General features: G+C 56.7%; 54 protein-coding genes and 1 tRNA gene (1 of these 55 running past the window's edge). 29 read left to right on the top strand and 26 right to left on the bottom strand.

What is annotated here, in order from left to right; genetic code table 11:
• Positions 1-193, bottom strand: partial view of an HD family hydrolase gene (locus Q0864_RS05850; RefSeq protein ID WP_298566851.1) — the 5' portion only. The gene continues 404 nt to the left of window position 1, outside the view; only the first 193 of its 597 coding nucleotides appear in the window; its start codon is at positions 191-193; its stop codon lies off the left edge, out of view.
• Positions 194-330: 137 nt separating this feature from the next.
• Here Q0864_RS05850 and ahcY point away from each other — a divergent pair, with 137 nt between their 5' ends.
• Together ahcY and Q0864_RS05840 are read left to right on the top strand one after the other, a co-directional pair.
• Positions 331-1,722, top strand: coding sequence for an adenosylhomocysteinase (gene ahcY / locus Q0864_RS05845; RefSeq protein WP_298566850.1), 1,392 nt, complete (start codon positions 331-333; stop codon positions 1,720-1,722).
• Between the two features lie 9 nt (positions 1,723-1,731).
• Entirely contained in the window at positions 1,732-2,481 is a 750-nt protein-coding gene (locus Q0864_RS05840) for an extensin family protein (RefSeq protein WP_298566849.1), read from the top strand.
• Positions 2,482-2,520: 39 nt separating this feature from the next.
• Here Q0864_RS05840 and trpB read toward each other — a convergent pair whose 3' ends face one another.
• Together trpB and lysM are read right to left on the bottom strand one after the other, a co-directional pair.
• The gene (gene trpB / locus Q0864_RS05835) at positions 2,521-3,723 is read right to left on the bottom strand and encodes a tryptophan synthase subunit beta (RefSeq protein WP_298566848.1); all 1,203 of its coding nucleotides are present in this window, start codon (positions 3,721-3,723) and stop codon (positions 2,521-2,523) included.
• A 146-nt stretch (positions 3,724-3,869) separates the two neighbouring features.
• Positions 3,870-4,289 carry a peptidoglycan-binding protein LysM gene (gene lysM, locus Q0864_RS05830; protein WP_298566847.1) on the bottom strand — a complete coding sequence of 140 codons (420 nt, stop codon included), beginning with the start codon at positions 4,287-4,289 and terminating at the stop codon, positions 3,870-3,872.
• Between the two features lie 166 nt (positions 4,290-4,455).
• On the opposite strand from lysM, the gene Q0864_RS05825 reads away from it, so the two are divergent.
• The gene (locus Q0864_RS05825; RefSeq protein ID WP_298566846.1) at positions 4,456-4,797 is read left to right on the top strand and encodes a DUF2853 family protein; all 342 of its coding nucleotides are present in this window, start codon (positions 4,456-4,458) and stop codon (positions 4,795-4,797) included.
• A gap of 248 nt (positions 4,798-5,045) precedes the next feature.
• On the opposite strand, the gene Q0864_RS05820 is transcribed toward Q0864_RS05825, so the two are convergent.
• Genes Q0864_RS05820 through tsaD form a run of 5 tightly spaced genes read right to left on the bottom strand, consistent with a single transcriptional unit; the run spans position 5,046 to position 8,227 of the window.
• Positions 5,046-5,432 (bottom strand): DUF1761 domain-containing protein, encoded by a 387-nt coding sequence (locus Q0864_RS05820; RefSeq protein WP_298566845.1) that lies wholly within the window; start codon positions 5,430-5,432, stop codon positions 5,046-5,048.
• 48 nt (positions 5,433-5,480) lie between these two features.
• Entirely contained in the window at positions 5,481-5,912 is a 432-nt protein-coding gene (locus Q0864_RS05815) for an EVE domain-containing protein (RefSeq protein WP_298566843.1), read from the bottom strand.
• Entirely contained in the window at positions 5,912-6,184 is a 273-nt protein-coding gene (locus Q0864_RS05810) for a YciI family protein (protein ID WP_298566842.1), read from the bottom strand. Before Q0864_RS05810 ends, Q0864_RS05815 begins: the two co-directional genes overlap by 1 nt.
• Before the next feature lies 1 nt (position 6,185).
• Positions 6,186-7,133 (bottom strand): NAD(P)H-dependent glycerol-3-phosphate dehydrogenase, encoded by a 948-nt coding sequence (locus Q0864_RS05805; protein ID WP_298566841.1) that lies wholly within the window; start codon positions 7,131-7,133, stop codon positions 6,186-6,188.
• The gene (gene tsaD, locus Q0864_RS05800) at positions 7,130-8,227 is read right to left on the bottom strand and encodes a tRNA (adenosine(37)-N6)-threonylcarbamoyltransferase complex transferase subunit TsaD (RefSeq protein WP_298566840.1); all 1,098 of its coding nucleotides are present in this window, start codon (positions 8,225-8,227) and stop codon (positions 7,130-7,132) included. The genes Q0864_RS05805 and tsaD overlap by 4 nt, the downstream gene beginning before the upstream one ends.
• Positions 8,228-8,319: 92 nt before the next feature.
• Between tsaD and Q0864_RS05795 the strand changes: the two genes are divergently transcribed.
• The 4 genes from Q0864_RS05795 (at position 8,320) to Q0864_RS05780 (ending at position 12,117) form a co-directional block, all read left to right on the top strand.
• On the top strand, positions 8,320-9,012 hold the full coding sequence (locus tag Q0864_RS05795; RefSeq protein ID WP_298566839.1) for a uroporphyrinogen-III synthase: 693 nt from the start codon (positions 8,320-8,322) through the stop codon (positions 9,010-9,012).
• 84 nt (positions 9,013-9,096) lie between these two features.
• Positions 9,097-10,359, top strand: a complete 1,263-nt coding sequence (locus Q0864_RS05790) for a hypothetical protein (RefSeq protein ID WP_298566838.1) — start codon at positions 9,097-9,099, stop codon at positions 10,357-10,359.
• Positions 10,360-10,369: 10 nt separating this feature from the next.
• Entirely contained in the window at positions 10,370-11,872 is a 1,503-nt protein-coding gene (locus tag Q0864_RS05785; RefSeq protein WP_298566837.1) for a heme biosynthesis HemY N-terminal domain-containing protein, read from the top strand.
• A gap of 169 nt (positions 11,873-12,041) precedes the next feature.
• Positions 12,042-12,117: transfer RNA gene (locus Q0864_RS05780), tRNA-Thr, on the top strand.
• A gap of 118 nt (positions 12,118-12,235) precedes the next feature.
• On the opposite strand, the gene Q0864_RS05775 is transcribed toward Q0864_RS05780, so the two are convergent.
• The 7 genes from Q0864_RS05775 to Q0864_RS05745 form a co-directional block, all read right to left on the bottom strand.
• Positions 12,236-12,760: a DUF3833 domain-containing protein gene (locus Q0864_RS05775; protein ID WP_298566836.1), complete on the bottom strand. Its 525-nt coding sequence runs from the start codon at positions 12,758-12,760 to the stop codon at positions 12,236-12,238.
• 90 nt (positions 12,761-12,850) lie between these two features.
• Positions 12,851-13,564, bottom strand: a complete 714-nt coding sequence (locus tag Q0864_RS05770; protein ID WP_298566835.1) for a hypothetical protein — start codon at positions 13,562-13,564, stop codon at positions 12,851-12,853.
• Positions 13,565-13,615: 51 nt separating this feature from the next.
• Positions 13,616-14,176, bottom strand: coding sequence for a DUF3833 domain-containing protein (locus Q0864_RS05765; protein ID WP_298566833.1), 561 nt, complete (start codon positions 14,174-14,176; stop codon positions 13,616-13,618).
• Complete coding sequence (locus tag Q0864_RS05760) at positions 14,173-15,399, bottom strand: MFS transporter (protein ID WP_298566832.1); 1,227 nt, start codon at positions 15,397-15,399, stop codon at positions 14,173-14,175. Before Q0864_RS05760 ends, Q0864_RS05765 begins: the two co-directional genes overlap by 4 nt.
• A complete protein-coding gene (locus Q0864_RS05755) occupies positions 15,399-15,908 on the bottom strand; it encodes a hypothetical protein (protein ID WP_298566831.1) in 510 nt (169 codons plus the stop codon). Before Q0864_RS05755 ends, Q0864_RS05760 begins: the two co-directional genes overlap by 1 nt.
• Entirely contained in the window at positions 15,895-17,058 is a 1,164-nt protein-coding gene (locus Q0864_RS05750) for a cyclopropane-fatty-acyl-phospholipid synthase family protein (RefSeq protein ID WP_298566830.1), read from the bottom strand. Before Q0864_RS05750 ends, Q0864_RS05755 begins: the two co-directional genes overlap by 14 nt.
• Positions 17,009-18,340, bottom strand: coding sequence for an FAD-dependent oxidoreductase (locus Q0864_RS05745; protein WP_298566829.1), 1,332 nt, complete (start codon positions 18,338-18,340; stop codon positions 17,009-17,011). The genes Q0864_RS05750 and Q0864_RS05745 overlap by 50 nt, the downstream gene beginning before the upstream one ends.
• Positions 18,341-18,513: 173 nt before the next feature.
• Here Q0864_RS05745 and Q0864_RS05740 point away from each other — a divergent pair, with 173 nt between their 5' ends.
• Both Q0864_RS05740 and Q0864_RS05735 read left to right on the top strand, forming a co-directional pair.
• On the top strand, positions 18,514-19,287 hold the full coding sequence (locus Q0864_RS05740; protein ID WP_298567554.1) for a DUF1365 domain-containing protein: 774 nt from the start codon (positions 18,514-18,516) through the stop codon (positions 19,285-19,287).
• Positions 19,284-20,009 (top strand): SDR family NAD(P)-dependent oxidoreductase, encoded by a 726-nt coding sequence (locus Q0864_RS05735; protein WP_298566828.1) that lies wholly within the window; start codon positions 19,284-19,286, stop codon positions 20,007-20,009. The genes Q0864_RS05740 and Q0864_RS05735 overlap by 4 nt, the downstream gene beginning before the upstream one ends.
• 115 nt (positions 20,010-20,124) lie before the next feature.
• Here Q0864_RS05735 and Q0864_RS05730 read toward each other — a convergent pair whose 3' ends face one another.
• From Q0864_RS05730 to Q0864_RS05720, 3 genes are all read right to left on the bottom strand, one after another.
• Positions 20,125-20,640, bottom strand: a complete 516-nt coding sequence (locus tag Q0864_RS05730) for a fasciclin domain-containing protein (protein ID WP_298566827.1) — start codon at positions 20,638-20,640, stop codon at positions 20,125-20,127.
• 187 nt (positions 20,641-20,827) lie between these two features.
• Positions 20,828-21,463 carry a ChrR family anti-sigma-E factor gene (locus tag Q0864_RS05725; RefSeq protein ID WP_298566825.1) on the bottom strand — a complete coding sequence of 212 codons (636 nt, stop codon included), beginning with the start codon at positions 21,461-21,463 and terminating at the stop codon, positions 20,828-20,830.
• Complete coding sequence (locus Q0864_RS05720) at positions 21,460-22,095, bottom strand: sigma-70 family RNA polymerase sigma factor (RefSeq protein WP_298566824.1); 636 nt, start codon at positions 22,093-22,095, stop codon at positions 21,460-21,462. The genes Q0864_RS05725 and Q0864_RS05720 overlap by 4 nt, the downstream gene beginning before the upstream one ends.
• 183 nt (positions 22,096-22,278) lie before the next feature.
• Here Q0864_RS05720 and Q0864_RS05715 point away from each other — a divergent pair, with 183 nt between their 5' ends.
• On the top strand, positions 22,279-23,334 hold the full coding sequence (locus tag Q0864_RS05715) for a nitronate monooxygenase (protein WP_298566823.1): 1,056 nt from the start codon (positions 22,279-22,281) through the stop codon (positions 23,332-23,334).
• A 6-nt stretch (positions 23,335-23,340) separates the two neighbouring features.
• Here the strand turns inward: Q0864_RS05715 and Q0864_RS05710 are convergent, their stop codons facing one another.
• The gene (locus tag Q0864_RS05710) at positions 23,341-23,913 is read right to left on the bottom strand and encodes a cytochrome b (RefSeq protein WP_298566822.1); all 573 of its coding nucleotides are present in this window, start codon (positions 23,911-23,913) and stop codon (positions 23,341-23,343) included.
• 1 nt (position 23,914) lies between these two features.
• On the bottom strand, positions 23,915-24,520 hold the full coding sequence (locus tag Q0864_RS05705; RefSeq protein WP_298566821.1) for a YceI family protein: 606 nt from the start codon (positions 24,518-24,520) through the stop codon (positions 23,915-23,917).
• A 121-nt stretch (positions 24,521-24,641) separates the two neighbouring features.
• On the opposite strand from Q0864_RS05705, the gene Q0864_RS05700 reads away from it, so the two are divergent.
• From Q0864_RS05700 to Q0864_RS05615, 19 genes are all read left to right on the top strand, one after another.
• Entirely contained in the window at positions 24,642-25,097 is a 456-nt protein-coding gene (locus Q0864_RS05700; RefSeq protein WP_298566820.1) for a MarR family winged helix-turn-helix transcriptional regulator, read from the top strand.
• A gap of 135 nt (positions 25,098-25,232) precedes the next feature.
• Positions 25,233-26,855 (top strand): alpha/beta fold hydrolase, encoded by a 1,623-nt coding sequence (locus tag Q0864_RS05695; RefSeq protein ID WP_298566818.1) that lies wholly within the window; start codon positions 25,233-25,235, stop codon positions 26,853-26,855.
• Positions 26,856-26,858: 3 nt separating this feature from the next.
• Complete coding sequence (locus Q0864_RS05690; protein ID WP_298566817.1) at positions 26,859-27,695, top strand: alpha/beta hydrolase; 837 nt, start codon at positions 26,859-26,861, stop codon at positions 27,693-27,695.
• A gap of 28 nt (positions 27,696-27,723) precedes the next feature.
• On the top strand, positions 27,724-28,449 hold the full coding sequence (locus tag Q0864_RS05685) for an SDR family NAD(P)-dependent oxidoreductase (protein WP_298566816.1): 726 nt from the start codon (positions 27,724-27,726) through the stop codon (positions 28,447-28,449).
• 120 nt (positions 28,450-28,569) lie between these two features.
• Positions 28,570-29,709 carry a PQQ-dependent sugar dehydrogenase gene (locus Q0864_RS05680; protein ID WP_298566815.1) on the top strand — a complete coding sequence of 380 codons (1,140 nt, stop codon included), beginning with the start codon at positions 28,570-28,572 and terminating at the stop codon, positions 29,707-29,709.
• Positions 29,710-29,863: 154 nt separating this feature from the next.
• Positions 29,864-32,080, top strand: a complete 2,217-nt coding sequence (locus Q0864_RS05675; protein WP_298566814.1) for a C1 family peptidase — start codon at positions 29,864-29,866, stop codon at positions 32,078-32,080.
• A gap of 22 nt (positions 32,081-32,102) precedes the next feature.
• On the top strand, positions 32,103-35,504 hold the full coding sequence (locus Q0864_RS05670) for a D-Ala-D-Ala carboxypeptidase family metallohydrolase (RefSeq protein WP_298566813.1): 3,402 nt from the start codon (positions 32,103-32,105) through the stop codon (positions 35,502-35,504).
• Between the two features lie 48 nt (positions 35,505-35,552).
• Complete coding sequence (locus Q0864_RS05665; RefSeq protein WP_298566812.1) at positions 35,553-36,605, top strand: hypothetical protein; 1,053 nt, start codon at positions 35,553-35,555, stop codon at positions 36,603-36,605.
• Between the two features lie 235 nt (positions 36,606-36,840).
• Entirely contained in the window at positions 36,841-37,497 is a 657-nt protein-coding gene (locus tag Q0864_RS05660) for an ABC transporter ATP-binding protein (RefSeq protein ID WP_298566810.1), read from the top strand.
• Entirely contained in the window at positions 37,494-39,872 is a 2,379-nt protein-coding gene (locus tag Q0864_RS05655; RefSeq protein WP_298566809.1) for an ABC transporter permease, read from the top strand. The genes Q0864_RS05660 and Q0864_RS05655 overlap by 4 nt, the downstream gene beginning before the upstream one ends.
• Positions 39,862-40,902 (top strand): lipocalin-like domain-containing protein, encoded by a 1,041-nt coding sequence (locus tag Q0864_RS05650; RefSeq protein ID WP_298566808.1) that lies wholly within the window; start codon positions 39,862-39,864, stop codon positions 40,900-40,902. The genes Q0864_RS05655 and Q0864_RS05650 overlap by 11 nt, the downstream gene beginning before the upstream one ends.
• A 100-nt stretch (positions 40,903-41,002) precedes the next feature.
• Complete coding sequence (locus Q0864_RS05645; RefSeq protein ID WP_298566807.1) at positions 41,003-42,595, top strand: DUF4173 domain-containing protein; 1,593 nt, start codon at positions 41,003-41,005, stop codon at positions 42,593-42,595.
• Complete coding sequence (locus Q0864_RS05640; RefSeq protein ID WP_298566806.1) at positions 42,573-43,256, top strand: response regulator transcription factor; 684 nt, start codon at positions 42,573-42,575, stop codon at positions 43,254-43,256. Before Q0864_RS05645 ends, Q0864_RS05640 begins: the two co-directional genes overlap by 23 nt.
• Positions 43,246-44,220 (top strand): HAMP domain-containing sensor histidine kinase, encoded by a 975-nt coding sequence (locus Q0864_RS05635; protein WP_298566805.1) that lies wholly within the window; start codon positions 43,246-43,248, stop codon positions 44,218-44,220. Before Q0864_RS05640 ends, Q0864_RS05635 begins: the two co-directional genes overlap by 11 nt.
• Positions 44,221-44,547: 327 nt before the next feature.
• Positions 44,548-45,639, top strand: a complete 1,092-nt coding sequence (locus Q0864_RS05630; RefSeq protein WP_298566804.1) for an integrase family protein — start codon at positions 44,548-44,550, stop codon at positions 45,637-45,639.
• A complete protein-coding gene (locus Q0864_RS05625) occupies positions 45,632-46,360 on the top strand; it encodes a hypothetical protein (protein ID WP_298566803.1) in 729 nt (242 codons plus the stop codon). The genes Q0864_RS05630 and Q0864_RS05625 overlap by 8 nt, the downstream gene beginning before the upstream one ends.
• 55 nt (positions 46,361-46,415) lie before the next feature.
• Positions 46,416-46,649, top strand: coding sequence for a helix-turn-helix domain-containing protein (locus tag Q0864_RS16565; RefSeq protein ID WP_363317605.1), 234 nt, complete (start codon positions 46,416-46,418; stop codon positions 46,647-46,649).
• 17 nt (positions 46,650-46,666) lie between these two features.
• A complete protein-coding gene (locus tag Q0864_RS05620; protein WP_298566802.1) occupies positions 46,667-47,374 on the top strand; it encodes a helix-turn-helix domain-containing protein in 708 nt (235 codons plus the stop codon).
• A 436-nt stretch (positions 47,375-47,810) separates the two neighbouring features.
• Entirely contained in the window at positions 47,811-50,792 is a 2,982-nt protein-coding gene (locus tag Q0864_RS05615; RefSeq protein WP_298566800.1) for a hypothetical protein, read from the top strand.
• Between the two features lie 634 nt (positions 50,793-51,426).
• Here Q0864_RS05615 and Q0864_RS16560 read toward each other — a convergent pair.
• From Q0864_RS16560 to Q0864_RS05590, 6 genes are all read right to left on the bottom strand, one after another.
• Entirely contained in the window at positions 51,427-51,897 is a 471-nt protein-coding gene (locus Q0864_RS16560) for a PASTA domain-containing protein (RefSeq protein WP_363317609.1), read from the bottom strand.
• A 106-nt stretch (positions 51,898-52,003) separates the two neighbouring features.
• A complete protein-coding gene (locus Q0864_RS05610) occupies positions 52,004-52,564 on the bottom strand; it encodes a hypothetical protein (RefSeq protein WP_298566799.1) in 561 nt (186 codons plus the stop codon).
• Positions 52,565-53,341 (bottom strand): hypothetical protein, encoded by a 777-nt coding sequence (locus tag Q0864_RS05605; RefSeq protein ID WP_298566798.1) that lies wholly within the window; start codon positions 53,339-53,341, stop codon positions 52,565-52,567.
• Positions 53,334-55,100: a hypothetical protein gene (locus Q0864_RS05600; protein WP_298566797.1), complete on the bottom strand. Its 1,767-nt coding sequence runs from the start codon at positions 55,098-55,100 to the stop codon at positions 53,334-53,336. The genes Q0864_RS05605 and Q0864_RS05600 overlap by 8 nt, the downstream gene beginning before the upstream one ends.
• A gap of 13 nt (positions 55,101-55,113) precedes the next feature.
• Positions 55,114-55,488: a hypothetical protein gene (locus Q0864_RS05595; RefSeq protein ID WP_298566796.1), complete on the bottom strand. Its 375-nt coding sequence runs from the start codon at positions 55,486-55,488 to the stop codon at positions 55,114-55,116.
• A gap of 924 nt (positions 55,489-56,412) precedes the next feature.
• Positions 56,413-57,228, bottom strand: coding sequence for a hypothetical protein (locus Q0864_RS05590; RefSeq protein ID WP_298566795.1), 816 nt, complete (start codon positions 57,226-57,228; stop codon positions 56,413-56,415).
• Positions 57,229-57,440: the final 212 nt, after the last annotated feature.

Here is a 57,440-nt window from a genome sequence, read left to right as displayed (position 1 = left end):
AAAGCGCCTCGACCAGCAGCGAATGTTCGGCGACCGAATAGGGAAAATCGCCATGGGTCTGCCCGTTCCAACGCGCAACAAAGGCCAGCCCGTGGGCGATGTCCTCGATCTCGATATCCATCGGGGTCGGGTCCAGCAGGTCCAGACGGCGACCAGACAGCATTCGTTGCCATGCGCGGGGCTGTTTGGGCATTTTGGTGTTCTCCTCGCGTATTCAGGGCCGCACTCTGGTGTTTTTGAACCCCGAGTCAATCAGGCTTGATTGCCAGCACGTCAATAGAATGATACGGCACCTGCCAACCGCATTGGGTTCTGTATCGGAGAAACACCGTGACCAAAGACTATATTGTAAAAGACATCAACCTTGCTGAATTTGGCCGCAAGGAGCTGGATATTGCCGAAACTGAAATGCCGGGCCTGATGGCTTTGCGCGACGAATATGGCGAGAGCAAACCATTGAAGGGATCGCGCATCGTTGGGTCGCTGCATATGACCATTCAAACAGCCGTGTTGATCGAAACGCTGGTGGCGCTGGGCGCTGATGTGCGCTGGGCGTCGTGCAACATCTTCTCGACCCAAGACCACGCCGCTGCGGCGATTGCTGCGGGTGGCACGCCGGTCTTCGCGATCAAGGGCCAGTCGCTGGAAGAACATTGGGATTATCTGGACCGCTCGTTCATGTTCCCTGACGGGCCGAACCTGATTCTGGACGATGGCGGGGATGCGACGCTTTACATCCTGCTGGGCGCACGTGTTGAAAACGGTGAAACGGACCTGATCGAAACGCCCACCTCGGAAGAGGAAGTGGCGGTTTTCGCGCAGATCAAGAAGCGTATGAAGGCCAGCCCCGGCTGGTTCACCAAGATGCGCGACCAGATCAAAGGCGTATCCGAGGAAACGACCACTGGCGTTCACCGCCTGTATGACCTGGTGAAACAGGGGCAACTGCCGTTCCCGGCGATCAACGTGAACGACTCCGTCACCAAGTCGAAATTCGACAACAAATACGGCTGTAAGGAATCGCTGGTCGACGGTATCCGCCGCGCCACCGACACGATGATGGCCGGCAAGGTCGCTGTCGTTTGTGGTTACGGTGACGTCGGCAAGGGTTCTGCCGCATCGCTCGCCGGTGCTGGTGCTCGTGTAAAAGTCACCGAAATCGACCCTATTTGTGCGCTGCAAGCCGCGATGGACGGGTTTGAGGTCGTGACGCTGGAAGACGCCGTGGCGGACGCCGACATCTTCATCACCACCACCGGCAACAAGGACGTGATCCGCATCGAGCATATGCGCGCGATGAAGGACATGGCGATCGTTGGCAATATCGGCCACTTCGACAACGAGATCCAAGTCGCCAGCCTGAAGAACCACAAGTGGACCAACATCAAAGAACAGGTGGACATGATCGAGATGCCGTCAGGCAACCGTCTGATCCTGCTGTCCGAAGGTCGTCTTCTGAACCTCGGCAATGCCACCGGCCACCCGTCCTTCGTGATGTCGGCGTCCTTCACCAACCAGGTGCTGGCGCAGATCGAGCTTTGGACCAAAGGCGACGAATACAAGAACGATGTCTACATCCTGCCCAAGCATCTGGACGAAAAAGTCGCCCGTCTGCATCTGGACCGGATCGGCGTGAAGCTGTCCAAGCTGAGCAGCGAGCAGGCCTCCTATATCGGCGTTACGCCCGAAGGGCCGTATAAGCCCGAGCATTATCGTTACTGATTCTGCGCGATGAGCGAAGAAAAACAGCGCCGCCCCGGTCTACGTTGGGCGGCGCTGTCTGTTTTGTCGGTGGTTTTCTCAGCCGCGCTGTTCGGTCTTGTGGCGCTGTGGGTGTTGCTACGACCCGATGGGCCATTGCCAGATCATTGGAACCCAACGAAACGGCTGACAGTCGCCGCCCCGGTCACGTTTGTCACTCGCGTTCAGATGATGCGCGCGCTGGGTGATATTGCGGAATGCCGCGCCGTTCTGGATCAAGCGGGTGTCGCGTTTGCGCCGATGAGCGACCTTGAAGTGGACGAAAACTGTGGCATCGCGGGGCGTGGGCAGTTGTCGGGTTTGGCCAATTCGCGGTTGAATAGGGTCGAAACGCGCTGCGCCACGGCTTTGCGTCTGGCGATGTGGGAGGAGCACGTGGTTCAACCCGCTGCACGCGAAGTGCTGGGCAGCGAAGTCGCCGCGATCACACAGATCGGCAGCTATAACTGCCGTAAGATGCGCACCAGTCGCGGATCAGACGGACGGTGGAGCAGCCATGCCAAGGCCAATGCCATCGACATCACAGGTGTGCGGCTGACCGATGGTCGGCGTCTGACATTGCTAGAAGATTGGGATAGCGACGGCCCCGAAGCAGCGTTTCTGCGACGCATTTGGCGTGGGTCATGCGACTGGTTTCGGCTGGTGCTTGGGCCAGACTATAATCAACTGCACGCCGACCATTTTCATCTGGAGAACACCGGCTGGGGCTTTTGCCGATAGAATGGCCCCACACCATTGCGGGTGCAGGGCCAAGCTGGATTAGTCACCAAATCCGAACGTCTCGGTCACATAGTCGATGTCTTTATCGCCACGGCCCGACAGGTTGATCAGGATCGACTTGCCGGGGTTTTTCGGCGCTTCGCGCATCGCGAAGGCCACCGCATGTGCGCTTTCAAGTGCCGGGATGATCCCCTCATGACGGCTGAGCGCATAGAATGCATCCAGCGCCTCTTTGTCATTGGCGGAGGTATAGTTGGCCTTGCCAGTGCGATAGAGATGCGCGTGCTCTGGCCCGACACCGGGGTAATCCAGACCCGAGGCGACCGTGTGCACAGGCGCGGGATCACCCTTTTCGTCCTTCAGAACCATGGTGCGGAAGCCGTGGATATCGCCATCTTCACCGAACGAGATGGTCGCGGCGTGATCGCCCAGCTTGGACGAGGTGCCCATCGGCTCCACCCCATGCAGCGATACGTCTTCATCGTCGATAAAGCCTGAAAACAGGCCCATCGCGTTCGAGCCGCCGCCGACACAAGCCGCGACCATATCCGGCAGACCGCCGGTCATCTCAAGGAATTGTTCACGGGATTCGACGCCCACGATATGCTGAAAATCACGCACGATCAGCGGGAAGGGATGGGGGCCGACGACCGACCCGATGGCGAAAAGGGCGGTGTCCGCCTGACCCATATAGCTCTCAAAGGCGCTGTCCACAGCCTCTTTCAGCGAACGTCCGCCGAACCCCACAGGCACAACTTCAGCGCCCAACAGCTTCATCCGGGTAACGTTCGGGGCCTCTTTGGCGATGTCGATTTCGCCCATGTGAATTTCGCATTCCAGCCCGAAATAGGCGGCAGCGGTCGCCAAGGCGACCCCGTGTTGCCCCGCACCAGTTTCGGCCATCAGCTTTTTCTTGCCCATGAACTTGGCCAGCAATCCCTCGCCCATACAGTGGTTCAGCTTGTGCGCGCCCGTGTGGTTCAGATCTTCGCGCTTGGCGTAAATCTGTGCACCATTTGACAGGTTCGACAGGTTCTTGAGGTAAGAGATCGGCGTGGGCCGCCCCTGGAAATGTTTGCGGATATGGCGCAGCTCGGCAATGAAATCGGCTGATTTCGAGATGCGGTCATACGCCTCGCGAATTTCCTTGAAATGAGGCTCCAACGGCGGGGGCAGCATCGCGCCACCGTAATTGCCGAACATGCCGTCACGGGTCGGAGTGGATTTTAGATATGATGCCATCTTGTCTTATGTCCTCGCTTGCAAGTTTCGTGGGATCAGACAGCGACTTCCCTTTTGTCACAAGTCAAAAATTGCCGCAGGGGGATATGGCAACAAAAAAAGCGGCCCGTGCCAAGACGGACCGCTTTGAATACGAACAGTGCAGATCAGCTGGGGATGCGCAGCTTCTGGCCCGGATAAATCAGGTCAGGATCTTTCAACATTGGCTTGTTGGCCTCGAAGATTTTTTTGTAGTGCGCGCCATTGCCCATGGTTTTTTCAGCGATCGCCCAAAGTGTGTCACCTTTTTCGACAGTGTGGAATGTCGGCTCGCCCTCAAGATCGGCTTCGACCTCGGCGACGCCTTCGACGTTGCCGACCGCCAGAATGACCTTCTCGCGATCTTCCGCGCTTAGGTTTTCGCCGCCTTTTACGGTGACTTTCTCGCCGTCCACCTTGATGTCCAAGCTGGATGTGTCGATGCCAAGATCGGCCACTTCCTTGTTCAGCGTGTCAGCGGATGCGCCTTCATCACCGCCTCCGAAAAGCGATTTTCCCGCGCCTTTCACAAAACTCCATAGACCCATTGTTACCTCCATGACTAAAAAATTGGTGTCGCAACCATCCTGCGCGAAAACCGCGGGGAAACATAGGGGGAATACAAAGGTAAACTTTTCCTTTGATAGAGCCCGTTTTGAGCCTAGTCTTTGGCATGGATTGGGCTTGGCCCGTTAGTAACTATGGGAGACCGAAATGGGTAAACGTGACGAACTGATCGCCAAATATGCTGACGATCTGAAAACGAAGTGTGGCATGACACCGGATATGAACCTTTTGACAAAGGTTACCATCGGCTGCGGTCCTGCGATTTACAACGCCGATGCGTCGACCGTCGCAGCGGGTCAAGATAGCGAACTTGAGACCGTCAAAGATAATTTTCTGGTCAAGAAGCTTGGCTTGGCTGACGGACCGCAATTGATGGATGCCATCAACGCCGTGATCAACACCTATGGCCGCAGCGAACGTAACAAGTATCGCGCTGTCGTATATTACATGCTGGTCAAGCATTTCGGGAAAGAGTCCGTTTACAGCTAAGTTTTGAAACGGTTCCAAAGGGCGCGGCCAATTTGGCGGCGCCTTTTTTGTTGAAAAAGCGTTAACACGTTGATTTTGAATAAGTTTGCTTACAAAGCATCGTTGCAACCAGACGCACTGGCCGCTAGGTTGCTTGAGAAGGCTAGGACGGCCGGACCCTTTTTTACAGAGACACGTGTGGTGCTGGGGAGCACGTGGGGTGGAAAGGAGGGGTCTGAGACGTCGGCCCCTCCTTTTTTGTTTTCAGATCAGAACAGCCCCAGAACAAGGCCGATCGCTGTGCAGCCACCCGCCGCATAGCCGCCATCTATCCAGATCAGGCTTTTGTCTCGGTCGCTGAACATTACGTTGTTCACGATCCACGGCGCAGCGATGAACAGCCCCAGTCCCAAACCAGTAATCGCGCCTTTGCCGACTCCGTCGATCCCGGCCATGAAAAAGATGTGCCGCATCATGCCTGCGACGACAATCGCGCTGATAAAAGCCACGATGAAAGGCAGGGGCGAAGTGTCGACCGGTTTTCCATCTTCGTCGACCTGAATGCCAGTTGCTTTGACCCAGCGTTGAGCAAGCACCATGTACCAAATCGCTCCGAAAGCATAGCCGCCAATGGCTGCCACCAAGACCTGAAGCATGAACCTATCCTCCTATTTGCGCGTTCAGCAAATAGTATGGCACGGACCCTATGATTTGTCGCCGGTCGGCGCCTCGGACAGGGATAGAACGATGTCCCATTCGTCTTGCGTGACAGGTTGAACCGACAGGCGCGTGTTCTTGACCAGCGCCATTTCCGCAAGTCTTGGGTCTTCTTTGCACATTGCAAGCGTCACCGGTTGGTCAAGCGGCCGAATGGCTTTGATGTCCACGCAATCCCAGCGATCATCATCGGTCGTGCTGTCCGGGTGGCTTTCGGCGATCACTTCGACGATGCCCACGATCTCTTTTTCCTTCTGGGAGTGATAGAAGAACCCAAGATCACCTTTTTTCATCGCACGCATATTGTTGCGGGCTTGATAGTTGCGCACGCCGTCCCATTCTTCGCCCGCGTCACCTTTGGCAACCTGCTGGTCCCAGCTCCAGGTCGAGACTTCGGATTTGAAAAGCCAATATGCCATCAGCCCACAACCTTGTTCCAAGCTTCGATCCGCACATCGTCAAACAGCCCGGCCTTGGCATAGGGGTCGTTGTCAGCCCAAGCCTTGGCAGCTTGTCGATCGGGAACGTCCAAAATCAAAAGCGATCCGCACATGATGCCCTCTGCATCCAGAAAGGGACCAGCTTGCATGACGACGCCGGTGTCCTTGAGATAGGCAAGATGCGCATCGCGATTGGCTTTGCGCGTTTCGATGGCGCCGGGTTTGTCCGTGCAGATCAGTGCGAAAAGCATGTCATTCCTCCTTGAGCGGGCGGGCCAGAAGCAACTCTGCCGCCTCTTTGATTGTCAGGTGATTGTCCAGAACAGCCACGACCATGTCGGCAATCGGCATGTCCAGACCATCCTTTTTGGCTTGATTAGAGACTGCTTTTGCAGTGGCTCTGCCTTCGACCGTGGTGCCTTTGGGAAGGTCGCGTGCTTGCCCGAGTGCAAGCCCAAAGGCGAAGTTTCGCGACTTCTCAGAAGTGCAGGTTAGTACCAGATCTCCGAAGCCGGACAATCCGGCAAGCGTTTCAGCGCGTGCGCCGCGGGCCAGTGCAAACCGCTGCATTTCGGCATAGCCGCGCGTCACCAACGCAGCCCGTGCGCTTTCGCCCAACCCTGCTCCGATCGCGATACCGCACGCAATGGCCACTACATTCTTTAGCGCACCGCCAAGCTCGACTCCGATCAGGTCAGCGCTGCGATAAAGCCGCAGGTTCTCGGTTGATAGTGTCGATTGCAGGGATTGGTCCTTCGCAACGGCCAAGGTCAGCGCGGTGGGCAACCCGGCCGCGATATCGACGGCAAAGCTGGGGCCGGACAGGATGGCAGGGGTCGCGCTTGGGCAGGTGCGACGGATGATCTCGGCCGGGCCAAGTCCGGTCTCAAGATCAACTCCTTTACAGCAGGCAACGAGCGTCTTGCCCTCCAACGCATGCTGATGAGCGACGAGAAACTCGGACAGGCGTTGCATGGGAACCGCCAGCAAGATCACATCGGCTGCGGCGGCTGCCAAGAAATCCCCGGTCAAAGAGAGGCTTTGCGGGAAGGCGAACCCAGGCAAGCGGCGCTCGTTCTGGCGGGTCGCTTGCATATCGGATGGATCGCGCGCCCAAAGCGTGATCGGGCGGCCGTCGCGCGCCAAGGAAATGCCCAGTGCTGTGCCGAATGCGCCTGCGCCCATGACCGAGATGCTCATGCCTTTGCCCCCTTCTTTCCCGATCCAAGCATGGCAGGTGCCTGTTGGTCCAGTGGCCATCGTGGTCTGGCTTGCAGGGTCATGCCATCGCAGTCGCCAGCACGAAAGCGTTCCATTCCGGCCCAGGCGATCATTGCGGCGTTGTCTGTGCAAAGCGCCAATGGGGGGGCGAGAAAGCGGGTCTCAAATTCTGCGCAAACAGTCTCTAATTCAGCCCGAATGGCCAGGTTTGCTGCAACGCCACCTGCCACGGCGAAGGTCGCGTTGGCCGGATCAAGCGCCAAGTATTCGGTCAACGCGCGACGAGATTTTTCGGCCAGAACGTCGCGGACCGCGGCTTGGAAGCCCGCGCAAAGGTCGGCACGATCTGCGCGGCGCAGGCCCCCGTGTTCAGCGACCAGACGGTCCCGCTCTCGCAGAAGTGCGGTTTTCAAACCGGAAAAGCTCATGTCGCAACCGGGTCTGTCCAAAAGTGGGCGCGGCAACCGAAAGCGGGAAGGGTCGCCCGACTGGGCCGCGGCCTCAACCGAGGGGCCACCGGGTTGCGGAAGAGCCAAAAGCTTGGCCGTCTTGTCGAAGGCTTCGCCGGGTGCGTCGTCAATTGTGCCGCCAAGCCGGGTGAAGTCCTGTGCGCCTTTGGCGATCAGAAACTGGCAATGCCCGCCCGAAATGAGCAGCATCAGATAGGGAAACGCGATCTGGTCGGTCAGGCGCGGGGTCAGCGCGTGACCCGCGAGATGGTTCACTCCGATCAGGGGCAGGCCCGACCCGGCCGCCAGACCTTTGGCGCACATGACGCCAGCCAGAACGCCTCCGATCAGGCCGGGGCCAGCGGTTACGGCGATGGCATCCATGTCCGAAAGGTTCAGATTTGCCTTCGTTAGAGCCTGTTCTACGCAAAGATCCAGCTTTTCGGTGTGCGCCCGAGCCGCAATCTCAGGCACAACGCCGCCGAAATCCGCGTGCAGATCGGTTTGGGACGCGACGACAGATGACAGGATCTGGGGCACTTGCGCATCGACCTGACGCACCACCGCCGCAGCCGTATCGTCGCAAGAGCTTTCCAAGCCAAGGATGGTCAAGGTTTCGGTCATGGTCTGGGTCTGCCTGTGCAGGGTCGGTTGCGGCAAGGGGTCTGGTCGGGGTAACACCACACGGAACACGAGACAATCCCGGCAGGCTTTCCATGTCCACCCAAAAGACACTTGTCCTGACACGTCCAGATGAAAGCGCGCGTTGCGTCGTTTCACAGATCAAGGCGCTATATGGTGGACCATTGTCGTGCGTGATGTCGCCCGTGATGGCGATCGAGCCGCTCGGGTCATGGCCGGATCTGTCCCCGTTCGCGACGCTTGTCGTGACATCGGCCCACGCTGTGCGGGGTCCGCTGTTGGGCAAACCAGTCTATTGCGTGGGGGAACGCACCGCGCAAGCCGTGATCGAGGCGGGTGGCGATCTCCGTCTTTGCGCACCAGACGCGGCGACGCTTTTGCCGTTGATGAAAACCGCCGTGCCAGACGCTCCTGTGGCCTATCTCCGTGGCGCGCATGTGGCCAGCGACATCGCCGGGGAATTGGCCGATCTGTCTGTTCCTTGCACAGGGTTTCAGGTGTATCGCCAGAGAGCGATTCCTTTGACGGATGACGCGCGACGGTTGCTTGAAGGGGATAAGCCTGCCATCCTTCCCCTATATTCACCCCGTTCTGCACGATTGGTTGGGGAAAGCATTTCACATGCAGGTGCGGGGCTTCATGTCATATCCATAAGCGCTGCGGCTGCGAATGCGTGGCGATCTGAAACAGGCGCAGGGTCAGAGATCGCCCCAGCCCCGACCGGGGCCGCAATGGTGAGCAGGATTGTCGCAGCCTTGACAGCCTGACCTTGCTTGAGCGTAGCAAGGTCGCAAGCTAAGCTACCTGTGCAAGTGCGTTATTTTTAGGTGAGATTCGAAAGGGTTCCGAAATTGGCCAAATCCCGCAAGACAGCCAAGGACAAAACCGACAAGGTCGAAGAGGCCGTTGTCACAGATGACGCGCAGCAAGTCGATGAGCCTGAAAAAGGCTCTGCGCCCACCGACGATCAAAAAGACACTGACAAAGGTCATGCCAAGCAGGCGCCAGCAGCGGGTGACGATCCAGCAGCCGAACCGAGTGAAGAGGTTGCCGAGGATGTCCAGCCTGACCCAGAGCCAAGCCCCACCGCGCCTGTCACCACCCCCCCTGTGCAGTCCGCCAAGCCGCGCCCGGTGGTGTTTCCGATGCTGTTGGGCGGTGCCGTGGCCGCCGCGTTGGGATTTGCCGCGGCGCGCTATCCGGACCAATGGCCCTTTGCCGCGCAACCCGATGTCGATCCTGTCCAAGCCGCGCTGTCGTCACTTGGCGACAGTGTCAGCGCGCTGGAAGGCACAACCGCGGCACAGTCAGAGACTTTGGCGGCCCTGCAAGCAGATGACGCTTTGGATCAGATGCGTGGTGAATTGAGCGGTGAGCTGGCTCAGATGCGCACCCAGTTCGATAGCCTGTCCACCAAGCTGGTCGAGCTTGAGAACCGCATTCACACGGTCGAAAAACTCCCCCAAGGGTCGGGTATGGAAGCGGCGGCTGCGGCGGCGGCTGCATATGAGCGTGAATTGCAGCAAATGCGCCAGATGCTGGATGACGAACTGGCCCGCATTTCTGACGCACAGGAAAACGCTCAAACGCTTGAGGTTAGCGCGGCAGAAGCGGCAAAAGCCGCCGCAGCCCGTGCCGCGATGGCGCGTGTGATGGCAGCCCTGGCCACCGGGCGCCCGTATGGGGATGCTTTGTTCGACGTGACGCAAAATGCCAGCGTCGAAGCGCCACCTGCCTTGCTGGCCCACGCGGATGAGGGTGTTCCCACGCAATCAGCGCTGCAGGCGACCTTCCCCGAAGCGGCGCGTGCGGCGCTTGACGCATCGGTCCGTGCGGCCGTGGAGGATGGGTCGATGGATCGTGTTGCGGCCTTTTTGCGCACCCAATTGGGCGCGCGTTCGTTAGAGCCGAAAGAGGGCGATGATCCCGACGCGATCCTCTCGCGGGCTGAGGCCGCGTTGAAAGAGGGGCGTCTTGACGTTGCCCTGACCGAATTGGAGGCCATGCCCGATGCAGGAAAACCTGAATTGGCGCCATGGATCGCGCAGGCGACAGCCCGCAAGGACGCACTTGCGGCTGGCGAAGCGCTCGCCCAGCACGTGAACAGCAATTAAGGACGCGCCGATGCTTTGGTCTCTTTTCAAGATTATTCTTTTCGTTGCCGCAATCGCGCTTTTGACGCTGGGCGCCGGGGTTCTGATGGAAACCGACGGTGGTATTCGGGTCGCCATTGGCGCGACCGAGTTCAATCTGGAGCCGCTTCAAGCCGTGATTGCCGGGGTCTTGTTGGTGCTGGCCATTTGGCTTGCCATCGTGGTGTTGGGATTGCTGGTTGCCTTCGTTCGGTTCGTGAATGGTGATGAAACCGCGATCTCACGCTATTTCGACCGCTCGCGCGAACGCAAAGGCTACGAGGCGTTGGCCGAAGGGCTGATGGCGCTGGCTTCTGGCGAAGGGAATGCTGCGGTGTCCAAGGCTGCGCGGGCCGAAAAATATCTGCGCCGCCCCGAACTGACGAACCTGCTAACAGCGCAGGCCGCTGAAATGGCGGGTGACAAGCGCAAAGCGGCAGAGGTCTACAAGCGACTTTTGAAAGATGAACGCACCCAGTTCGTTGGTGTGCGCGGGATCATGAAACAAAAGCTTGCAGAGGGTGATACCGAAACGGCGATGAAGCTTGCGCAAAAAGCGTTTGCTCTGAAACCGCGCCACACTGAGACTCAGGATGTGCTGCTGGGTTTGCAGGCCCGTCACAATGATTGGGCGGGGGCGCGCAAGACGTTGGGCGCAAAGCTGAAATACGGCGCTCTGCCGCGAGACGTGCACAAGCGGCGCGATGCTGTTCTGGCCCTGTCCGAGGCAAAAGGCGTGCTGAACGAAGGCAATGATGTCGAAGCCCGCGAGGCAGCCATTGAAGCGAACAAGTTGTCGCCCGATCTGGTGCCCGCCGCCGTGATGGCCGCGCGGTCCTATCTTGAAAAGGGAAAGCCACGATATGCCTCGCGCGTTCTGGTCAAGGCATGGACGGCACAACCGCATCCCGATATCGCCGCCGCATTCGCTGAAATCGCACCGGATGAAACGCCGGTTGAACGGCTGAACCGGTTCCGCGCGTTGACCAAACATCGCGAGGGTGACCCCGAAACCCGAATGCTGGTCACCGAGCTGAATATTTCCGCCAAGGATTTCACCACGGCACGCGCTGCGCTGGGCGACCTGCCTGACACGATCCCCAGTCAACGCGCGCTGACGCTTTTGGCTGCGATCGAACGAGGCGAAGGCGCAGAGGATCAAAAGGTTCGCGCGCTTCTGGCGCGTGCTGTCACGGCCCCACGTGGTCCGCAATGGGTGTGCGAGAACTGCAACCATGTGCATGCTGCGTGGTCCCCGGTCTGCGATGGCTGCGATGGGTTTGACACATTGGCCTGGAAGCCAGCCCCCGAAACCGAAGGGGCGATGCAAGGTGGCGCAGAGATGCTGCCTCTGATCGTTGGGGAAACCACCGACGTTCCTGATATCTTTGAACCGGACGAAGATGCGGCCGATGATCAGGACGGCGTAGATGTGGTCGAGGCTGAAATCATCGAGCCGGATTCAGCCACGCCCAAGGGCGCGACAAACGGATAGCTCTGCGGCGTTCTGCGCCTGCCCGGGCATCTCGGGGCACAGGTTGACCCGTGCCGCGACACCACGCGAACCACGGCAGCTATGCGCAAGAATTCCACTTGCGCTGGCGGTTGCACGCGTCTAAAAACCCGCACGCTGCCAGCTCGCCAAGCGATGCGGCAACATGTGGGCCGCTGTAGCTCAGCTGGTAGAGCACGTCATTCGTAATGATGGGGTCGGAGGTTCGAGTCCTCTCAGCGGCACCACTTCTTCAAGTCAAATCGAACGCGATCAGATTGGTCGGGTGTCTCAACTAAGAAACGCTCAACTGGCTGAACGGTTTCTTCAGATGCAGGCAGAGCCGCAGGTGCAGCGCAATCGAGCCTACGTCTTTTCGAAAACGATGATCGCTTCACCGATCCTGACGCCATAACGCGAGACGTAAGCTCGGTTCAGAACGCGGTCGTCCGTCATGAGCCACATCCAATCGTCGAAATCGACCCGCATCGTGCCGTCTTTGATCGGCAGATCGATCCGGTAGGCCCAATTGAAGGTGTCACCTTTTTCGACGCCTTTCGCCTCGCCCAGCACGCCGGGGGCGGACCCCGTCCACGTGTCTTCGCCGGTTTTGCGAAGGGTCCAAACCCGCTGTTCGGTCGCGCCATCGTCATAGGTGAAATCTTCGACAAGCGTCAGGGTCTGTCCGTCCCAAGTTCCATTGATCTGCACGTCAAAGCGGCGCGCGACGGTTCCGAACAGGTCCTGGAACTGGCCATGGGCAACGGTTGTGCCTTCAAAGAACTCTTCAAGGTTCAACTCGCGTGTGGACAGCGTTTCGTCGTCAAGGCTGGGTGCACCAGCGCAAGCGCCTAGCGTGACAAGTGACAGGGCGGCAATGAGCTTTTTCATGGCGGATCTCGCTTTCGTCTGTGTCGGGGCTAGAATGGATACGGTCGAAAGCAGCGGGTGGATCAAAATGACGGTTGCAAGCCATTCCGTTCAGCGGCGCTGGGCTTGAAGAACGCGGGCCCCCAATGCAACAATTCCAACCGTGGCAAGTGCGATAATCAGCCAGTTTCCTTTGCTTGCGTTCGCGGCAATGACACCTGCCAGCGCCCAGATGATCGCAAGTGGATAGCCCCATTCATCCTGCCGAAGCGATTGCACCCAAAGCGCCACCGCCAACACAGCCACCAGCATCGTCAGGGCAGCCGTTTGTGGAGACAGAAGCCCATAGCCCCCCAACACAACGCCGGTGCCGACGCCAGTCGCAGCCGTTAGCCATCCGGCATAAAGCGCAACGGGGCGCATCTGCCAGACGCGGTTGGCTGACCCGGCGCGCAACATCGCGATGATTGCCGTGACCGCCATCACGAAGATCATCACCGTCGCAAGGACCGGCGCGGCGTTGGCAACCGCCACCCAGAAAACGCCAATGCCAAGGCTGACCGCAAGCGGCATCCGCATCGCGCGCCAGTCTGGATCGAACGGGGCCTTCCACAAGCCCCATCCCGCGCCGGCGATCAGCCAGATGTAGATCACACCCCAAATACTGAACGCCCAGCCTGCAGGCTGGATTGGCCAGAAATCCTGCACCACGGGAAACTGGTCCGGGCTATAGCCCGCGAACCCCGGTGTCAGGGCGGGGGACAAGGCAAATGCGATGGTCAGAATGAATGTAAGAATAGCAAGTGTCGGGGTGTCACGTGTCATCGCGATTGCCTTTCTTTAACTGCGGATCGGGGTGAAGGCCGATGCCTTGGTTCAAGGTTGCTCTGCCGGATCGGGTCGCATGGTTGCGATCAACTCAGCGACCTTTAGGCCGAATTTGCGCATTTCTGATTTGTTCATGATCACACCGTTTTCCGTGAGGTAAAGCCAGTCGGTCGCGGTCAGCGTGTGACCGCCAGCCTCTTCTGGCAGCACGATCTTGTAGCGCATCATCACCGTCGAACCAGAAATCGTGCCCTTCGCTTCGCCAACGATATCGTCGGCGGTCGCGGTGAACGTGTTGTCGGGGCCAAGTTTCAGGAACCATTTGCGGTTTTGCTGCTTTCCGTTGGAATAGGTGAAGCTTTCACTAAGTGTGCCAGTGTCTCCGTCCCACTCGCCCACCATCTCGGCGACAAAGCTGTTGGTCATCTTGCCGTTCGGCCCATAGATCAGGCCCTCGGACAGAAGCCGCCCTGACAGATGCTGCTTGAGCGAAAAGGTTGGTGTGCTTGCGGCATAGTCCTCGGGTGTTTGGCCCCGAAAGCTGAGGAACATGTTTTTGGCGGCGATGGCTGCGAGAATAAGCAGCAGGAAGACTGAGAGAGTTTTCATCTTGTTCGTTCCTCTGTCGGAAGCGCCAGCACAAGGGCAAGGGCGCATATTTTCAGAATGCAAGGCACTATGGCATAGGCGATGTTGAGCGTGGTCAAAGCCTCGGCGCTGTTTACATCTCCGGGGGTGAAGCCGCTTTGTTCAAGCATGGGAAGGGTCGCAAAGGCTGCAAGGGCAAGACCCAGTTTGCCGGCAAATGACCAGATGCCAAATGCTGTCGAGGCGCTAAGCCCTGCTTTGGTCAGGACGACTGAAAACATCACGGGCAGAACCACCATATCCGCCCCTAGGGCTGCGCCAGATGCCACGCAGATTGCCGCGAAACCTGCCAAGTTTCCCGGCGCCAGAAAACCTGCCCCGACGAAGCCAAGGATCGACAACGGCATTGCGATCAGCAGGGTCTGTTTTGGCCCGACACGATGGCTGAGCCGTGTCCAAAGCGGCACGCTCAAACCAGCACACAGAAAGAAAAGGATCAGCAGCGGACCGGCTTTGCCGGGCAGAAGAAGGCGGTCTTCGACGAAAAACAGAAACAAGGTCGAGGTGATCGCCACGGGCAGGCTGTTGACCAAGGCAAGGATCAAAAGTCGTGTCGCGCCAGAGTTGGTTAGTCCCGACAGCGAGAGCGTGTCACCAAGAACGGGGGGACGCCGCCAGATGGGCCGTGTCGCAATCGCAACCCCGATCGAAAGCACGCCCAGAAAAAGCCCAAACGCCGGGTAGCCCCGACCGGATGCACCCATCGCGAAGAATACGCCGGGCGCAATGGCGGCGATGACAACACCGGCCAGCATGCCGACCTCGCGAAAGGCGGCAAGGGTCATCAATTCGTCCGCGTCGGGCTGCTTGGCCAGGGTCGCGCTGCGCCCATAAAGCAGGATCATCCCGAGGCTGTAGGCGGAAAACAGAAGCACAAGCACCGCCACCAGTTTAGGTGTCGCGGCCTGTCCGGGCTCCAGCGCGAAAAGAAGCGGAAACCCGATGGCAAGCCCGACCGCTGCTGAAACGGCAAAAGTCGCTTGCGCCCGTGGCCAGCGGTCGATAGCCCACCCAAACATTGGGTCCTGAACAAGATCGATCAGCCGGATCACCACAAGGATGGTGCCGATCATGCCCAAGCTGATCCCAAGATTGACCGACGCAAAGCGCGGAAGGTGGATGTAGAGAGGGATTCCCGCCGCAGCCAGCATTAAGGCATACAAGCTGACCCGTGGATAAAGCATCACGACCCCGTCAGTTTTCGCGTGAAGGATCTTGATCGCGTGTTTTCACCCACAAAAATGCCCATGAATCGGGTTTTTATCTGGGGGTGTGTCAGGGTGCAGGTGCGTATGCCGTTGCGCCAGAACCCGACCTTATCCGCGCCGTTTGACACGGCCAGATAGCGGTCGCCTTTGTTGACCGCATCGAAGCAAGTGTTCAATTGCGCCTCTAGCGGAAGTGCGCTGCCGGTGCGTTTGAATTCGCGCAGCGTTGCCTCGACCAGATCGTATTGTGTCAGATTGCGCAGATAGGTCAGCTCGATTCCGAAATCTTGGTTCCAATCCAATGCAGCGCCGCCAACCGTGAACAACCGCGCCTGATACAGCGGCAATCCCAGAAAGCGCAGTGTGGCGGTGCCGCGCACCTCGGCCCCCGGAAGTGCTGCGGCGGCCACGTTGCTTTGCGCCAGTGCAGGCGCCGGCGCTGTGGCCAGCAAGACCAAGGTCAGCAGAGTTCTAAGCACGCGCATGAGCCAGCTCCACCTGAACAACGTTTGTGTGGCCGACGGCAAAGGATGCCGCGCAAATCTCAAGATAGTATTGCCAATTGCGCTGGAACGCTTCGCCATAGCCCATCTCGGCGATCTTGCGTTTTTGGGCCGTGAAGCGTTCGGCCCAGATGCGGCAGGTTTTGGCATAGTCCTGACCGAAGGCAAAATTGTCCTGGACCTGCAACCCTGCCTTGCGCGCCTGGTCGTCAATCACGCTGTCAGACAGAAGCATCCCGCCGGGAAAAACATACTGACGGATGTAGTCGGACGAGGTTTTGTAGGTTTCAAAAAAGCTGTCTTTGACGGTGATCGCCTGCAAAAGAACCCGGCCGCCGTCTGCAAGATTGTCCTTCAGAACCGAGAAATAGCTGGGCCAATAGCGCGCGCCCACAGCCTCAATCATCTCGATCGAGACGATGTTGTCGTATTTTCCGTTGATGTCGCGATAGTCGCGAAGCTGAATATCGGCGCGCCCGTCCAGACGGCATTCCGCGTAGGAGTGTTGGTTGCGCGAGATTGTCACGCCCGTCACATCACGGCCAACATGGGTCGCGTGTTCAGCGAACCCACCCCAGCCGCAGCCGATTTCCAGCACACGTTCGCCCGCCCCAAGCCGGGACAGCGCGCGCGCGTTCTTGCGGGTTTGGGCGTCGGTCAGGTCATCGCTGCCATCGGCGAATATGCCAGATGAATAGGTCATGCCCTCATCCAGCCACAAATGATAAAATTCGTTGCCAACGTCATAATGCGACCGGATATTCTTGCGCGACCCACGGCGGGAATTGGCCCGCAGCATGGTGTCGACCAGCCGGAATTTCGCCCGGTTCAGTACGCTCGCCTGATCGTAGCTGCCAAGGTGATCACGGTTGCGCATGGCGACCGACATCAGCGTTTCAATCGACGGCGTGTCCCACATGCCTTGCACGTAGGTTTCGCCCAGACCGACCTGCCCATGCGCGGCCATGGCAGATACTGCCGCCCAATCACGGATCACCATCTCGGCCTCGGGGCCGGACGTGCCGAAATGATAGCTGTCACCTTCGGGCGTGCGCAGGGTCAGTTGACCCTCGCGCAGCCGTTCACAGGTGGACAGAAATTCCGACTTCAGGGCTTTGTTGGTCAAACGCAATTTCTGTTCCTTTCAAAGGATGGTCTTTGTTGATCAGCCGGACGATGCGCATGGCGCTTGCGATGCCGTCCTCATGAAAGCCGTGGCGATTGTAGGCCCCGGCAAACCATGTGCGGTTCATGCCCTGCATCGCGCGAATGCGTGCCTGCGCCTGCAAAGCGGGTTTGTCGAACACGGGGTGGGCAAATTCGACCTCGTCGTAGATCTTGTCGGCTGGGATTTCCGAGGATGGGTTCAGCGTCACGAAAAGCGGGTCATCTTCGGGGATGTTCTGAAGCTTGTTCATCCAATAGGTCACCCCAATCGCGCCATCTTGCGACCGATACGCCCAGCTTGACCAACAGGCTTTGCGCTTGGGCATCTGTCCCGGATCGCAATGGAGCACGGCCTTGTTCGGCTGGTAACGAATGCTGCCAAGCGCCGAGGCTTCAAGGTCTGTCGCGTCGTCGCCCAGCATGGCAAGTGCCTGATCTGAATGGCATGCCAGAATGATGTCATCATAGCCCTTGTCACAGGCGGTTGCTGTCTGAACGGTCACGCCATAGGGCATGCGCTGCACACCGGTGACCGGAGCATTTTTGCGGATGTCCACTGCACGGCCCTGCAGGGCAGCCTCAAGCCGTTTGACGTATTCGATGCTGCCACCTTTGACGGTCCACCATTGATGCTCGCCCGCGCCTGCAAGCAGGGCGTGATTGCGGAAAAACTGCACAAGGGATTTCGCCGGGAACTGGTCGACCTCGGCCACAGGTGTGGACCAGATCGCGCCACACATCGGCATCAGGTAGTTGTTGCGAAACCATGCCCCCAAGCGCAGCTCGTCGACCAGCTCGCCGATCGTCGTGTCATCATTCTTGGCGGTCGCTTCGGCGTGTTTGCCGAACCGCAGGATGTCGGCAACCATCTTGTAGAACTGTGGCCGCAGTAGGTTTCGCCGCTGTGCGGTGATGCATTTCAGGCTGCTCAGCCCGTATTCAATGCGCCCGTTGTCGATGCTTGCGCCAAAGCTCATCACGCTTTTGGTGACTGGCACGTCCAGGTCCCGAAACAGGCGCGTCAGATAGGGGTAAGTGACATAGTTGAACACTATGAAACCCGTATCCACAGGCTGGTCACCGTTCTTGCCGGCAATGACGGTGCGTGCGTGACCACCAAGGCGCGGGGCGGCTTCATACAGGGTCACGTCATGGTTGGGGGAAAGATAATAGGCCGCGGAAAGGCCAGAGATACCGCCTCCGACAATGGCAATTTTCTTGCGGGGGCCTCGCTGTTGGTCGAGCATCCAAGCCTCTTATTTCAAGTTCTATAGAGGCATTACGATGCGGCGCCCTCTCTGGATCAAAAAAAATCCAATCAAGAAACAGGCTTGGCTGAGTTTGATGGTCGGTCGGAAAATTGCCCAACGACCAGACTTTGCATGATCCAAAGCCCGCCACGATGCGTATACACTCTATCATGATGGACCATATCCAAGCCAAAACCTTGCACGCCCGGCGTGGCAGCCTGAAAAACGCTTTCACCTATGGCGTTGATTTCGTGCTGTGCGATCCCGCGACGGATACGCCACCCGCCCTTCTGTCCCGCAATCGCTTCAACCTTTGGTCCTTGTGGGACAAACATCACGGAGGACCACGTGGTAAAGGGCGTGGTCTTGACTGGTTCAGGGATGAGTTGTCCCAGCGCGGGCTTGCACCTGACGACTATTCGCTCGTGTTGTTGACGCAGCCGAGCTTCCTTTGGTTTCACTTTAACCCAGTCAGCTTTTGGATCGCGACCAAGGACGGCACGCCGCGTGCCTTCATCGCCGAGGTGAACAACACCTTCGGCCATCGCCACTGTTATTTCTGTGCCCATGACGATCTGCGGCCTATCGAAAAGCGCTACTCGATCATTGCTGAAAAGCTGATGCATGTCTCGCCGTTTCAGAAGGTCGAAGGTCAGTATCGCTTTAACTTTGGCATGACGGATGCCGCGTTCGATATCCGTATCCTGTATGAAAATGGAGACCAGGGCGTGTTGGCGACGTTGGAAGGCGCGCGCAAACCGGCGACCAACCGATCGCTTGGCTGGGCGGCGGTGCGGCGCCCACTTGGCGCGGCAAGGGTGGTCGCGTTGATCTATTGGCAGGCGCTTATTCTTTATCTGAAGCGCGCGCCGTTTCTGCGAAAGCCTGCGCCACCCACCCCTTTGGTGTCTGATAGTCAGACCTATCGTGGAGATCAGAAATGACTGACTTCGCAGGAAAAACCTATTGGTTGATCGGTGCCAGCGAGGGGTTGGGCCGTGCCCTGGCCAAAGACCTGAGCGCAGAGGGCGCAAATCTTGTCATCTCGGCGCGTAGCGAAGACCGCTTGCAAAGTTTGCGCGACGAGGTCGGAGACGCGCGTGTCGTCGCCTTTGACGTGACAGACCCGGCCGCGGTGCAACAGGCCGTTCACGCGGCAGGGGATGTCGATGGCATCATCTACAACGCTGGCGCTTATGACCCGATGCGCGCGACCGAGTGGGAGAGCCAATCCGCCCTGACCATGTGCGAAGTCAACTTCATGGGCGCCATGCGCGTATTGGGCGAAGTGGTGCCAAACCTTGTCCGCAAGGGCCAAGGTGACATCACGCTTGTTGGGTCCTTGGCGGGCTATAGCGGGTTGCCAGCGTCCATCGGATATGGTGCCAGCAAGGCGGCGATGGTCAGCCTGGCAGAAACCATGCGCCACGACCTGAGGGATACGGGCGTTCTGGTGCGGTTGGTCAATCCGGGCTTCATCAAGACCCGGCTGACGCAGAAAAACGAATTCAAGATGCCGCAGCTTATGACCCCCGAGGTTGCCGCGAAACACGTGCTGAAAGCGATGCGTCACAGCCGGTTCAGAAACGATTTCCCCGCGCCGTTTTCGTGGTTTATTCGCAGCCTGACTTTCTTGCCAGACCTGCTGGTCTATCGCGGCCGTTAAGGTTGGATGCGTCCAGCCACGAAGCTTTTTCATCCTGAATGCCAAACAAAAAATGCCGACCCAACAGGGGTCGGCATAACTCTTTTGGAAGCGTGGTGGGCGCAAAGCCCCTTCATTAGTGACAGGCGGGGCGCTTGCCGGGCAGAAGAACCTTGTCAATCACGTGGATCACACCGTTATCTGCCATGATGTCTGCAATCACGACATTTGCCATCTCGCCGGTTCCGTCCGCGATCTTCACACCATCTGCGCCCGCCGAGATGCAAAGGCGTGCACTGGTCAGGGCGGGTTTGAAGTAGTTGGAGCCCTGCGGGATCATGCCCGCGGTCAGTTTGCGATCGTCAACGTGATACAGAAGCACATCGGTCAGCTTCCCCTTGTTTTCGGGCTTCAAAAGTGTTTCGACCGTGCCGTCTGGCAGGGCTGCAAAAGCGTCATTGACCGGGGCATAGACTGTGAAGGGACCGGGGCCGGAAAGCGTATCCGCAAGACCCGCTGCGGTAACGGCAGCCACCAAGGTCGAGAAGCGGTCGTCGGCGGCGGCAATCTCAACGATGTTGTCGGCTTTTGCGGCGGTGGCCGAAACTGTCAGGGCCAGTGCAATGGCGGCAGATTTGAGCGTGGTTTTCATGGTTTGATCTCCGAGTTGGCAGGCACAAGGCCCTTGTGAATTTGTGTTCGTATAAGGGTTACGCAGGGCAGCATAATCCGGCTCACCGACTCACGGGAATGTGAGGCAAAGGTGTGCAAGATACTGAAAACAAAAAAGAACCAGCAAGAATGTTGCTGGTTCTTTGAGTGTCGACGGGGATGGCTGCTTAGATTTTGAAGAACGGTTGCAGCAGGCGGGGCAACAGGGCATGAAACCGCAATGGCGCATCGGTGGCTGCAAGACAAATGCAGGGGTCACCTTGGTTCGCTGTTGGCGTGTGCTCCAGGTCCTCGTCGGCAATCTCCAGATCTCCAACTCCAAACCGGCCGGTTTCGTCGCTGAAACTGCCCTGAAGAACCAAGGTCAGCTCAAGCCCATTATGTCCGTGGTCGGGCACGGCTTGTCCCGGCGGGATGTAAAGCAGCCGCACAGACCCTTCTTGGTTAGACGACAGGATCGACTGCCGCACACCCATGCCAAGGGTCTTCCAGTTCGGTTCCTTGCCCTCAAGCGCCTGCATGACGGGCCCAGGGTAAATCCCGCTGCGCGTATAGGTCACTTCGCGCGGGGCAGGGGCGTCCAGTTGGGCAAGAATGTCAGATTTCAGGTGGTCTGAAACCGTCACGCTGTCTGTTGCATCCAGCACCGCCCCGCCAATCGCCTGATGAGCCTCGAGCGCCGCCCGGCAATGGACGCAAAGCGACACATGGGTCGCCACGACGACAGCAAAGGCATGGGGAAGTGTGCCAGCAGCATAAGCGGCCAGCATCGCGTCGGGTGTATGGTGGGTGATCGCGTTCATTGTCGCATTGCCTTCAACTCGTGCCTTAACCGATCCAACCCGAGGCGGATGCGGGACTTTATTGTGCCAAGTGGAAGACCAGTCTGGTCGCTGATCTCTTGATGGGTCAGCTCGCCAAGATAGGCCTTTTCGATGATCTCGCGCTGCTCAGGTTTGAGCGTCGAGAGGGCTTGTTTTAGTTTCCCGGTCTCTTGTTCCACCGCCAATATCTGGCTGGCATCAGGTTCAGAGCCCGGATCTTCGGCCAATTCGTCAGGAATGGGCCGGTTGTATTTACGCGCAATGTCGATCTGTCGATTGCGCGCGATTTGATAAACCCATGCCGAGACTTGCGCCCGGTGCGGGTCGAACATGTGAGCCTTGCGCCACACCGTCAGCATCACATCCTGCACAATCTCTTCCGCATTGTGAGCCGAGCTTCCGGTGCGCATGATGAACCCCTTAAGCCGGGGCGCAAAGTGATCAAACAGGGCTCCGAACGCATCGCGGTCACGGGTATCGCGCACCGCAAGCATCCATCTGGTTTCCTGCGAAATCTCAGGGTCTTTCTGCGACACTGGTTTTCCTTCAAAACGGCGCACCTTGGGCGCTGGGCGCCGGGTGGGTGGGGGATCAAGGGTCAGTGTCAACATAACTCCATTACGAACGCATTTGTAAGATGGATCAGTTTTGCGAGAATATTTTCTGCACACCACCGACGTCACCAACGCCGCGCCGCAGGGCCGATGCCTTGGCTGGCCTTTCGGCTGGGATGTTGGCAAAGTGACCGCACGCGCCTTAACCCAACTTAGGGCGCAGAAAGCAGAGGCACCTCAATGACCACTCAATCTGCATTCCTGTCCCGTCTGGGGATGGATGTGCCGATCATACAAGCGCCGATGGCTGGCGTGTCCACGCCACAAATGGCGGCGGCCGTGTCGAACGCTGGCGGGTTGGGGTCCTTGGGGCTGGGGGCTTCGACGATTGAAGACGCGCGTCAGGCTTTGCAAGACGCGGCGAGCTTGACGAACCGCGCCTTGAACGCAAACGTCTTTTGCCACGCGCCTGCCCTGCGTGATGAGGGTAAAGAGGCGCAATGGCTTGCCAAGCTCAGCCCCCATTTCGCGCGCTTTGGCGCGGCACCTCCTTCGGGGCTTCGGGAAATCTATGACTCGTTTCGCGGCTCTGAGGCCATGTTCGACATGCTTCTTGACGAAGCGCCGAAGGTGGTCAGTTTCCATTTTGGGTTACCGCGAAAAGACCAGATCGCTGCGTTTGCGGATCGTGGGATCGTGACCCTGGCGACAGCAACCAACCTTGATGAGGCCCGCCAGATCGAGGCGCTGGGCATTGATGCCGTTGTCGCACAAGGGTGGGAGGCCGGCGGACATCGCGGCACCTTTGATGAGAACGCGCCAGACAGCCAGATGGGCACCTTTGCCCTGACACGCCTTCTGGTTCAGTCGTTGTTCTGTCCCGTTATCGCGGCCGGGGGTGTGATGGATGGGGCGGGTATTCGGGCGGCGTTGGACCTTGGGGCGGTTGCTGTGCAGATGGGCACCGCTTTTATCGCTTGCGACGAAAGCAGCGCCAATCAAGCCTATCAAGATGCGCTTGCCAGTGACGCGGCGCATGAGACCGTGATGACACGCATCATTTCGGGGCGGCCTGCGCGCTGCCTGTCAAACAAGTTCACAGCGCTGGGCGAAACCGTCATGCGCGAACACGTGCCAAGTTATCCGGTGACATATGATGCTGGCAAAGCGCTGAATGCTGCGGCTGTGGCCGGCGGAGAAACCGGCTATGGCGCGCATTGGGCCGGGCAGGGCGCACCACTGTCGCGGCGGATGTCAACATCGGCGCTGATGGCGGTTTTGCAAGCCGAGCTATGACACCCGTCACTTACCGAACGTCATGCGTTTAAGCACATCATCGCGGTGGTGAAAGTGATGCCACAGCGCAGCGCCGACATGACCAACCAGCAATAGCCCAAGCGCGATGGCAGACAGGAAATGGATTTGCGCGAAGGTATCGGTCAGCGCTTCGCTGCCCGGGACGAAGGGGTCATACATCTCGAACCAGTCAAAGACCTTGTTCTTGACGCCAAACCGATCTTGCAAAGGTGATGCGCTTGCCATCAGCCAACCGGAGACCGGCATGGCGATCATCAAGACATAGAGCCCAAGGTGGCCAAGTTTCGCGGCCATGCGTTCAACTGCGGGCATCTGTTTGGGCAACGCTGGGCTGCGACGGTTGGCAACGCGCCACGCTATCCGCACCAGCGCCAAGACGAACAGTATGAAGCCCCAGCTTTTATGTGTCTGGACCAGCCGGAACTGTTCCAACGTGTCATCCACGAAATAGGTCATCCAGACACCAAGCCCCAACAGGAACAAGATGACTGCGGCAACCGCCCAATGCAGGAGGCGCGCAAGCGCCCCCCAACTTTGTGACGTGTTTGTCAGACGCATGTTATTCCCAGCCGCCTGCGCGCATCTCGGCCGAGATCTCAAGCCGCACCTCGTCCGAGGTGACGGGTGCGAACATGCCCACACCGTAGTCAGACCGCAGCAAATCGCCTGTGGCCTCGACACCAATCCATTCGCCTTTGTAATAGTCGGCAAACTCGCCCAGCGGGTGCGGGCCGTTATGGTTCAGCGTCACGGTCATCGTAAACGGCTTGGTGTTGTCCTTGATGGACAGGTCGCCGACCAGAGTGATTGTGGTATCCGAAGTTTGGGTGACTTCGGTCGAAGCGAAGGTGATCTCGGGGAAGTTTTCCACATCAAAAAAGTCACCGCTTTTCAGGTGATCGTCCAGAGCCGATACGCCGGTGTCGATGCTTGCCGGGTCAACGGTCACGGTCACGGATGTTGCCGCGATGTCTGACGGGTCGAAGTTGACTTCGCCGCTGATGACCTTCCATTGACCAGACTGTTCGGACAGACCGGCATGATTATAATAGAAACGGATTTCGGTGTGACCCGGATCGAACTTGTAGGTTTCCGCCAGCGCAGTCGTGGTAACTGTTGCCATCAGGCCAAGCGTTGCGGCGGTTCCGAAAAGGAAGTGTTTCATTGTAAAGTCTCCTTTGACATGTTGCGCCCATATTGTCGGGTGGGCATATTAGATACATACACATGTATCTAATATTGAAATCTCGGGGAAGACCGGAAAATTGACGTAACGGAAATGTGAGATGGACAAGAAGCCGAACGCCACGACCACCGATATCTGGATCTTGCTGAACGTGGCCCACAAGCGCGTGACCCAAAAGTTCGAGACCGAGCTGAAGCGCGCAGGTCTGCCGCCGGCGGGTTGGTATGATATCCTGTGGGGGCTCGAGCGGTCCCCGGACGGGTTGCGTCAGTTCGAATTGGAACGCAAAAGCCTGTTTGATCAGCCCAACCTGTCTCGCACCCTTAAACGCATGGCCGAAGAAGGTTTGGTGCGCCAATCACCTGCCCCACAAGATCGGCGCGGTCGGGTCCTGACCATCACAGAGCAGGGCAAGGCGTTGCGGCTGAAGATGTGGGACGTGTATGGCGGCCTGATGAAGTCCGAGATCGAAAGCAAAGTTCCGGCGGATTTGACCGATGGGCTTATCCAAGGGCTAAGCGCTCTTGCGCCGGAGTTCGAAAGAAACGACCACTGACGACCGAACACGCGCCCAAGGCGTTGGTTGGAAAGCGGCCAAAAAACTGTTTACTTGGCACTGCTTGCAAAACTCGTGAAGCATTTTGGTGCAAAACACGATGCAAACACCAGCAGAACGGAAAAGGCGCGGCACATGTCCAAGGATTTTTTCAAACTTTTTGAGGCCATGCAGAAAAGCGATACAGCGGCCTTTGAGGACTGGGCGAACACAATGCTCAGGTATCAAAGCGATATGGCGAAGCTGTGGTTGGGCACGGCGCTTCACGCCACGGATGGCGTAGAGCCGACCCGTGATCGTCGTTTTGGGGATGAGGCATGGAACGAAGGAATTTTTCCGATCCTGCGCCACTCCTATGAACTGACCACCAAGGCGATGGTCGACATGGCCGACAAGGCCGGGCTGCCCGAGCAGGAGCAGGAAAAGCTGAGCTTCTATGCTCGCATCGCCGCTGACAATATGGCGCCGACGAATTTCCTGCTGACCAATCCCGAAGCGCAGAAGTTGGCGCGCGAAACCGGTGGGCAGAGCCTGCTTGATGGCTATCAGAACCTTCTGGCGGACCTTGAGAAGGGCTATATCTCGACCACCGACGAAGAGGCGTTCGAGGTGGGCAAGAACCTTGCCACGACCCCCGGTTCGGTGATCTTCCGAAACGAATTGATCGAGCTGATCCAGTACGAGCCGATGACAGCCAAGACCCGCAAGGCGCCGATCCTGATCGTGCCGCCCTGCGTCAACAAGTTCTACATCTTCGACCTGAACGAAAAGAAGTCGATGATCCGCTATCTGCTGGAACAAGGGCAGAGCGTTTACACCATCGCATGGCGAAATCCGGGGCCGGAGATGGGTGATCACAGCTGGGATGATTACATCGCAGACGGGATATTCGAGGCAGTGAAGGTTACATCCGCGGTCAGCAAATCCAACGCGATCGACATTCTGGGCTGGTGCAATGGCGGCACGATGCTGACGGCGGCCCTTGCGGTGATGCCCAAGGCGCTGAAATCCAAGCTGGGCACCGCGACTTTCCTGTCGTCGCTGATCGACTTTTCTGATCCGGGTCAGATCAAGGTGTTCATCGACCAACCGCAGGTCGAAGCCTATAACCAACGCCTGAAAGCGGAAAAAGTTGCGCCGGGCCGCGATATCGCCAATGCGATGGCGATGCTGCATGTGAACGAGTCGATCTGGAACTTCGTGGTCTCGAACTACCTGATGGGCAAATCGCCTGCGCCGTTCGACGTGCTGTATTGGAACGCTGATACCTCGAACCTGCCGGCGAAATGGTACAGCTATTTCGTTGAGGAAATGTATATGGCGAACAAGCTGAAAGAGCCCGGCGCGCTTACCTTGTGCGGCGTCCCGGTTGATACGCATAACATCGACCTGCCGTGCTATTTCCTTGCCGCAGATGGCGACCATATCGTGCCGTGGAAAACGTCCTTTACAGCGACCAAGCTGGTGTCCGGCCCGACCGAGTTCGTGCTGACCACCGGCGGGCACGTGTCCGGCACGGTGATCAACCACCCCGCCAAAAGTCGCCGCAAGTTCTGGACGGGCGGCAAGACAGGCGGGGATGCGGACAACTGGCACGAGACAGCCACGCTGACCGATGGCAGTTGGTGGCCGCATTGGCTGGACTGGCTCGACACCAACAACGCTGCCGAACGCGGACCGAAGCCTAAGACACTCGGCAACAAGACCTATGCACCGATGGACCCCGCACCTGGCACTTATGTGCTGGAGGGCGTGTAACTCATGAAAGATTTGAACGCCAAGAACACGCATCCCGATATCACCTTCCAATCCCTCAAGGTCGGCGATGACCGCGTGCGGTATTTGCGACGCGAAGGCACAAGTGACGCGCTGCCTTTGCTGGTCTGCAATGGGCTTGGCCAGTCGCTTGAGGTGCTGTTGCCGCTGATCGACGAGATTGCCGACCGCACAATCATTGCGTTCGATATGCCGGGCATTGGGCGCACTCCTATGATCGAGGGTATTTCAACAATCCCGGATTATGCCGCTTTCGCGATGAAGATCATGGACCAGCTCAAGATAGACCGTTTCGATATTCTGGGCATCTCGTGGGGCGGATCACTGGCGCAGCAGATGGCCTATGACGCGCCGGACCGGGTGCGCAAACTTGTGCTTGCGATCACGTCGGCCGGTGGGATCGGCAGCTGGTGGGGCACACCGATTGCCTTGTCTGAAATCATGTTCCCCATGCGCTATATGAGCAAGAGCTACGGCAACTTCATCGGGCCGCTGATGTATGGCGGCGAGGCCATCTTTGCACCCGCCGCGTTCCGCGAATACTCCAAGCACGCCATCGCGCCCAGCCCGGAAGGCTACTTTTCACAGGTGCGCGCGATGTGCAGCTGGACCAGCCTGACATGGTTGCGTCAGCTTTCGCAGCCGGTGTTGGTCATCGCGGGAAAATATGATGGGTTGATCCCCGTCACCAACCAGATCCTTCTGGCGAACATGATCCCGGACGCGCGGCTAGAGGTCTTTCCGGCGGGGCATCTTTTGATGTTCACCCAGCGCGAAGAAGTGGGCGCTATGATATCGGCATTTCTGACCGTTCAGACCTGAAGGCTCCGGAAAACCGAGGTGCGTAGAAATGGATGAGACACCTGTGTTCGATCTGCAATCCTTCGATCCCAGCGGGATCGCGGTCGTTTTCGGCGCGTCTGGTGGGATCGGGTCCGCTTTGGTTGCGGCTTTGAACGACGTCGACCATTTCGATGCAGTGATCGGCTTGGGCCGCAAAAGTGACCCTCGGTTTGATTTGCTGGAGGATGCGCAGATGAAACAGGCGGTCGATTTCGCCGCGGCCTCCGGGGAAATCCGGCTGGCGATTGATGCGACCGGCTTTCTGCACATTGGGGATGATCGCCCGGAAAAAAGTTGGTCAGAGCTTGACCGGCGCAGTCTTGAGCACGCCTTCGCCGTCAACGCAATCGGTCCGGCGCTGCTGATGAAGCATTTACTGCCCCACCTGCCGCGCACTGGCAAATCGGTGTTTGCGACGCTCTCGGCGCGGGTCGGCTCGGTCGGCGATAACCGGCTGGGCGGCTGGTATGGGTATCGCGCGTCGAAAGCGGCCTTGAACCAGTTTGTGCGCACGGCATCAATCGAGCTAACCCGGCGCGCACCCGACGCGCTTTGCGTGGCGCTTCACCCCGGCACCGTCGCGACAGATCTGTCGGCACCTTTTGCCAAAACGGGGTTGAAGGTTCACACGCCTGCTCAGGCGGCCGGGCATTTGCTGGGCGTTGTTGGCAATCTGACCAAAGGCGACACGGGACAGTTCTTCGATTGGCGCGGCGATCCGGTGCCATGGTAGGGGCATCGGCATCTCGTCGCGCATGGGACAGGGCGGTTGTGTGAATTGCCCAACAGCGGCCTTGATGATCTAGTATCGTGAAAGCCATGCTAATTCATGATCGTTGACCAAAGGTGCCCCATGAAACCCGTCATCCAAGCCATCTGTTTTCTGTTCGTCACCTTGTTCATGTCGGTGACACAGGCCTTGGCCTTCTCGGTTGAAGGCACGGCCGGCAACCGGCTGGAGGCGACTTCGATCGCGGCATTTGATAGCCCGTGGGCGATGACATTCATTGATGAGGATCGCCTGCTTGTCACCACCAAGCCGGGCAAGCTTTGGGTGGTGTCCACGGATGGCACCAAGCGCGCGGTTAAGGGTGTGCCGCGGGTGAAGGTTGGTGGTCAGGGTGGCTTGGGCGATGTGGTACTGCACCCGGATTTTGCCAACAATTCGCTTGCCTATCTGTCCTTTGTTGAGACCAAGGACAACGGCGCGACGCGCGGTGCGGTCGTGGTGCGCGGAGTGCTGGATTTGTCGGACAAGCCAGCGCTGCGCAACCTGCAACGCATCTGGTCGCAATCGCCACATCGGCCCGGTGGCGGTCACTTTTCGCACCGTTTGGCATTTGGCCCACGCGGCACGGCGCAAGACGGCAAGCTGTTCATCACCTCGGGCGACCGTCAGGAACAAACCCCGGCGCAGCACTGGGACATGGCGCTTGGCAAGATCATTCGCTTGAACGATGACGGCACGCTGCCTGCAGACAACCCCTTTCAGGACAAAGGCGATCTGGCGAAAAGCTTATGGTCGCTGGGCCATCGCAACGCGTTGGGCATTGCCTTTGACGCCAAGGGGCGGCTTTGGGCGCATGAAATGGGACCACGCCACGGGGACGAGCTGAACCTGATCGAGCCCGGCCGGAATTATGGATGGCCGATTGTGTCCAACGGCGACAATTACAGTGGAACAAAAATTCCCGACCACGACACGCGCCCGGAATTTGCCGCACCCAGCGCTTTTTGGGTGCCAAGCATCGCGCCCTCCGGTCTGGTGATCTATTCGGGTGATCAGTTCCCGGATTGGACAGGAAACGCCTTTATCGGCGGCCTTGTCAGCCGCGCGCTGATCCGCGTCACGCTGGACGGCAACACCGCGACCGAGGTCGAGCGGTTTTCCTGGGGCAAGCGAATTCGCGAGGTGGAACAAGGGCCGCAGGGTGCCTTGTGGGTGCTGGAAGACAAAAACGGCGGACGGTTGTTGCGGCTGACGCGCCCCTAAGCTGCAATCGAAAATCTACATCTTTTGCACCCCTTTTGAGGCTCAAGTCAGGCCTCTTTTTGGAGTCTGAGGGAAGTTGTGGTAGAATTCGAACGTATTTTTTCCCCGTTGAGTAGATAGTTCCAGATTTTGCAAATTTATTGGCGGTTACCCGATGACCGAATTCGCTTCAGGGCTAATCAACGACGTTGGTGTGCGCGCCGACTGGGTGGACCTGCGCGATCAGGACTATGTTCCCAATCTTTCAGTGCTGCGTGACACGGTTACGATCGACCGCAAGCTCATGCAGACGGACCCGAATTCAGGGCTGAACAGTCCGATCTTCGGTGTCCGAAATCAGGGGTCAAGTGGGCGGTGCGTTGGCTTCGCGCTGGCCAACCTGATCGATATCCAACGCAACTTGCAGCAACTTCGGCGCTCATCCACATTGGGCAACGGATATCCGGGCGATCTGTCAGAACGGCAGAAGGATATTGTCAGCGCCGATATGCTCTATCGGATTGCCTCATTCCACGATCGCTACCCCGAGCTTGAAAACGGCGACGTGCTGGCCGAAGAGGGTATTCTGACGCTGCGGTCGGCCATCAAGGGGTTTTATCACCATGGCGTTTGCCGAGACTGGCCGTTCGACACGCCTGCGACGGACCAAGATCGGTGGCAAAGCGACTGCTATGTTGCAAACGGACCTGACCATGCGCGCAAGTTCACCACGGTTGCGCAGGCAAAGAAAGCGCGGGAAATCGGGCTGGGGGCGTATTTCCGTCTGGCGTCGATCCTGAACCACTTTCATGCCGCACTGAACGATGCCGAGGCCGTGCTGACGACTGCCAATGTCCATGATGGCTGGCTGAACGCGACGCCAGAGACAGGTGGCGTGATCACGTGGCCGCCAGCGCTGGGCAAAACCGGCACGCATGCCTTTGTGCTGACCGGCTATGACGAAAACGGGTTTCACGTGATGAACTCTTGGGGGCCTGCTTGGGGCGGCTACAAGGGTCAGGCGGGGATCGGGTTGTGGTCTTATGCGGATTGGGCGCAGAACGTCGTGGACAGCTGGGTGCTGCGGCTGGGCGTCTTCGCGCCTTCTGCGTTTGGCGCGTCAGTTGGCGAGAAGGGCACAAAAGGTGTCGTTGGGCGCATCCAGACGGGCTCGACCCCGTGTTTCGAACTGGTGGGTCACTACATGCATCTGGATGATGGGTATCACGTGACAACGGGATCATATCCGTCCTTCAAGGATGGATGGTCGCGCACCAAAAGCTATCTGCAAGACCGGCTGGATCCGAACGCCGAGCCGGCTGCAGAAAAGCCCAGGTATCGTGGCGTGTTGGTGTGGATACCGGGCAGTCTGGAAGGGATCAAACCTGCCTTTGCCGCCGCGGTCGGGCGCAAGACACTGATCAAGGATCTTGGGCTGTATCCTTACACGGTTTTCTGGTGCAACAGCTTCGTCGAGAAGTCTCTGGAGGTGCTGCAAAGCCTGTTCGACAGTTGCGAAGAACAGGCGGGCGAGAATGCCGCCCACTTGGACGAGCTGATCGAAAACCGCGTGCGCGGGGTCGGGCGGGCCTTCTGGCGCGATATCGAGCTTGGCGCGCGTCGGGCACTGCGCGGCACAGAAGAATTGCCCTATGAAGACTACGAAGCCGAGGATCTTGACCACATCAAGACGGGCTTTGTCGGCAGCTTCCTTCTGGACCTTCTGAAGCTGAAGAAGGACACCGGCTGTGAACTGCATGTGGTGGCGGAAGGCGCGGGCGCGCTGGTGGTCCACGAGATGCTGTCATTGCTGGAACAAAACACGCGCTGGTTCGATCCGTCATCGCTTACCCCCGGCGGGATGGACCGTTTTGATTCACTGCACCTGATCCACCCGGCGATCGGAATGCCGCGTGCCAACAAGCGGTTGATGCCGCTTGTCGATGTGATGAACGGACAGATCTCTGGCAAGAAGAAACGCAAAAGCGCAGCCCGCAGGCCTGTCGTCCAGCCCTTATTGAAAACAAAGGCCCAACCGCGGGCGCGGATCTATGTGCCGACACCAGAGCTTGAGGATCGCATCTGTTTTGGCAGCTATGGTAAATCCATCCTGCATCTGGTCTCGCGCGCGTTCGAAGATCGCTATCCCCTGCCCAAAGCCGCCGACGACACGAACGCACCTTACCTGCTGCGTCCCAGACCCTTTATGGGCATGGCAGAGGTCGCCGCAGATGCGTCCTTTGGCGCACCTGGTGCTGTCTTTCGGCTGAACAGAATTGCGGCGCAGAAACATGACCTTGATCGGATCGAACAATCGGCCCTGAACAAGGACACGACGATCACCAACAGCATTTTCGATTTCATCAAGGGATACGAGCAACCCGGAGATTAAGACAACGCGAAGGAGAAAGACGATGGCCAAGATTACAGTGGAACAATTGATGTCCAAGATGGCGGATCTGAATACAGATGACGCCGAGCTTTCCGAATACTTCATCCTCGATGAAGAGCAATCCGGCCCCTTCGCGCCGCAATTTAAGTTGAACCCGGCAACGGTGCAGATCCCGCGCGGGCCGAATGCCGCGCAGCGGAGTGCTGCGGTGATGAACTCAGCCAATTGGTTTTCCAGAATGAGCCGCAAGGGCAAGTTCCAGAAAAAGCTTTCTGACGGCTATGACGGCCCGATCATCGTGTCCGAAGGCGACAGTTGGTTTCAGTATCCGCTTCGCCTGATCGACACGATTGATCACCTGATGAAACGATACGCGATCTATTCGCTTGGCGCGGCTGGCGACCTTTTGAAACGGATGGCGGACAAGCAGGAATATCTGGGCGCGCTGAAAGATACGGGCGCCGAGATCCTGCTGCTGTCGGGCGGAGGCAACGATCTGGTGGCCAGCGGAGCCTTGGCGTCGCACCTAGAGGAGTTCGACCCTGACTTGATGCCAGCAGACTATCTGCTGCCTTCGTTTCAGGCGCTGTTGGATGACGCGCTGAAGCACTATGGGCGGATGTTCCGGCAGGTGCATCAGCATTTCCCGCATGTCTCTATCCTGTGCCACGGATATGACTATCCGGTGCCGAACAAGGACCGCTGGCTGGGTAAGCCGATGGAACAGCGCGGGATCCGCGACAAGACCCTTCAAAAAGCCATTGCGGCCGAAATGATGGATCAGTTCAACCGCCGTTTGCGCAGGTTGGCCCGTTCCATGCCGCATGTGACCTATATCGACTGCCGCGGTGTTGTGGGGGATCACCGTTGGTTCGACGGTCTGCACCCGGTCAATGATGGCTACCGCGATGTGTCGCGAAAATTCGCGCGCGAAATCAACCGCATCGCCAATGCACGCAGTGGTCCGCCGATGATCATAGGTGGTCCTTTTGGGTCTGCCAGTCAGATTTCCCGGTCCCTGCAAAGCGCGCCTGTTATCGCGGGTGGAACCGCGAATGGCATGTCGCTTCATGTTGGTCTGAACACTGTGGACCCGGCGCATTATGATGGCTGGGATGGTCAGTTGGCCGCGTGCGAGGCGGATGCGCTTGCCATGCAGGACATCGCGCTTGCGGAAGGGTTCAAACCGGAATTGCTGCTGACCCACGATGCCACCCGACAGAATGTTGTCGACCAGATCGAACGCGCCGCCAAGGACTTGCAGCCCGGTGACATGTTTCTGCTGTCGGTTTCGGGGCACGGTGGGCGCGTGCCTGATTTCAATCAGGATGAAGACCATGATGGCGACCAGAAGATGGACGAGACCTTGTGTCTTTACGATTTCCAGATCGCCGATGACGAGCTTTACATGCTCTGGACCAAATTCAGGGACGGGGTGCGGGTGTTAATCGTGCCTGACACCTGCCACTCCGGTTCGATGGCGAAGTTTGGGCCGACGGCACCGTCAGCCTTGTTTGGCCGCACCATCACGCCCGATGCGCGGGTGCGTGCAATGCCTCTGCATGTCGAAGACCGCGTTTGGCGCGCGAATGAAGCCGCGTATCGGGAGGCCTCCAAATCCTACAGCGCGATGAAGGAAAGCGTCATGACCGCGCCGCTCAGCAGTCCCATTCAAGCGTCTGTGTTGAACCTTGGGGCGTGTAAGGACGAACAATTTGCGATGGACGGGCCTGCAAACGGCGCCTTCACCGGCGCGCTGCTGAGGGTCTGGGACAACGGGCGATTTAACGAAGGCTATCGCGCCTTTCGGGACGCGATCGACGTTGAAATAGGCAGTGACAGCCAGACGCCGCAATTGTTTGAACGCCTGATCAAAGAGCCGAATTTTGTCTCCGACCGGCCGTTCACGTTGCAACCCGTGGCGCAGAGTTCCGCCCCGTGCGGGGGTGGTTCCATCACCGTGCCCAGCGCGACGGCTGTCACAAAGGCGGTCGATGATGAAGGCGAAGGTGAAGGCGATGAGAATGATCAACTGCCCGACGCCGAAGTTGATGCGATCCTGTCGGCAAAGGCGCGCGGCGCCGGGTTCCGCAGCGCAACGGCCGCCTTGCAATGGCCGGACTATTCCGACTTTGACGGGTTCATCAAATCACTGGGGTTGAAGAATTTCAGCACCGACGAGTTTTTGATCCTTGGCGGCAGTCACAACACGCCGGGCGGTGCCTGTCAGGGTAAGAACAGCTATCCGCCGCGCAGCCTTTGGACCAATATCGCCAAGACCGCTCAGGTGTTGGATCACTTGCGTGACAGGCTGGACAAACCCATCGCGATCACCAACGCCTACCGGGCACCGGCCTATAACGCGTGCATCAATGGGGCGACCAGAAGCCAGCACGTGCGGTTTTGCGCATTGGATTTCAAAGTGTCCGGCATGGCGGCACCGGACGTGGCGCAAGCGTTGCGTTGGTTGCGTGACAAAGAGGGCTTCTTTACCGGCGGGATCGGGCGATACAACAGCTTCACCCATGTCGATACGCGCGGCACCAACAACACTTGGCCACCCGCGTTTCGCAGCGCAGCCCTGCCTGCCACGACGCCCTTGCTGACGCGCCGGCCAAGCAGTTTGGCCGAACGTTTGGCAATCCTGATTGCGACGAAATTGGCAAAGCCACGCGCAGCGCCTGACAGCAAATCGCGGAGGTCGGCCTTTGCCGATCCGGTGGCTCGGTCCGGTGAAGACTTTGACCCGACCTCTGAATCCGCCGCGCATCAGCAAACCATGCAAGCCGCGGTCAATGCGTCCAGCGTAATCTCGTTCGTTGAGAATCTGACGCCAAGCCAGAAAGAGGATGTGTTGCTGTCGACGCTGTTTGCCCAACGCGCCGCGGACGCCAAGGCCGATCCGGTCACCGAGCGAGCCGCGTGGCACGCAACCTATATGGAGATGCTCAGCCTGATGGGGTGGACGCGCGAAGCAGCGCCATTTGAATCCAGCCAGAAGATGAAAGGCAGCGGCAGCTTCGACAAGGTGATTTTGGCGACCCTTGCGCAAGTAGCGACAGGCAATCAGTTCAAGATCGTCGAAAGCGCGATCGAGGCTTTGCGCGGGCTGGCGTCGGATGACGGCAAGATCAAACTTTTCGATTTCGAAACCTCGACCTCGACCGGTGGGAATTTTCAGATCGGTAGCGCCGAGGCTTCCGGCGATGTGATCAGCATGGCGCTTGGTGCATTCAATTTCAGCTACAAGGACAAGAAACAGAACATCCTGTTCGTGTCTTGGGGCAAGAACGAGCTGGACTACTGGCTGTCGGCACAGAAGGTCGCGCTTAGCCCGACGATCTATGCCGATGTGCGCGATATCATTCGCGACAAGCTGGCAGACACGCGAAAAAGCCTGATTGCTGATATCGATATCGGATGAATGGTCCTGTTCACCCCCTTGATCTCGGCATGAGGAGGCAGAGGTCCAATGGCAACCTTGTCTGACTTTAGCAAGCTTCAGATCGCCCCGAAGCACTTGTTGATCCTGGTGTTGCCGGTTCTGGTTCTGACGGTGTCGGAGTTCTTGCTGGGCACGTTTGGCGATACCTCGGTGTCGGTAACAGGTGTGCAGCTGGATGAAACATCAAGGCTGGCCGAACTGGATGCCAGATACAAGTTTCTGGCCGCGCTCTTGTTCTTTGGCGCGGTCACGATCACGTTGACGGCGATCTTCACCTTTGAATTGTATGCGCGCCATACAATGCGGTCGATTTGCTACACGATGTGCGGGGTTGTGGGGGTGATTGCCGCCTCGCTCATGTTCTCGACGTTTGAACCGGAGTGGATGCCAAACAGTTTCGAATCCCACTATCTTCTGGGCGACAATCTGTTCCGCACCGCGCTGGGGGCTGGTGAATTGCCGGGATGCGCGCCGGGGGCTGCATTGGCACAGGCCTGCAACGGTGAAGGTGCCTTCTTTGCGATGAAGTATCTGCTCGACCGGGTGAACATCCTGACATCCTTGGCGGCAGGCGCGGTCATCACGGGAATGGTTCTGGCGCTTGCGGCTCCCGCTTCAACCGACCTTGCGACACCTGACGGGTTGGTTGCCGAAGGGCGTGCGCTTCAGTTGGCTCAAGATACCGCGCAGCGTTACCTGTATTGCTCTGGCATTCTGCTGACGACGGGTATGGTGCTGGTTCTTGCTTGGATGACCTGGCCCAGCGCGCTGATTGCAGACGACACCGTGCGGTCTGCGCATGAAGGTCTGGTCAATTCAGTATCGCTGTTTCGCGGCGTGACGTATTCGGTGCTGATCCTGTCTTACTATATGCCGGTCAGCCTGATCCTGAGGCTTCGGATCGAGCGTTTCAAATCCGCCGTAGAACAGGCTGGGTCGCCAGAGCTTGCCGCCGATATCGAAGGGTTCAACATCAACCAGATCGCCAGTCTGGATGCGTTGAAGTCCACTCTGGCGATCGTGTCACCGATACTGGCCAGCGCCATCGGGTCCTTTGCCGATCTGTCCTTTTTTGGCTAGTGCGCAGTGCGGAAAGACAAAGATGACGGGGCGGATTGCCTGCCCAGACATGCGCGCACATTCATACTGGACAACTTGGGTGGGGCTGGTCAGCTTAAAGGCAGCATGACCAAGGCTTTCTTCCTCATCCAGAGTTGCTTTGAAAACCGTCCACAAGCCGTCATTGGTTCAGGGTGCCGTAGTGCCAGGTTTTTCGCGGCGCCCGGCGGACCTAAGCTGACGTTGGAGGCGCGCAATGGTTCTTAGGTTTGAAGCGGTTCAAAAATCCTTCCGCGACAGCGAGGGGTCCGTCCCTGTTCTGCGGGATGTCAGTTTTGATCTTGAGGCGGGGCAGACACTCGCGCTTCAAGGAGAATCTGGCAGCGGGAAAAGCACGCTTCTTCACATCGCCGGTGCGTTAGAGGACGCGGACGCAGGTCACGTGTGGGTGTCTGGCAAGGATTTGACCACGCTTGACGACCGCGCACGTGCTGTCCTGCGCAGAACCGACATCGCACTTGTCTTTCAGCAGTTCAACCTGATCCCATCGCTGACAGTTGCGGCAAATATCGAGTTTCAGGCCGCGCTGTCCGGGCGCGTCGACCCGGTGCATATCGACCGGATCGTAGCCGCGCTGGGATTGTCAGATCAGTTGAAAAAATACCCCGAGGCCCTGTCCGGGGGACAGCAGCAACGCGTGGCAATCGCGCGGGCGATTGCCGCGAAACCAAAGCTGTTGCTGGCCGATGAGCCCACGGGAAATCTGGATGAGGCAACAGCCGAAGATGTTTTGACACAGATGCTGAACTTGGTGTCGCAAACCGGTGCCACGCTGATGGTTGTCACACATTCCCCAATCATTGCCGCACGCATGGACCGCCAATTGCATCTGCATGGCGGGTGTTTGACATGACTGGACATTGCCTGCGTGCGCTACTGTCCCATTGGCGCCGCAACCCCGTCCAGCTGTTCGCCTTTCTCGCAGGCCTTGCCTTGGCGACAGCGCTTTGGTCGGGCGTGCAGGCGATCAATGCAGAAGCGCGGGCAAGCTATGACGCGGCTTCGGCGACGCTGGGGCGGGGGCAGTTCGATCAGTTGATCCCGAAAGAGGGTGATCGCATTTCGCAACAGCAATACGTTTCACTCAGGCGATCCGGTTGGCTCGTCTCGCCTGTCGTTGAAGGCCGGTTGGAAGGCGTGCGATTGGTTGGCGTCGATCCTGCAACCTCGCCATTTGATCTGGTGGCAGACGCGCCTGCATCGCCGTCCTCTGCGCTGATGTTCGAAAGCCGGCAATCCCTGTTTGCAAATCAGGAAACAGCGCGAATTCTTGAGCCGGTGACACGGGTCACAGCAGATGAAAGCGTCGCACCCGGTATGGCGATCGGGGACATTGGTGTCGTCCAGCAGATATTGCGGCGCGACGATCTGAGCCGCCTCATTTTGCTTCCCGATCAACCGCTTGATCAACCAGACCTCAGCACCGTTGCGCCAGACCTGCGTATTCAGACCGCGCCGCAAGTAGCAGATGTCGCGCAGTTGACCGACAGTTTTCACCTGAACCTGACCGCATTCGGGCTGCTCAGCTTTGCCGTGGGTCTGTTTATCGTGCACAGCACCATTGGGCTGGCCTTTGAACAACGGCGGGGCATGATCCGCACGTTGCGGTCGCTGGGTGTTCCGCTGCGCACCCTGATCACCCTGATCACCGTCGAGATGATGACGCTTGCCCTGATCGGGGCAGGCTTGGGCATCATATTGGGGTATCTGATCGCAGCCCTGTTGTTACCGGATGTCGCGGCGACCTTGCGCGGTCTTTATGGGGCTCAGATCTCGGGCACGCTAGAGCTGCGCGCGGCGTGGTTGGTGTCCGGACTCGTGCTGGCCGTTGCGGGCACGGCGGTCGCCCTTTCAACCCGGATCTGGCAAATTGCGCGCATGCCGCTTTTGGCAAGCGTCCGACCACGCGCATGGGTCACAGCCACTGCATCGCGATTTCGGCTGCAATCAATGGGCGCGGTTATCCTGCTGGCCAGTGCCGCTGCGCTGGCGTTGATTTGGGATGGGCTATTGGCCGGTTTTGCATTGCTGGGGTGCCTTTTGATCGGCGCTGCAATGGCTCTGCCTGCAATCGCTGCAAGGATTTTAACCTCGCTGGAAAAACACACAATCGCCCCTGTGTGGCGTTGGTTCTGGGCCGACACACGACAACAACTGCCGGGCCTCAGCCTTGCACTGATGGCCCTGTTGCTTGCGGTCACGGCCAATATCGGTGTCTCGACCATGGTGTCGAGCTTTCGGCTGACCTTCGTCGCATTCCTTGATCAACGGCTCGCGCCGGAGTTATTCGTGCGTGTCGAAACAGCCAGCCAAAGCGCCGCGTTGGAATCCTTCTTGCAAGACAATGGGGTCGAGATTTTGCCGCTTCTGACGGCCCAAGCCAACGTCGCGGGCCTTCCTGTGGATCTTTACGGCGTGCGTGTCGGCCCAACCTATCGCAACAATTGGAACTTCTTGGACGAAGCCCCCGGCGCATGGGATGCTGTGGACAACGGCGACGCAGTCATCCTCAATGAACAGCTTGCGCGCCGGGCTGGTCTTTGGGTTGGGGATCAGGTGTCTCTGGCACAGGGTCTGACGAAGCCAGTTGCGGCTGTCGTGGGGGATTACGGAAACCCGCAAGGTCAAGTCATCGTGTCTGAGAATATCTTTCAGGACCTTCATCCCGGCATCTATCCCGCCCAGTTTGGCATACGCACTGAAGCGGAGGCCGCATTGCGTCGGCAGATTGTGCAAAAGCTTGGCATTGAAGACAGCGCGATAATTGATCAGGTCGCCATCAAGGCACTTTCTATGCAGGTGTTCGAGAGGACCTTTGTCGTCACATCTGCGTTGAATATCCTGACGCTCGGCGTTGCCAGCTTTGCAATTTTGATGAGCCTTTTGACACTGGCAGACCTGCGTGTGCCGCAACTTGCCTCGGTCTGGGCCTTGGGTTTGACCCGTCGCAGTTTAGGATGGTTAGAGCTGTCGCGCGCCGTCTTGCTGGCTGGCTTGGTCTTTCTTTGCGCGATCCCGGTGGGGCTTGCGCTGGCGTGGACTTTGCTGACGGTTATCAACGTCGAAGCGTTTGGGTGGAAGTTGCCGATGTATCTGTTTCCGCTCGACTATCTGCAACTGGGTGGCTACGCGCTGGTCGCCGCGTTTCTGGCCGCAACCTGGCCTGCACTGCGCCTGATGCGCACGCCGCCCTCGACTTTGCTCAAGGTGTTTGCAAGTGAACGTTAGACTGCTCCTTTTCTTGCTGCTGTGGCCGACAAGTGTTCTGGCGCAGGGGTTTTCCGGACTTGGCAGTGATGCCGAGGGATTTGTAGCACCCCGCCCCAATCCAACTTTCAGCTTTCCCGCTGATCACGGCGCGCACCCGGACTATCGTATTGAATGGTGGTATTTGACCGCGAACCTGACCGGGCAGGACGGGACGCCTTACGGTTTGCAATGGACGCTTTTCAGAACGGCGCTCGCACCCGGCGAGGCTGAGGGCTGGCAGTCTCCGCAAGTCTGGTTTGCCCATGCAGCCATCACAACGCCGGATCAACATTTTGCGACGGAACGCTTTGCGCGTGGTGGAATCGGTCAGGCCGGCGTATCAGCCAGCCCCTTTCGTGCGTGGATCGACGAATGGGAACTTGAGGGCGCGGATTTTGACACCATGAACCTTTCCGCAAGCGGTCCTGATTTTGGCTATGAGATGTCGCTCAAAGCCAATGGACCTTTGGTTTTTCATGGGGACAAAGGGTATTCGGTCAAGTCCGCTGATGGACAGGCGAGTTACTACTATTCCCAGCCGTTCCTTCAGATTGACGGCACGCTCAAACTGCCCACTGGCAACGTCGCGGTCACAGGCAGTGCCTGGCTTGATCGCGAATGGTCATCGCAGCCTTTGTCAGAGCGGCAGTCCGGCTGGGACTGGTTCTCGCTCTCCTTTGCGCAAGGGTCAAAGCTGATGGGGTTTCAGCTTCGCCAGACCGACGGATCGCAATACAGTTCTTCAACCTGGATCGAACCGGATGGCGCGACGACCGCCTATGGCGACGGTGCGTTTTCCGCTACGCCGCTGGCCAACACAACCGTCGCTGATCGCGACCTGCCAACACAGTGGCGCGTGACGCTACCGGATCGCGAGGTCGACGTGGTCGTCACAGCCCTGAACCCAAACGCGTGGATGGGGCTTTCAATTCCTTATTGGGAAGGGCCGGTCAAAATAGCCGGCAGCCACACCGGACAGGGATATCTGGAGATGACGGGTTACGAGTGACCCGAACAATCCAGCGCTTCTGCACAAAATCTGCACGTCTTCTGCGGGCCGTCTGCAAAGCAGGTGGTCAGTCTTGTCCAAACACAAGATGGAGAAGACGATGCCAAGAGAATTCATTGTGCGCGGCCTGCCGACGTCGATTGCCCAAGATGGCTGGTGGCTGAACACCGAGGTGGACAGATCGGGCGAAAGTGTAACCGCTGGCGCAGCGCCCCTTTTCGGGGGTCAGTCTGTGGAAGGGCGGTTGCCGAAATTTGCTGGGATGGTCTTGCTCATTTTGCTCGGGGATTTCCTGTTTTGGGGATACGCGCCGGGTCTTTCATTGGCCATCTTCGCATGGGGCTTATTTGCCGTCGTCGCCATGGGTAGGCCGGCAAAACGCGGGGTTCTGGGCCCGGTGATCTTGCTCGTTCTGGCGACGCTGCCCACAATTGAGCACGTGCAGTTGTTGTCGGTGTGTCTTCTTGGTGCGGGCTTGCTGGCTGCTGTGGCCTGGCTGCGGGTCCCCGCCGCTGAAAGTATAAGCGCCGGGCGGGACTGGTTCATGACGGCCTTTATGCGTTTGGTTAAGACCTTGCCGACCTCGGGCGTTCTGGCATGTGCTTCACAGCTGCGAAATCTGCGCGTCGGCGTAGCGTCAGGTGGGTTGATTTTCGGCGTATCGTCGAAATCGCTGCTGCGAAACTGGGCCTTTCCAATTGGCGGCACATTGGTGCTGGGCGCCTTGTTGATCGGTGCGAACCCGGTTCTGGAACAGACCCTATCGCAGGTTCTTTTGATCGATCTGGATGCGCTTTCGCTGGCCCGGCGCGCGGTGTTCTGGAGCGGGCTTGGCGTGTTGATCTGGCCGTTGCTCACCGCGCCCACCCCCACTGCCCCCCTGAACCTGACCACACAGGAATGGCGGACACCGCAAGGCCTGAACACCGGATCGGTTCTGCGGGCTTTGGTCCTATTCAACCTGCTATTGGCTCTGCAAAGCGTCATGGATTTCTCGATCCTGTTCGGCGGGGCGGCCCTTCCCGAGGGAATGAGCTATGCGACCTACGCCCATCGTGGCGCATACCCGTTGCTGGTAACAGCGATGTTGGCCGGCGCCTTCGCGGTGGCGGCCCGCCCGTTTCTGAGCGAACACAAAGCGTTAAAACCGCTGTTGCTTTTGTGGCTGCTTCAAAACGTATTCCTGACCCTGTCAGCCGCCCTTCGCCTGGATCTGTATATCGACGCGTTCGGTCTGACCTATCTGCGCCTGTATGCGTTGATCTGGATGGCGTTGGTTGCCATTGGATTGTTGCTGGTGGGGTGGCAGGTGCTTCGCGGTCGGTCGTCGCTGTGGTTGATGCTGCGGGCTTGCGCGCTGGGCTTTGGAACGCTGTATGCCTGTGCATTTGTCAATTTCGCCGCTGTGATTGCCACGGATATGCTTGACCGAGGGGCCAATCTGGGGCGCTCAGCAGCGCCAGACTGGCACTATCTGTGCAATTTGGGACCGATGGCGTCGAAAGCGATTGCGCAGGGGATGGACCGCAATCCTGACCTTTGGGTCCCACAACACTATCGCGCCTGCCTGCAGCCTGACATCACTTACCCAAACTGGCGCGAATGGGGCTTTCGCACAGGCCGGATCAATGGCTATTTTGCAGGAGATCTTGAATTAGAGGCCACGCGCCATGAAAATTCTGTTGGTGGATGACGATCCCCGGCTGCGCGATCTGGTAGGGCTGGCGTTAGAGCGCGCTGGATACCAAGTTGTCACGGCAAGCGATGGGCAGATCGCCTTGGTTCACGCCAAGCGCGAGACCCCGGACCTGATCGTGCTGGACATTGGCCTGCCCGAACTGGACGGGTTCGACGTTTGTCGTCGGATACGCGCCCAATCTGATGTGCCGATCCTGTTTCTGACCGCGCGCGACGATGAGATTGACCGGGTGCTGGGGTTAGAACTGGGCGCTGACGATTATGTCACCAAACCCTTCAGCCCGCGCGAATTGGTGGCGCGTGTGCGGGCCATTCTGAAACGCACGACGGGACCGCGCGCTGCCAGTATCTTGACCCATGGCGGGATCAGTCTGGACACCACGGCCCAGCGCTGTCGGTTCGGGAACAACGACATCCCGTTGACCGCGACCGAGTTCTCGTTGCTGGCGGCACTTGTGGACCGCCCAACCCAAGTGCACAGCCGGGCCCAGCTGGTGCGGTCGATCTGGGGCGCGCGTTCTCAGGTTTCTGACCGGACGTTGGACAGTCATCTGCGCAATTTGCGATCCAAATTGACCCATGCGGGTTGGGCGGATGCGATTGAAACTGTCCACGGTGTGGGCGTGCGTATGCAGGACCTTCCGCATGAAAGATAAATGGCGCCCCAGCCTTGCATTCGTTTTGGGCGGTGCCCTGTGCGGCACGTTGGCATTGTCTTTGACCGGGCTGGTGGCGTTTCGCTATCTCGGCCCCGCAATCGGGTATGAGAAAGCGGCGATACTGCTGTCGATCCTGATCACCGGGGCGACCTCGGTGCTGGGTTGGATGCTGATCCGCTTGCTGTTGCGACCCATCGCAGAGTTGGAGCGCTTCGCGACGCAAGTGCGGGCGACCCCTGCCGACCCGTTGACCCCACCGGCCCATTTTGGCACCCGCGAGCTTCAGGTCACGGCACAAAGCGTCATCGACATGGCGGACACCTTGCGCAATCGCGAAACCACCATCCGCAGCTACTCGGACCACGTAACGCATGAATTGAAGACACCTGTTGCGGCGCTTCAGGCGGCGACTGAATTGCTTCGCGATGGTGGCACCTTGGCGGTCGAGGATTTGGCACTTGTCGACCAGATCGCAGGAGCGGGCGCCCAGATGGAGCAACAGATCGAAGCGATGCGCCAAGCGGCCCGCGCCCGTGAAATGCGTCACGACGGAGTCAGCACCCTAGAGCAACTGCGCAGCGCGTTGTCAGGCGACTTCCCCTCTCTGGACCTGCGGATCGAGGGCGGTGATGTCATGATCCCCATATCGCAACAGGGCCTTGGAATAGTGTTGCGCCATTTGCTGGGCAACGCTTTGGGTCACGAGGCCACAACAGTGCAACTGTCAGCCCAGAAGAAGGACGCGCGGGTCGACGTGGTGTTGGAAGATAACGGCCGTGGGGTTTCCCCCGGCAACGCAACACGAATTTTCGACCCCTTCTTCACCACAAAGCGCGAACAAGGTGGAACAGGCATGGGTCTTTCCATCGTTCGCAACACCTTGCGCGCACATGGCGCGGACATTTCGAACTTGCCCCGCAGTCAGGGTGCGGCATTCCTGATCAGCTTCGAGGTTGAGTGACCCATCATTGGGTGCATTCGGCAACGCGGCAAGCAAGGCGAAAACCAGTGCGGCGCGCGCGACTTTTCCGGCTATTTTGATTGCGTAGGACCAAGATCCTGCCGGGTCTGCTCTTGACGCTCAGATGCCATTGAAATATGTCCCGTTGGTACTGCGCGGGCGTTGTGTAGTGGTAAGACCTTAGCCTTCCAAGCTCGTGATGTATCATTCCCTGACATTCCTGTAGTTGCCAAGTCATTCACTTTGTGGAAGAATTTGTTGCAGGGACATTCCCTGAGTTTCCCTGCCTTTCAGTTCAATACCTACAAAATTCCGACAACGAAATTCATGCCAAAACTAACCGAAACTTTTGCCCGCAAGCTGCCCCAGTCCAAAACGGGGACCGAGAAGCACTGGGACAGTGAGGTGCGAGGGCTCTGCCTCTTCGTCGGGAAGCGTTCGAAAACCTGGTACTTTCAGAAAGACGTTGGCGGTCAAACCAAGCGGATCATGATCGGTCGGTTCCCGGTGATCTCGGCGCAGGCCGCACGGCAGACGGCGATGGAGCTTGCGCTGGAAATGGGGCGCGGCGCAGGGAAAGTGGCGCAGATCGGCGCGCCGACACTTGAGGCCGCATTGGAAGGATATTTGGGGCGCCCGAAGCTCAGATCAGATGCGCATAAGCGCTCCCTGCGCAAGCAGTTCGAGCTTCACCTGAAGGAGTGGCTCAAGCTGCCTCTGGATGAGATCTCAAAGAAGATGGTGGTGGAGAAGCACCAATCGATGGCCGCGACACCATCAGCAGCCAATCACGTGCTCAAGTATTTCCGAACGATTTGGAACCACGCCAGACGGGTCTATGATCTGCCCGAGGCGCCTACTATGGCGATCGAGTGGTTTGATGAGCAACCAAAGGGACAAGTCATTGAGGATCTCGGTGTATGGCGTGACGAAGTCGATGGTCTCGCCAATCCCATCCATCAGGTCTTCTATGAACTCTTGTTGTATACGGGTTTGCGCAAGAGCGAGGCGCTTACCTTGGAATGGAAGAACATTCATGAAGATCACATCCACCTCCCCATGACCAAGAACGGTCGCAGCTTTGATCTTCCCATCTTGCAGCTACATCATGAGATTCTGGCGCCGCTACGTGGCTTAAGCGAGCAATGGGTATTTCCATCTCCGAAGTCGGAGTTGGGTCATATCACAAACCCAGCCAGACTCGCATGGGGTCCGCACGCGCACCGTCGCACCTTTGCGACTGTCGCCATGGAGGCTGGCGTGCTCGAGGAAGTGGTTGGGCGCTTGCTGAACCACACGCCGCTGTCGATCACTGGCCAGAGGTATGTGAAGCCCAGTCTGGATGCGTTGCGTCCAGCGATGAAGGTGGCCTGTGAGGAATTAACTAGAAGACAAAACGGAGCATTCCCCGATGAATGATAAAATGGGCGTTAAACCGTTCCAAGACCACGATCCAGACAGTGAAGAATATCGCGACCTTCGCCGTCGCCTTATCCCTGTGGTGGAAGAGCATATCGGTCCAGTAAAAGGGTTTTCCTCCAGCCAACTCGCCGCATCCATAATTACGAACTTTGACAATGTGATGGTTCATTTCTGGAGAAAGGATGATGTGAGCAAAACCTTGGACAAGCTTAGAAGGTCCCTGTCTGAAGCTATTAGGGCGTATAACAATCTGCCGTTGCTTGTGACGGACCGAATGGACTGGGATACGGGACAAGTTGATAGTTTGATCAAGGAACGATTTCTGCAGAAGACCACACACGATGTGTTGTTCCAACATATGTTGCCCGAACGTGGTGCGACGAAGGCTTATGCAGCATTAAAGTCTTTGGCCGAACATTCTGACGAATTGATTTCCGCGATTGAGATAACAAAGCGAGAGCTTCCCGACGGCATTCCCACTCGCAACAGACAGACGTTCAATGAATGGGCTTTGATTGATGCCAGTGTTCGAGCCGCGAGATTTAACAAGAGCATCAATATCCCAGACGATTTGGATAATTATGGCGATTTGAGTCGGTTCCTACGTGACGTCTTTGATGTTTTCGGGATCAAGAAGACGAGTTTTAGGAAGGCTTACGATAGCTGGCGCAAGCACGTGGACGGCAAAATGGAAAACTACGATTTGATGGACATTTAGTTCCAGAAGAAAGCCCATCATTCTCAAAGTCATCAAGTATGCCAAGGAGAATGAAGTGGAACCGAAGTACCTCACCGCTGCAGAGGCAGCCAGCTACACAGGCCTCAGCGAAAGCTACCTCGCCAAACTCCGGATGGGAACTGGCCCACAGGTTGGACCGGTTTATTGTCGTATAGGTCTTAGAGCTATCCGGTATCGCCGGAAAGATCTTGATGATTGGATGGTTTCTAAGACTTGTGGGGATGTGCTCGCCAATCGTGCAAATGGATTGATGGGCGATATTATATAATCAATAGAGGTGCCGCGATGTCAAAGAGAACACCTCTGGACCTGAAGCAGAAATGGTTCGTCGCCCAGTATTGGGCTCAGATGAATCCTCCGCTCACCCGCTCTAGCTATGCCGTGCTGATGAGACTTCTGGATCGTCAGAACACTAAAACCGGGCGTTGTGATCCGTCTGCCATCGGGCTTGCAGAAGAAACTGGATTTACCGAGCGGAGTGTTCGCTCTGCTTTCAAGGAGCTGGAAGAGCGAGGTGCGGTGAAACGATATCGTGCCGCCAAGCGTTCCCGCAATCAGTTCTTGATTCACTCTGTAGAAGAACTTGGTCAGATTGTGCGTTTGTCAGAACTGAGGTCACGCTCAGGGCGCCCTTCATCCATGAACTCTACTTCCGCTCGACCTGCAGCGCGCTTCCGCTCAACTCTGAAGTGCGCTTCACCCGAAACTATAAAGGAAACAATAAAGAAAAAGAGAAGTGCTGAGAGAGAGACAGCGTTGACCTCAAGGTCGCTCACTGAAAAGCAAGCTGCGTCCAAAACTGAAATGGATTTGGGGGAGTTTGAGAAGCGGGTGGTTAAAGTGTTCGAGCGAGAAGGGTATGGCTATGAAGGATTGTTGTCGCTTCCCGCAACTGAGATTGAGGCGGCCCATGGCGAGATAACAAAGGGTGTGTTGTCTTTCTCAAATGCGGTAGGCCGTTTACTCAAGAAGTACAGATCGGAAGTCGCATAGTTTCGCAACACTGAACGAATTATAGCCTTGGCCCGTGGGGGGGTAGGTCAAATACCTGAGATGTTTCAGCCTGCAGACCCGTCCCCCTAACACGCGTAGATTTTATTTCCCTCAGATGGCGAAATTTCAGTGGATATGTGCAAGATCGGGGGTGTGAGCCAATACCAATTCTTCAACTCCGTCGCCCGAAACTCAGTTCAATAAAGTATATTATTTTCAATGCTCTGTGAGGAGCATCTCTCTAGCTTTTCTAGAACGGTAAGACATGCGCTCTCACGTGGTTTTGAAAATCATTTTTCCCTATCGACAGTTTTCTGCCCGTTGCGGACTTTGAGCACGGAGCTCGACTCTGCGGTGCAGCTCCCGAACAACGGACATTGGCAAAAGGCTGGCAGAAACGTACCATGCTGTGCAAAAGCCTCTTTTCGAGAAGTACATGAATAATCCAAGCTGGGATGTATTCCGATCCCAAGACAATCAGGAGATCATTTTTGAGAAGGACGTCGCGCGTCGCCTGTTTTGCCACGAGGCTGCAGTAGAGCCCGGCAGTTTGACTTGCCCGCCTCAGTATCCAGGTATTGAGAATGTCCCAATCCAAACTGCCAGCGGCGAATGGGTCGCTTTTCAGGCCAAGCACAGCCAAAACGGTAGCCAGAATGGAAATGCATTCCAAAAACTTCGAAAGGCCATCAAGCCTGTCCAGGACGGAGAATACCAACTGGACAAAATCTACTGCTTTTCTTCTGGTGTTGCGCCGGACACGACTACCGCGCTTACAGCAGAACAAGGGCGTGTTGTTGCTGACCTAAAGGCTGCCGGCATTTCGGTTGAGTGGTACTACGCAGACCGCATTCTTACAATTCTCGAAGACGCGACTACCCCCAACCTTGTCCGAGCCTCTCAGGCGTTTTTCGATAACCTTCCGCAGCCGTTCCTCGATCCACAGGATTGCACCGATAACCCAGAAGGATTTCGACAACTCCGGTTCAATGAACGTTTGAGTGAGTTCGTCGGTCGTGATGGAGAGCTCGCACAGTTAAGGGAATTCACAGAAAGCGGTGAGCCATTTAGCTGGTGGCACGTCACTGGACCTGGATTATCGGGCAAGTCACGTTTGCTGCTGGAACACTGCCTTAGCCTTGAAGGTTGGCACTGGGGTTGGTTGGAAGGTGATCTTCTTACCTTTCCGTTTTCAGATTGGTTGCCCGATAAAAACACATTCATCGTCATTGACTATGCGCTTGGCCGAGAGCCAGAAATCCAATTGCTGTTCCAACGCCTGTTCGCGGCCAGCCAATCTGATCGCTTCGTGAATAAGGTGCGACTGATTCTTATCGAACGAGAATACTCAGGGTGGTTAAGCGCAATTGAACATGTGCCCAACATCGGGAACTGGGTAGCAAACCACAAATATCGCAACGAAGGTCTGGTACTGGAACGACTGCCGAATACCTTGGACGCAATAGATGACTTTCCAGCTGGCGAATTCATGGAAGCGATCCGCCAAATGCTGCAGCGAGAGAACCAGCGAAGATGGCAAGTTGTGCCGCGTGAGGCGCACGACGCCCTAGTTCTTGCTACTGCTACTGGCGGCTTTTCGATGGAGGATTTGCCGAGTCAGCTGCGCCCTGAAACACAAGAGTATCTCGATCAGATGGACTGCAGTGAAGAGGTGGCTCGCATGATCGGAGCCGTGCATCTCCCGCATAGCTACGAGCCACTACAACCGGATGTCTTTGGCGAGTTGTATGTGTTGGACGCAATACGACATGAGACTCCGAGGACACGCCCGACAATTTTTCAAAGAGCGTACGAGCTCAACGCGTCTGGGTTTACCAATTTTTTGTATCGCTGTGGCCAGTCCTTCCCTGACCATCCTAGCTTGAATTATGCTGTCAGTGACTGGTCGTTCGACGATCCATCCCGGATGGCCTATCTCGCCACGTTTGCGAACTCACTAGAAACCATCCCCATGCCACAGTCGCAGAGGATCGAAACGTACAAAAACATCCTGAGTGAACTCCGAGCACCTTCCGGAGACTTGGTATTTATTGAGAGGGCCATATTTGGCAAGATTCTGGCTCTATTCCCGAACAATGACCTGCGGATCGTGCCTGCCGAAATTCAGCTCCGTCCAACTGTCGAGATTGAACCGCTTTCTGCAAGTCCAGATTTTCTGCAAAATCTTCTTCCAACGGAGTACTGCAGCGCTGTCATCGAGGCATGGCGTCAACTTGGAGAGGATGACAAAACCGCTTTGCTTGGGCCGCATTTGGTCGAAATTTTTCAACATCAACTACTTCGACTGCTCTCTGTTCGACAAAGCGACATTGAACCGGCGCGAGACCTGTTTGCAGAGCTTACCACCTCGTTGAATCTTGCTGGGGGCGCAAGATACGGGTCAACAATTTTTTCGTTCCAAGGGTTGTGTGCTAACGTGGTCGCCGCGCTGTTCCAGTATGGACACAACTCACGAACAGCAAGAGATTGGGCGGAAGAGATTCGCGGCTTGGCTGGCTCACTTTCGACGTTGGAAAGAAATGGCCAACCGATGGTCTTCCAGTCGTCCAACCTTGACCGCATTGATCTCGGCCTGACTGTGATGGCGGTCCACGACCCGAACAGGGACTGGCAATACAAATTCGAACGTACCGAAGCGATCCGGCGGCGCGGAGCCGGAATTCAACCTAACGATCCGTTGAAGACGCTGCACTATGTACAGGCTGCGGTGCAAATCACTAGCGGGTTCTCAGGTGACGACCAAGCACGTCAGATTCGCGAAGTTTTAGAGCGTTGTCGGGAATACACCACAACGATCAACACCCCACAGATTGCCGAGGCATTTGCAATGATGTTGGGCAACCTGACTGGATATGCCACTCGGTACGATCTTGGACAGTCGTCTGAACAGTTATTCACGGAAGCTGCTGAATTGGCTTGTAGGTTCCCGGAGCCACAGCACGGCCTAGTGAAAATCACTCTGAACAAGCTAGGCAGTGAATTCCAGAACCATTTGAATTCAGGCGACATTGATAGGGCGAGCGCTGAGTTGTCCTTGGCGCGCAGGATGATCGAGGCGGCAAATGAATTTCCCCACGAAGTGACAAAGAAGCTGCATGCTGGCGCGTTTGTCGACACCCCAATCCTTAGATACGTGCAAGGGTCGCATACGCTTCTCGATGAGGCGCTCCAGATGGCGCGATTTCTAGCATCGTCTGAAGCAGTGGATTGGAGGCAAACAATGTTGAATAGTGGAGCGTTTAGTCGGTACTTCACCGAAGCTCAGCGGGCCTTGAATGAAGGAGAAAACGACAGAGCCATCCGCGCTCTTCAAGCACTTCAGATTTATGCCTCGATAGACGAGTTTACCGACTACCAACAAGTTATCTCGATCATTCAAGCCCAAATAGATGGTTAGCCAGATCTCAATGTCCGCTTTGGTGAACTATTGAGCAATAACTCGCGTTTGCGGCGAAGGTCCGGAATTCGCCCAGTTCACCGAGTGAGAAGAAAGCTTGGGTCCTTTCCGACCTGCCTCCGCATGGGGGTAATTCGCACCCCGTGGCACAGGGATATAAAACGACTCTCAAGTGTTGAGATTTGGGTTGTTGTTGTTAACTCCCCCCTTCAATTCGATGAGGTAGGGGTAGGACACAAGCTTTTTCGGTTTTTCTACGGAACGGAGTGGGAGCCTTTTACTGCATAAAGCTAGAATTGAATTGAGGAAGCCACAGCGGATGGCCGCGAACAGCCAAAAGCGGTCATTCGCGAACACTGCAGCGGACGGCCGGTTTGAGCCCAACCTGTGCCTTAGTCAGCCCGCGGCGAACGACGGCTCCTCCATCAGCGTGTTAAAAAAGGCTCAAAAATATTCAGGTTTACACATGAGTTCTTGAGCCCTCTAGGATTCTTCAGATGCTAGGCAGCCCAAGGCTGCATCAAAACCGACTGTCTAAAGAACGACAATAATGAAGATAGTGTATCGCTTCAATTCGCAAATTGTGGGAGTGGGTCGGTCACACACTGCGTCTTAGAGAAATATACTGCCATACCTACATGCACTGCCCATTTGAAGCGCGCTGAGACTGCCAGGTGCCCCACCACTCTTTGTATGCCGTCACAGTCTCCCCACAAGCCAGCGAGTTACCAGACTCAGGCTCTTGCTGTCTAACGTCTGAACTTGTCTGCCGATCTGTGTAAATGCCACACCAATCGCCTCGTCTCGGTCCCTTGGAGCCTCCATCATGGAAGCGGAGACCTATTCCTTCTACCGCACCACGTGCCGACTCCAAAGAGAGACCCGACAAGTCAGGAACAGTCACAAGTTTTGTCGAGCGAAGCACTCGAAGTACGACAAGAGGGTTATCACCAGAGAGCACTTCGCCTTCGCCTGGAATGATCTTATACACCTCGTTTCGCGAGACTGATGAACACACATCGTTGTCGAAACTAACTTGGAAGTCGATCCCAGCCTCTTCGAGCACTTCAGCGACCAAGAGATGGTGAGTACCTACTATTCCCATTGGTACTGCAATCGAAGCGTCGCCTTCAGATTGGGCATTTGCCGTACAAACACTTCCAAGGAAAAAAACCGCGCAGAGTGCCCAAGCGCTGTCCGATACCAAACCTCTAATACTCGATGCAATCCGTCGCTCTAGCCACATAAGTTTTCTCCCTATCTATCGCCGCTATCGTTGACCTGGGGCAACTCGGTGCAAGTGGTAGCGGCTCTTGCGCATCGATAACTTCGTCATAGCCACTAGATGCGAGGTACGTGCACTTCATACCCAAATCTCGAAACGCTTCCTGCTTACGCAAGTTCATCTGGAACCCACTTCTCTGCAAAACGCCACGTGCTTCGTCTACGCTCAATCCAACAACTTGTGGGGCAGGGATAGTTGGTTCGCCTGGGCGAGTGAACAAGACAATAAGCGGCATATCACTGTCCAGAACAGTACCAACCGGTGGTACTGCATCATGAACGAATGAAAACTGAGCCTTGTCCGGGCATAGAACTTCACCAGAGTGTGACACCTGATAACTAATACCTAATGTATCCAGTACTTCGAAAGCCAACACATCCGGCATACCAATCAAGTTGGCAGGAACCCGTCGTACGTCATCAGCCAGACCTAGAGACACGCTACATGGGAGGACTGCTACAGCTACAAATAAGAATCTCAATTTCATTTATTTTTCCGCCGCGCTAAATATCAAGGCCGCTTCATCACCAGGACTGTTCGCATCGGTTCCCTTAAAGGTGCAAAGACCTCTTGGCGCGAAAGCTCTGGCGCTCAGTTTTATCGTATGATCTGCTTTGGTCTCACCAGTTGCAGATATTGGAAGCCGTTCGCGCAGGGTTCGAGCAAATTCACCTTGCGAGTTCTCCTGCAGAATAATCGCTCGGCCCCAGAACATATTATCATATCTAGGCACACCGTCTCCCAAAGAGCCAAAAAGTGTTGATAATTGAACTACACCGGTTGGGGGCTTAGAATGCAAACCAAACAATCCCAAGGATCTTCTATCGCCATAGATATTTTCAACATCTAAGTCGGAGACAAGCGTTCTCTCCGCAGGCCATGCAAAGTTTTCTGTACCTGAAGCAACCTCAAATAGCATAGCAACGGCAAAGTTATTGCAGAACTGTACGTTTCCAGATTGCGACAACTCTACCAATACATCCACTGAGAGAGTTGTCGTTCCATCCGGCAAAACTTTAGCATTGCAGTTGCCAAATCGAATGGTGAGCAATTGATCCGTTGATTGGCCAGATTGTTTGCCCACAAAATTCTTTGGAGCATCAATTGTGCACTCGACTTTGGGCTCGGCAAGCTCAGGGATAACTCCAGCACTTGGTGCTGACGATAGTTCCGTTGTCTCAGCCACGATAGACTGGGGGAATAGCATTGTTGTGCTGACAAGGTAGCCAAAGAAAATGAGGGAGGCAACGTTGGCTCTAGCCATCGGAAACCCCCGTCACCTGTCCAATCTGAACAACATCTACCTTCATGGCCGCTGAATCAAGAACGGCCTTGAGTTTCCATTGAGCGGTGTCTGGTAAAGTGCAGATTGGGTGGGTGAAATCCGATGAACAGATATCTCGCCGGAAACTATCTGCCCTGTAGTTCCGTGTATACTCCTGAAAAATCTCAATGTATTTGCTTTGCGCTTGCGCAGGATTATCCTGTAATTCTTTCAGCTTAGCTGCTTCGACGAATTCGTTTTGGACACGAACGCCTAGGTCTTGCCAGTATATTGGACGAAGACTGAGCTCTTCTGCAGCCAAATCGAGCGAAGTTAAGATCGCATCATAGAAGAAGCTTGGAGTATTTATTGTTGACCCAAATCTTGAAGGCCTACATGCGTCATACTTCGCTTGAAGTGTTGAGTCTGAAATCGGATCAACGATGCTTGCCAAGTCCGAGAAGGTCTTAAGTTGATCGTTACCCGAATCCGTTGAAGCGGCATTCGCGATTAATGGCAATCTGGTTGTAGACGAAGCTTCTTGCCCAACGGATTCTTCTCCCGATACTGTGCCCTCACTCAACGTCTGAGCATTAATGATATTGACGTCTGTTATCACTCCCTGACAGAGCCTCAGAGCATTAGACAACTCTGATGCGAGGCGCATTGCACGATCATTAAGATCAATGTAGCTCTGTATCTCACGCGCAATGGCAATCGGGGTATTTTCATCTCGGTTTAGAGGATTTGCCGGTTGCTCAGCAAAGGCATCGATTGCATCACTTGTTTTCTCAAACACATCCCGCGCCAGGAAGTATGAGTTTATCTCAGGGGAATAGTCGAACGCCGAGATCGGCTGCGTAACGTCAGGTTGATTATCAAGAGCGCTATAGGGCAAAACCCCAATCCGAATTGGTTTGGGAGCTTCGGCGGCGTCTTGAGTAAGCTCACGGATCGAATCTTTTAGCCCCGCCAGGTCATACGCGATGGACCCACTTTCGCCTCCATATCGAAAAAGTGAGACTGAAGTACTGTCCTGACGCGCGACACTAGATTGCCTTTGCTCGAAAGAACCGGACACTTTAAATATCCCGGCGATATCGGCTTTTAGCCCTCCGTTTATGTCTGCTAGAGCTTCTGCGTTAGACTTTGAAAAAGTAAGAAACGCGTCTACAGCCGCACCGCTTATTATCGCGGCAACAAATCCATGCCCACATCTTTGATGATTCTGCAGCGCATTGCCTCGTGTGCTTATTCGAAAATCATTGTCGACAGCAACCTGTCGCCAGTTCGTTGATTTTCCCCCGTTCTCCACGGGAGCGTCGGGCAAACTAACCCCTCTTTTATAGGAAACCGACGGCGCGGCAAAAAGCGACGAATTTGTAACCTCTGCGTTCAAAATGAACTTGGTGGTATCTAGTTTGAATTTTTCATCACTCAAAAACTGAAGTCTCGCGCTTGCATTTAGTATCGCCATCCTCATAGAACCTGACGCACTAATCTTAGTTCTACTCTGAACCTCACTATGAGAGTTAACCTCTTCAAAGCGAAAGTTAATGTGCTGTGATGGGTCTTGAACAGGTACGAAGTTTACGCAATTGCCATAAGCCACCTTATCTTGAAGCAGGTTGTATCCCTGTCCAAGCACAACGCCCTCTTGAGGGTAGTCTAACCAAATCATATCCTCTGCAAGGACGGGATTAGTGGCTAGGAGAAACGGCAGGGCGAGAAACGGCGCGTACCTAAGCATATCTGTCACTCTCTTTCATCTACTAGTGCAGTGTTGGACCTTCCGGAAAGAACTCACGATAAAGGCTCTCCAATGCCTCTTCCGCCGCTTCCTGCGCTTGGAAGGCCGCAAACCGTACAGCTTGCTTGAACACCTCGATTACAACTTTAGAAGCAACTTCCGTTCCTTCTTGGAGGGTTTCAGAGACGAACGCTCTAGTGATGAGATCACCCTTGGAAATGCTCTCTGTCCAATAGCAAGTAGCCAATACATGCCCCATCTCGGTTAGGCCTGCGGCACCCAAAGCAAAAACATCCGCTGCATCAACTATGCGCGCAAGGGTTCGAATGTCCGATTCTGACAGCTTGCAAAAGGAAGGGGCAGATAGGTAGCACTCACTGTGTGAGTCGATTGCCATTGATTGGATCGTTGAACAGTTACAATTCCGGCCAGTTGCATCGCTGTTGGATATGTAGGAGGACGAGACTCTATCCTTCAAGCAAATTAAAGTTTTGTCTCGCCACTGTTTCCCTAAGCTACTAAATCCAGCCTCTGATCCAAAACGTTGGCAGTACTTGGGGCCAAAGGTTGCTGTGTAGGGATGGTCAGTGCTCGCACACCCACAGTTCTCTTCAATGCACTGTTTATATAGACTGCACGAAAGGTCGCCGGTCGTTTGGCATGCAGCCTGAGCCTCACTGATACCAGGGGATACTAAAACCGCGCTGGTAAAAAGTAGTGTTAAAAACACTCCTATAGCTGAGTTGTACCAACACATATCAATGTATCCTCACCGGAAAGCAAAGTCTCTGAAATAAACCAACGGGCATGATCAGCTGAGGTATCCCTTACTCTAGGTCACGATCTCATGAACTGTCAAATTCTATGCAGAAAGTCGCCTCACGACGGAGAATGCTTTCGTGATTCTTTCATCGCGCGAGGACCCGGTACTGTCCCTTTGGGTTGCCCAAGGAGTGAGGTCTCCGCTCCGTCAGGTTTTGCTCCTCTAAGCGTCCAGCTGGAAAGTTTCTACGGTGCGAACCCGGTGACATTTCTACTAGGTTGCAACACAAACAGCGCGGAAGCGGACATTGGGCGAATGTCAGCAAAGTCCCGCGTTGCGGACCTTGCAGTAGAGCACGGCGAATGAACGCTCCCCGCACTTTTGGGCCCTTCTTGGCGCTTTCTTTGCACGCGGGGAATGCGCACTCCGGTCCATGCATATTGCCTGACGAAATGACCCGTTGAGGATTAGGTTGTTGTTTGCGAAAGAATGAAACGGAAACAATCTCAGTGCTAGGAAGTCTGCACACCGGACGCAATGGAAAGTTTACTCGTAGTTTTAGAAGGCCTTTTCCTGTGTAGCTTGGTCGGTTCCGTTTCTGTTTCCTGAAACGTACCGCAGATGCGCACCAGCCGACACAAGTAGGAGGTTCCAAAATTCTAGCAATTGGTCCCCCTGTCGATGAGACGACGTGCGACTCTCGAGAGGTACCAATTCAACGAGTATATCGTTTAGGCGACCATCCGATAGTTCACCCGCTGCAGCGGAGGATTTCGCCGCTTGTACAAGGATCGCGCCACGATAGTGAGACAGCTCAGCTGTGTGTTGAAGCAGATCGGAAGCGACAACAATGGTTCGGCTATTTGTCGTGCTTGCGAAACTGTTGGCTACCATCGCAATGGTTTCGATAATTGGGCTCTGAGGTGCAGTTGCTCCCACCAGGAGAGATTTTGCAAGTTGCTCCACAGGACCCGAGAACTGCTCCTCAAACCGGGTTTGAGCTCGACGAGGATTTGCAAACATCGGATCAACCGTGGATTCGTCGCCTGGATTGCATAGGTCCAAAACAGGGTTTGCTGCCTCACTGAGATCGTCCGTCATCAAGTAAACGGTGAAGCGACCATGAACGGGCATATTCCTCGCAATTTTCCTAATTTCCCGCGTGACGACTTCGGTCTGCCCTGGAGACAGAGGATCAGTGCGATCAACCAGAAGCGCAAGGTGAGACACAGGCGATGTATCTAGGGGGCACAGCGTTTCTGGGTCAAGCTGAACCGGTGCGAAGTCATCCTTGAGCAGATTGAGGCCGGCCACGGCTGCGCCAGCGAACGCAAGAAGGGCGACGCCGATGAGGTTACTGAGAGTGTTCGTCATAGCTTTTCTCCAATTGTTTGATGACCAAGGGCATAGCAATTACTTGGGCGGCCGATTGGGTTCGCAGGCTTGCACGATGCCGATCCTCTATTCGGCGGCATCGAGAGAAAAGAAGTGGGGACCCGGCTGTTTCTCAAACGTTATATTTTCCTCATTTTCCGCTCTTTTGGTTCCTTCTTTTTCGGCGGCTTTGATTTCTGCAGTGACGGTAT

This window comes from uncultured Aliiroseovarius sp. (genome assembly GCF_947497285.1).
Classification (GTDB): Bacteria; Pseudomonadota; Alphaproteobacteria; order Rhodobacterales; family Rhodobacteraceae; genus Aliiroseovarius.
Note: the sequence above shows the minus strand (reverse complement) of the source record. Positions and strands in the feature narration are given on the sequence as shown.

Coding starts and splice junctions, on each gene's coding strand:
- Q0864_RS05740 (WP_298567554.1), top strand. CDS start 18,514: ATGATGGACCATATCCAAGCCAAAACCTTGCACGCCCGGCGTGGCAGC.
- Q0864_RS05820 (WP_298566845.1), bottom strand. CDS start 5,432: ATGCTTCAGGTCTTGGTGGCAGCCATTGGCGGCTATGCTTTCGGAGCG.
- Q0864_RS05670 (WP_298566813.1), top strand. CDS start 32,103: ATGGCCAAGATTACAGTGGAACAATTGATGTCCAAGATGGCGGATCTG.
- Q0864_RS05730 (WP_298566827.1), bottom strand. CDS start 20,640: ATGAAAACCACGCTCAAATCTGCCGCCATTGCACTGGCCCTGACAGTT.
- Q0864_RS05840 (WP_298566849.1), top strand. CDS start 1,732: ATGAGCGAAGAAAAACAGCGCCGCCCCGGTCTACGTTGGGCGGCGCTG.
- Q0864_RS05620 (WP_298566802.1), top strand. CDS start 46,667: ATGTCAAAGAGAACACCTCTGGACCTGAAGCAGAAATGGTTCGTCGCC.
- Q0864_RS05785 (WP_298566837.1), top strand. CDS start 10,370: ATGCTTTGGTCTCTTTTCAAGATTATTCTTTTCGTTGCCGCAATCGCG.
- Q0864_RS05705 (WP_298566821.1), bottom strand. CDS start 24,520: ATGAAACACTTCCTTTTCGGAACCGCCGCAACGCTTGGCCTGATGGCA.
- Q0864_RS05665 (WP_298566812.1), top strand. CDS start 35,553: ATGGCAACCTTGTCTGACTTTAGCAAGCTTCAGATCGCCCCGAAGCAC.
- Q0864_RS05610 (WP_298566799.1), bottom strand. CDS start 52,564: ATGAAATTGAGATTCTTATTTGTAGCTGTAGCAGTCCTCCCATGTAGC.
- Q0864_RS05595 (WP_298566796.1), bottom strand. CDS start 55,488: ATGGCAATCGACTCACACAGTGAGTGCTACCTATCTGCCCCTTCCTTT.
- Q0864_RS05825 (WP_298566846.1), top strand. CDS start 4,456: ATGGGTAAACGTGACGAACTGATCGCCAAATATGCTGACGATCTGAAA.
- Q0864_RS05715 (WP_298566823.1), top strand. CDS start 22,279: ATGACCACTCAATCTGCATTCCTGTCCCGTCTGGGGATGGATGTGCCG.
- Q0864_RS05770 (WP_298566835.1), bottom strand. CDS start 13,564: ATGACACGTGACACCCCGACACTTGCTATTCTTACATTCATTCTGACC.
- Q0864_RS05635 (WP_298566805.1), top strand. CDS start 43,246: ATGAAAGATAAATGGCGCCCCAGCCTTGCATTCGTTTTGGGCGGTGCC.
- Q0864_RS05675 (WP_298566814.1), top strand. CDS start 29,864: ATGACCGAATTCGCTTCAGGGCTAATCAACGACGTTGGTGTGCGCGCC.
- Q0864_RS05710 (WP_298566822.1), bottom strand. CDS start 23,913: ATGCGTCTGACAAACACGTCACAAAGTTGGGGGGCGCTTGCGCGCCTC.
- Q0864_RS05695 (WP_298566818.1), top strand. CDS start 25,233: ATGTCCAAGGATTTTTTCAAACTTTTTGAGGCCATGCAGAAAAGCGAT.
- Q0864_RS05775 (WP_298566836.1), bottom strand. CDS start 12,760: ATGAAAAAGCTCATTGCCGCCCTGTCACTTGTCACGCTAGGCGCTTGC.
- Q0864_RS05720 (WP_298566824.1), bottom strand. CDS start 22,095: ATGTTGACACTGACCCTTGATCCCCCACCCACCCGGCGCCCAGCGCCC.
- Q0864_RS05700 (WP_298566820.1), top strand. CDS start 24,642: ATGGACAAGAAGCCGAACGCCACGACCACCGATATCTGGATCTTGCTG.
- trpB (WP_298566848.1), bottom strand. CDS start 3,723: ATGGCATCATATCTAAAATCCACTCCGACCCGTGACGGCATGTTCGGC.
- Q0864_RS16560 (WP_363317609.1), bottom strand. CDS start 51,897: ATGGGAATAGTAGGTACTCACCATCTCTTGGTCGCTGAAGTGCTCGAA.
- Q0864_RS05765 (WP_298566833.1), bottom strand. CDS start 14,176: ATGAAAACTCTCTCAGTCTTCCTGCTGCTTATTCTCGCAGCCATCGCC.
- Q0864_RS05655 (WP_298566809.1), top strand. CDS start 37,494: ATGACTGGACATTGCCTGCGTGCGCTACTGTCCCATTGGCGCCGCAAC.
- lysM (WP_298566847.1), bottom strand. CDS start 4,289: ATGGGTCTATGGAGTTTTGTGAAAGGCGCGGGAAAATCGCTTTTCGGA.
- Q0864_RS05735 (WP_298566828.1), top strand. CDS start 19,284: ATGACTGACTTCGCAGGAAAAACCTATTGGTTGATCGGTGCCAGCGAG.
- Q0864_RS05805 (WP_298566841.1), bottom strand. CDS start 7,133: ATGAGCATCTCGGTCATGGGCGCAGGCGCATTCGGCACAGCACTGGGC.
- Q0864_RS05755 (WP_298566831.1), bottom strand. CDS start 15,908: ATGCGCGTGCTTAGAACTCTGCTGACCTTGGTCTTGCTGGCCACAGCG.
- Q0864_RS05645 (WP_298566807.1), top strand. CDS start 41,003: ATGCCAAGAGAATTCATTGTGCGCGGCCTGCCGACGTCGATTGCCCAA.
- Q0864_RS05690 (WP_298566817.1), top strand. CDS start 26,859: ATGAAAGATTTGAACGCCAAGAACACGCATCCCGATATCACCTTCCAA.
- Q0864_RS05810 (WP_298566842.1), bottom strand. CDS start 6,184: ATGCTTTTCGCACTGATCTGCACGGACAAACCCGGCGCCATCGAAACG.
- Q0864_RS05605 (WP_298566798.1), bottom strand. CDS start 53,341: ATGGCTAGAGCCAACGTTGCCTCCCTCATTTTCTTTGGCTACCTTGTC.
- Q0864_RS05660 (WP_298566810.1), top strand. CDS start 36,841: ATGGTTCTTAGGTTTGAAGCGGTTCAAAAATCCTTCCGCGACAGCGAG.
- Q0864_RS05685 (WP_298566816.1), top strand. CDS start 27,724: ATGGATGAGACACCTGTGTTCGATCTGCAATCCTTCGATCCCAGCGGG.
- Q0864_RS05815 (WP_298566843.1), bottom strand. CDS start 5,912: ATGGCATATTGGCTTTTCAAATCCGAAGTCTCGACCTGGAGCTGGGAC.
- Q0864_RS05725 (WP_298566825.1), bottom strand. CDS start 21,463: ATGAACGCGATCACCCACCATACACCCGACGCGATGCTGGCCGCTTAT.
- Q0864_RS05680 (WP_298566815.1), top strand. CDS start 28,570: ATGAAACCCGTCATCCAAGCCATCTGTTTTCTGTTCGTCACCTTGTTC.
- Q0864_RS05640 (WP_298566806.1), top strand. CDS start 42,573: ATGAAAATTCTGTTGGTGGATGACGATCCCCGGCTGCGCGATCTGGTA.
- Q0864_RS05625 (WP_298566803.1), top strand. CDS start 45,632: ATGAATGATAAAATGGGCGTTAAACCGTTCCAAGACCACGATCCAGAC.
- Q0864_RS05590 (WP_298566795.1), bottom strand. CDS start 57,228: ATGACGAACACTCTCAGTAACCTCATCGGCGTCGCCCTTCTTGCGTTC.
- Q0864_RS05615 (WP_298566800.1), top strand. CDS start 47,811: ATGAATAATCCAAGCTGGGATGTATTCCGATCCCAAGACAATCAGGAG.
- tsaD (WP_298566840.1), bottom strand. CDS start 8,227: ATGACCGAAACCTTGACCATCCTTGGCTTGGAAAGCTCTTGCGACGAT.
- Q0864_RS05630 (WP_298566804.1), top strand. CDS start 44,548: ATGCCAAAACTAACCGAAACTTTTGCCCGCAAGCTGCCCCAGTCCAAA.
- Q0864_RS05745 (WP_298566829.1), bottom strand. CDS start 18,340: ATGCTCGACCAACAGCGAGGCCCCCGCAAGAAAATTGCCATTGTCGGA.
- Q0864_RS05795 (WP_298566839.1), top strand. CDS start 8,320: ATGTCCACCCAAAAGACACTTGTCCTGACACGTCCAGATGAAAGCGCG.
- Q0864_RS05760 (WP_298566832.1), bottom strand. CDS start 15,399: ATGCTTTATCCACGGGTCAGCTTGTATGCCTTAATGCTGGCTGCGGCG.